This window comes from Enterococcus sp. C50, from assembly GCF_040887505.1.
GTDB lineage: Bacteria > Bacillota > Bacilli > Lactobacillales > Enterococcaceae > Enterococcus_B > Enterococcus_B thailandicus.
The window spans coordinates 57,672-115,342 of sequence record NZ_JBFOFW010000007.1 but is presented as its reverse complement, the minus strand read 5'-3'; the positions used below and the strand labels follow the sequence as shown (position 1 = coordinate 115,342).

Annotated in this window: 55 protein-coding genes (2 of these 55 cut by a window edge); 9 read left to right on the top strand and 46 right to left on the bottom strand. The window is 37.0% G+C overall.

Going from position 1 to position 57,671, the window contains the following annotated elements; genetic code table 11:
- From AB3I20_RS10035 to AB3I20_RS10020, 4 genes are all read right to left on the bottom strand, one after another.
- Positions 1-341: the 5' end (the start) of a heavy metal translocating P-type ATPase gene (locus AB3I20_RS10035; protein ID WP_368027262.1), read on the bottom strand. The gene continues 1,567 nt to the left of window position 1, outside the view; the window shows 341 of its 1,908 coding nt (coding positions 1-341); it begins with the start codon at positions 339-341; the stop codon falls past the left edge of the window.
- A 128-nt stretch (positions 342-469) separates the two neighbouring features.
- Positions 470-1,795, bottom strand: coding sequence for a DUF438 domain-containing protein (locus AB3I20_RS10030; RefSeq protein ID WP_368027261.1), 1,326 nt, complete (start codon positions 1,793-1,795; stop codon positions 470-472).
- The gene (locus tag AB3I20_RS10025) at positions 1,795-2,025 is read right to left on the bottom strand and encodes a DUF1858 domain-containing protein (RefSeq protein WP_067481478.1); all 231 of its coding nucleotides are present in this window, start codon (positions 2,023-2,025) and stop codon (positions 1,795-1,797) included. Before AB3I20_RS10025 ends, AB3I20_RS10030 begins: the two co-directional genes overlap by 1 nt.
- Positions 2,026-2,140: 115 nt before the next feature.
- Positions 2,141-2,797: a glucose-6-phosphate 1-dehydrogenase family protein gene (locus AB3I20_RS10020; RefSeq protein WP_368027260.1), complete on the bottom strand. Its 657-nt coding sequence runs from the start codon at positions 2,795-2,797 to the stop codon at positions 2,141-2,143.
- 145 nt (positions 2,798-2,942) lie between these two features.
- Between AB3I20_RS10020 and AB3I20_RS10015 the strand changes: the two genes are divergently transcribed.
- Both AB3I20_RS10015 and AB3I20_RS10010 read left to right on the top strand, forming a co-directional pair.
- Complete coding sequence (locus tag AB3I20_RS10015; RefSeq protein ID WP_218658062.1) at positions 2,943-3,263, top strand: putative heavy metal-binding protein; 321 nt, start codon at positions 2,943-2,945, stop codon at positions 3,261-3,263.
- A gap of 270 nt (positions 3,264-3,533) precedes the next feature.
- Positions 3,534-3,638 (top strand): putative holin-like toxin, encoded by a 105-nt coding sequence (locus AB3I20_RS10010; RefSeq protein WP_231885371.1) that lies wholly within the window; start codon positions 3,534-3,536, stop codon positions 3,636-3,638.
- Between the two features lie 173 nt (positions 3,639-3,811).
- On the opposite strand, the gene AB3I20_RS10005 is transcribed toward AB3I20_RS10010, so the two are convergent.
- The 4 genes from AB3I20_RS10005 to AB3I20_RS09990 all read right to left on the bottom strand — a co-directional run bounded on the left by AB3I20_RS10005 (position 3,812) and on the right by AB3I20_RS09990 (position 7,164).
- Positions 3,812-4,657 (bottom strand): LPXTG cell wall anchor domain-containing protein, encoded by an 846-nt coding sequence (locus AB3I20_RS10005; RefSeq protein WP_067481484.1) that lies wholly within the window; start codon positions 4,655-4,657, stop codon positions 3,812-3,814.
- A 252-nt stretch (positions 4,658-4,909) separates the two neighbouring features.
- On the bottom strand, positions 4,910-5,206 hold the full coding sequence (locus AB3I20_RS10000; RefSeq protein ID WP_067481486.1) for a rhodanese-like domain-containing protein: 297 nt from the start codon (positions 5,204-5,206) through the stop codon (positions 4,910-4,912).
- On the bottom strand, positions 5,199-6,848 hold the full coding sequence (locus tag AB3I20_RS09995) for an FAD-dependent oxidoreductase (protein WP_067481488.1): 1,650 nt from the start codon (positions 6,846-6,848) through the stop codon (positions 5,199-5,201). Before AB3I20_RS09995 ends, AB3I20_RS10000 begins: the two co-directional genes overlap by 8 nt.
- Before the next feature lies 1 nt (position 6,849).
- Positions 6,850-7,164 carry a rhodanese-like domain-containing protein gene (locus AB3I20_RS09990; RefSeq protein WP_067481490.1) on the bottom strand — a complete coding sequence of 105 codons (315 nt, stop codon included), beginning with the start codon at positions 7,162-7,164 and terminating at the stop codon, positions 6,850-6,852.
- 205 nt (positions 7,165-7,369) lie between these two features.
- Between AB3I20_RS09990 and AB3I20_RS09985 the strand changes: the two genes are divergently transcribed.
- Positions 7,370-7,606 (top strand): metal-sensitive transcriptional regulator, encoded by a 237-nt coding sequence (locus AB3I20_RS09985; RefSeq protein WP_067481516.1) that lies wholly within the window; start codon positions 7,370-7,372, stop codon positions 7,604-7,606.
- A 320-nt stretch (positions 7,607-7,926) separates the two neighbouring features.
- Here AB3I20_RS09985 and AB3I20_RS09980 read toward each other — a convergent pair whose 3' ends face one another.
- From AB3I20_RS09980 to AB3I20_RS09910, 15 genes are all read right to left on the bottom strand, one after another.
- A complete protein-coding gene (locus AB3I20_RS09980) occupies positions 7,927-8,490 on the bottom strand; it encodes a CDP-alcohol phosphatidyltransferase family protein (RefSeq protein WP_368027258.1) in 564 nt (187 codons plus the stop codon).
- Positions 8,491-8,575: 85 nt separating this feature from the next.
- Positions 8,576-10,507, bottom strand: coding sequence for a mannonate oxidoreductase (locus AB3I20_RS09975; protein ID WP_067481493.1), 1,932 nt, complete (start codon positions 10,505-10,507; stop codon positions 8,576-8,578).
- Between the two features lie 380 nt (positions 10,508-10,887).
- The gene (locus tag AB3I20_RS09970; protein ID WP_368027257.1) at positions 10,888-11,769 is read right to left on the bottom strand and encodes a VOC family protein; all 882 of its coding nucleotides are present in this window, start codon (positions 11,767-11,769) and stop codon (positions 10,888-10,890) included.
- Between the two features lie 149 nt (positions 11,770-11,918).
- Positions 11,919-12,635, bottom strand: coding sequence for an MIP/aquaporin family protein (locus AB3I20_RS09965; protein ID WP_067481497.1), 717 nt, complete (start codon positions 12,633-12,635; stop codon positions 11,919-11,921).
- Positions 12,632-14,464 (bottom strand): type 1 glycerol-3-phosphate oxidase, encoded by a 1,833-nt coding sequence (gene glpO, locus AB3I20_RS09960; RefSeq protein WP_270607977.1) that lies wholly within the window; start codon positions 14,462-14,464, stop codon positions 12,632-12,634. Before glpO ends, AB3I20_RS09965 begins: the two co-directional genes overlap by 4 nt.
- 13 nt (positions 14,465-14,477) lie before the next feature.
- Positions 14,478-15,974, bottom strand: coding sequence for a glycerol kinase GlpK (gene glpK, locus AB3I20_RS09955; protein ID WP_067481501.1), 1,497 nt, complete (start codon positions 15,972-15,974; stop codon positions 14,478-14,480).
- Between the two features lie 148 nt (positions 15,975-16,122).
- Positions 16,123-17,583: a helix-turn-helix domain-containing protein gene (locus AB3I20_RS09950; protein ID WP_368027256.1), complete on the bottom strand. Its 1,461-nt coding sequence runs from the start codon at positions 17,581-17,583 to the stop codon at positions 16,123-16,125.
- The gene (locus AB3I20_RS09945) at positions 17,573-18,874 is read right to left on the bottom strand and encodes an FAD-dependent oxidoreductase (RefSeq protein ID WP_368027254.1); all 1,302 of its coding nucleotides are present in this window, start codon (positions 18,872-18,874) and stop codon (positions 17,573-17,575) included. The genes AB3I20_RS09950 and AB3I20_RS09945 overlap by 11 nt, the downstream gene beginning before the upstream one ends.
- A 510-nt stretch (positions 18,875-19,384) precedes the next feature.
- Positions 19,385-20,998, bottom strand: a complete 1,614-nt coding sequence (locus tag AB3I20_RS09940; protein WP_368027253.1) for an alpha-glucosidase — start codon at positions 20,996-20,998, stop codon at positions 19,385-19,387.
- Between the two features lie 345 nt (positions 20,999-21,343).
- Entirely contained in the window at positions 21,344-21,907 is a 564-nt protein-coding gene (locus AB3I20_RS09935) for a polymer-forming cytoskeletal protein (protein WP_067483127.1), read from the bottom strand.
- 156 nt (positions 21,908-22,063) lie between these two features.
- Positions 22,064-23,377, bottom strand: a complete 1,314-nt coding sequence (locus tag AB3I20_RS09930; protein WP_067483128.1) for an NCS2 family permease — start codon at positions 23,375-23,377, stop codon at positions 22,064-22,066.
- Positions 23,378-23,566: 189 nt separating this feature from the next.
- Complete coding sequence (locus AB3I20_RS09925) at positions 23,567-24,280, bottom strand: B3/4 domain-containing protein (RefSeq protein ID WP_067483694.1); 714 nt, start codon at positions 24,278-24,280, stop codon at positions 23,567-23,569.
- A 1-nt stretch (position 24,281) separates the two neighbouring features.
- Positions 24,282-24,818: a GNAT family N-acetyltransferase gene (locus AB3I20_RS09920; protein WP_067483130.1), complete on the bottom strand. Its 537-nt coding sequence runs from the start codon at positions 24,816-24,818 to the stop codon at positions 24,282-24,284.
- 18 nt (positions 24,819-24,836) lie between these two features.
- Entirely contained in the window at positions 24,837-25,289 is a 453-nt protein-coding gene (locus AB3I20_RS09915) for a MarR family winged helix-turn-helix transcriptional regulator (RefSeq protein ID WP_067483132.1), read from the bottom strand.
- A 136-nt stretch (positions 25,290-25,425) separates the two neighbouring features.
- Complete coding sequence (locus AB3I20_RS09910) at positions 25,426-26,022, bottom strand: NUDIX hydrolase N-terminal domain-containing protein (RefSeq protein WP_067483134.1); 597 nt, start codon at positions 26,020-26,022, stop codon at positions 25,426-25,428.
- Positions 26,023-26,213: 191 nt separating this feature from the next.
- Between AB3I20_RS09910 and AB3I20_RS09905 the strand changes: the two genes are divergently transcribed.
- Positions 26,214-26,921 (top strand): AzlC family ABC transporter permease, encoded by a 708-nt coding sequence (locus tag AB3I20_RS09905; protein WP_368027252.1) that lies wholly within the window; start codon positions 26,214-26,216, stop codon positions 26,919-26,921.
- A complete protein-coding gene (locus tag AB3I20_RS09900) occupies positions 26,908-27,237 on the top strand; it encodes an AzlD domain-containing protein (protein WP_368027251.1) in 330 nt (109 codons plus the stop codon). Before AB3I20_RS09905 ends, AB3I20_RS09900 begins: the two co-directional genes overlap by 14 nt.
- Before the next feature lie 455 nt (positions 27,238-27,692).
- On the opposite strand, the gene AB3I20_RS09895 is transcribed toward AB3I20_RS09900, so the two are convergent.
- From AB3I20_RS09895 to AB3I20_RS09860, 8 genes are all read right to left on the bottom strand, one after another.
- Positions 27,693-28,160, bottom strand: a complete 468-nt coding sequence (locus AB3I20_RS09895) for a hypothetical protein (RefSeq protein WP_270492911.1) — start codon at positions 28,158-28,160, stop codon at positions 27,693-27,695.
- A 54-nt stretch (positions 28,161-28,214) separates the two neighbouring features.
- A complete protein-coding gene (locus AB3I20_RS09890; RefSeq protein WP_256869189.1) occupies positions 28,215-28,349 on the bottom strand; it encodes a hypothetical protein in 135 nt (44 codons plus the stop codon).
- Positions 28,350-28,772: 423 nt separating this feature from the next.
- On the bottom strand, positions 28,773-29,426 hold the full coding sequence (gene csn2, locus AB3I20_RS09885; protein WP_270492934.1) for a type II-A CRISPR-associated protein Csn2: 654 nt from the start codon (positions 29,424-29,426) through the stop codon (positions 28,773-28,775).
- Positions 29,410-29,757: a CRISPR-associated endonuclease Cas2 gene (gene cas2, locus AB3I20_RS09880; RefSeq protein ID WP_270492912.1), complete on the bottom strand. Its 348-nt coding sequence runs from the start codon at positions 29,755-29,757 to the stop codon at positions 29,410-29,412. The genes csn2 and cas2 overlap by 17 nt, the downstream gene beginning before the upstream one ends.
- Positions 29,754-30,620, bottom strand: a complete 867-nt coding sequence (gene cas1, locus AB3I20_RS09875; RefSeq protein ID WP_270492935.1) for a type II CRISPR-associated endonuclease Cas1 — start codon at positions 30,618-30,620, stop codon at positions 29,754-29,756. Before cas1 ends, cas2 begins: the two co-directional genes overlap by 4 nt.
- A gap of 4 nt (positions 30,621-30,624) precedes the next feature.
- The gene (cas9, locus tag AB3I20_RS09870) at positions 30,625-34,608 is read right to left on the bottom strand and encodes a type II CRISPR RNA-guided endonuclease Cas9 (protein ID WP_368027250.1); all 3,984 of its coding nucleotides are present in this window, start codon (positions 34,606-34,608) and stop codon (positions 30,625-30,627) included.
- A 563-nt stretch (positions 34,609-35,171) separates the two neighbouring features.
- Positions 35,172-35,543, bottom strand: a complete 372-nt coding sequence (locus AB3I20_RS09865) for a DUF1622 domain-containing protein (protein WP_067483149.1) — start codon at positions 35,541-35,543, stop codon at positions 35,172-35,174.
- Entirely contained in the window at positions 35,524-35,904 is a 381-nt protein-coding gene (locus tag AB3I20_RS09860) for a DUF1622 domain-containing protein (RefSeq protein ID WP_071868594.1), read from the bottom strand. Before AB3I20_RS09860 ends, AB3I20_RS09865 begins: the two co-directional genes overlap by 20 nt.
- A gap of 233 nt (positions 35,905-36,137) precedes the next feature.
- Between AB3I20_RS09860 and AB3I20_RS09855 the strand changes: the two genes are divergently transcribed.
- Positions 36,138-36,266, top strand: a complete 129-nt coding sequence (locus AB3I20_RS09855; RefSeq protein WP_067483153.1) for a methanol dehydrogenase — start codon at positions 36,138-36,140, stop codon at positions 36,264-36,266.
- 55 nt (positions 36,267-36,321) lie between these two features.
- Positions 36,322-38,016: an oleate hydratase gene (locus tag AB3I20_RS09850; RefSeq protein WP_368027249.1), complete on the top strand. Its 1,695-nt coding sequence runs from the start codon at positions 36,322-36,324 to the stop codon at positions 38,014-38,016.
- 100 nt (positions 38,017-38,116) lie between these two features.
- Here AB3I20_RS09850 and AB3I20_RS09845 read toward each other — a convergent pair whose 3' ends face one another.
- Positions 38,117-38,548 carry an N-acetyltransferase family protein gene (locus tag AB3I20_RS09845; protein WP_368027248.1) on the bottom strand — a complete coding sequence of 144 codons (432 nt, stop codon included), beginning with the start codon at positions 38,546-38,548 and terminating at the stop codon, positions 38,117-38,119.
- Between the two features lie 251 nt (positions 38,549-38,799).
- On the opposite strand from AB3I20_RS09845, the gene AB3I20_RS09840 reads away from it, so the two are divergent.
- Entirely contained in the window at positions 38,800-39,402 is a 603-nt protein-coding gene (locus AB3I20_RS09840; RefSeq protein ID WP_368027247.1) for a sugar O-acetyltransferase, read from the top strand.
- A 70-nt stretch (positions 39,403-39,472) separates the two neighbouring features.
- On the opposite strand, the gene AB3I20_RS09835 is transcribed toward AB3I20_RS09840, so the two are convergent.
- The 11 genes from AB3I20_RS09835 to AB3I20_RS09785 all read right to left on the bottom strand — a co-directional run bounded on the left by AB3I20_RS09835 (position 39,473) and on the right by AB3I20_RS09785 (position 54,328).
- Complete coding sequence (locus tag AB3I20_RS09835) at positions 39,473-40,711, bottom strand: class C sortase (RefSeq protein ID WP_067483159.1); 1,239 nt, start codon at positions 40,709-40,711, stop codon at positions 39,473-39,475.
- 92 nt (positions 40,712-40,803) lie between these two features.
- The gene (locus AB3I20_RS09830; protein WP_368027246.1) at positions 40,804-42,462 is read right to left on the bottom strand and encodes a SpaH/EbpB family LPXTG-anchored major pilin; all 1,659 of its coding nucleotides are present in this window, start codon (positions 42,460-42,462) and stop codon (positions 40,804-40,806) included.
- 9 nt (positions 42,463-42,471) lie between these two features.
- Positions 42,472-43,767: a pilin N-terminal domain-containing protein gene (locus AB3I20_RS09825; RefSeq protein ID WP_368027245.1), complete on the bottom strand. Its 1,296-nt coding sequence runs from the start codon at positions 43,765-43,767 to the stop codon at positions 42,472-42,474.
- The gene (locus tag AB3I20_RS09820) at positions 43,764-48,287 is read right to left on the bottom strand and encodes a SpaA isopeptide-forming pilin-related protein (RefSeq protein WP_368027274.1); all 4,524 of its coding nucleotides are present in this window, start codon (positions 48,285-48,287) and stop codon (positions 43,764-43,766) included. Before AB3I20_RS09820 ends, AB3I20_RS09825 begins: the two co-directional genes overlap by 4 nt.
- Before the next feature lie 417 nt (positions 48,288-48,704).
- Complete coding sequence (locus tag AB3I20_RS09815; RefSeq protein ID WP_067483167.1) at positions 48,705-49,952, bottom strand: PTS sugar transporter subunit IIC; 1,248 nt, start codon at positions 49,950-49,952, stop codon at positions 48,705-48,707.
- Positions 49,953-49,978: 26 nt separating this feature from the next.
- Complete coding sequence (locus tag AB3I20_RS09810; protein WP_067483169.1) at positions 49,979-50,296, bottom strand: PTS lactose/cellobiose transporter subunit IIA; 318 nt, start codon at positions 50,294-50,296, stop codon at positions 49,979-49,981.
- A 34-nt stretch (positions 50,297-50,330) separates the two neighbouring features.
- Complete coding sequence (locus AB3I20_RS09805; RefSeq protein ID WP_067483171.1) at positions 50,331-50,651, bottom strand: PTS sugar transporter subunit IIB; 321 nt, start codon at positions 50,649-50,651, stop codon at positions 50,331-50,333.
- 274 nt (positions 50,652-50,925) lie between these two features.
- Positions 50,926-51,561, bottom strand: coding sequence for a DUF421 domain-containing protein (locus tag AB3I20_RS09800; protein WP_368027244.1), 636 nt, complete (start codon positions 51,559-51,561; stop codon positions 50,926-50,928).
- Positions 51,562-51,572: 11 nt separating this feature from the next.
- Positions 51,573-52,019 (bottom strand): DUF3290 domain-containing protein, encoded by a 447-nt coding sequence (locus AB3I20_RS09795; protein ID WP_075491863.1) that lies wholly within the window; start codon positions 52,017-52,019, stop codon positions 51,573-51,575.
- Positions 52,020-52,192: 173 nt separating this feature from the next.
- The gene (locus AB3I20_RS09790; RefSeq protein ID WP_244897461.1) at positions 52,193-53,578 is read right to left on the bottom strand and encodes a gluconokinase; all 1,386 of its coding nucleotides are present in this window, start codon (positions 53,576-53,578) and stop codon (positions 52,193-52,195) included.
- Positions 53,579-53,581: 3 nt separating this feature from the next.
- Positions 53,582-54,328, bottom strand: a complete 747-nt coding sequence (locus AB3I20_RS09785) for a hypothetical protein (RefSeq protein ID WP_067483177.1) — start codon at positions 54,326-54,328, stop codon at positions 53,582-53,584.
- Between the two features lie 103 nt (positions 54,329-54,431).
- On the opposite strand from AB3I20_RS09785, the gene AB3I20_RS09780 reads away from it, so the two are divergent.
- Positions 54,432-54,788, top strand: a complete 357-nt coding sequence (locus AB3I20_RS09780) for a hypothetical protein (RefSeq protein ID WP_067483179.1) — start codon at positions 54,432-54,434, stop codon at positions 54,786-54,788.
- Between the two features lie 26 nt (positions 54,789-54,814).
- On the opposite strand, the gene AB3I20_RS09775 is transcribed toward AB3I20_RS09780, so the two are convergent.
- From AB3I20_RS09775 to AB3I20_RS09765, 3 genes are all read right to left on the bottom strand, one after another.
- Complete coding sequence (locus tag AB3I20_RS09775) at positions 54,815-55,594, bottom strand: ChbG/HpnK family deacetylase (protein ID WP_067483181.1); 780 nt, start codon at positions 55,592-55,594, stop codon at positions 54,815-54,817.
- A 20-nt stretch (positions 55,595-55,614) separates the two neighbouring features.
- Positions 55,615-57,459, bottom strand: a complete 1,845-nt coding sequence (locus tag AB3I20_RS09770; RefSeq protein ID WP_067483183.1) for a beta-glucoside-specific PTS transporter subunit IIABC — start codon at positions 57,457-57,459, stop codon at positions 55,615-55,617.
- 112 nt (positions 57,460-57,571) lie between these two features.
- Positions 57,572-57,671: the final stretch of a PRD domain-containing protein gene (locus AB3I20_RS09765; RefSeq protein ID WP_071868582.1), read on the bottom strand. The gene runs 719 nt beyond the window's last position; 100 of the gene's 819 nt are visible here — the last part of the coding sequence; the start codon falls outside the window, past its right edge — the gene reads right to left on this strand; its stop codon occupies positions 57,572-57,574.

Sequence of the window (57,671 nt, the reverse complement as noted above, 5' to 3'; positions counted from 1 at the left end):
CTTTGAATAGCAGAACGTGTTTTTTCCAATGTTTTTTGTTCAAGAAAATGACCAAATAAAAACAAGAATGCAACAATCGCAGCTTCATTATACTCACCAATCGCAAACGCACCAAAAATCGCAATTGTTACTAACAGATCAATACTGATAACTTTCACTTTAATTGCTTGGTATGCTTGAAGTCCAATTGGTAAAATCCCAAAAAGAGCCGAAATCGCCATACTTAAACGATACCCTTCTTGATACGAAAAAAATTTAGCAACAAGCGCTAAAAAGATGAAACTCCCACTAATTACCATCAATTGTTTTTTATGACTTAAAATTATTTTTTGACTATTCATTCTAACTCCTCCTTTACTTTTCAATAACAGAATAATCAAAAGAGAAGCGAAAAACATTGATAGCTATCAAGAAAACAAAAAAGGTTGCAATGAGCGGTCACACTCATTACAACCTTTTATCCTTAGCTTTAGTCCAATAATCTTTTTTGTCCTTCAAGTGACTGGATTGGTGTCACATCTTGGGTTACTTCTAAACAACCAAGATAGTCGTCTGCTTCGTTTCTTAACGCAAAATAGCGAATATAGATTTTTTTCCCACGCATATCAATCCAAAACTCGGCTTCAGAACGGGCACCTGAACGAAAATCATCTAAGATTTGCTGCACAATATGCATGCTCTTTGGTGGATGACAATTTACTACTTCTCGCCCAATCACTGACGTCGTTCGTGGAAAAACACGTTCTTTTCCTTCAGAGAAAAAGCGTACTCGATCGTCGTTATCCACAAAGGTTAAATCAACGGGTAGAACTTGAAACATTGCAATCATTTGTTCCAGTTTTAACGTTCCTGTTGGTAGGACAATTGGCTCAGAAACTTCTTTCATTTCGGCTTTGTCTTGTTTTTCTACAAATACTGGTACGCTATCCGTTTCGTTCAACAAGCTTTCGGCAATTCCGTCTGTGGTTGCTTTTGCTTGTTGGATTGCCAACTGACGAGCTGGTTCGCGTTCGCTTTCTTTTTCCAATGCCTCTTGGCTTGGTTTCCAAGGAAGCGGTTCTGGAATAAAGGCAAAACCAACATCAAAACTATCTGCTGCGATTTTTTCCCAATCAGATAAACTAAACACATCCAGCGTCATCGGCGCCATGATTTCTTCTTCTTTAAAAATCATTTCCTCGATTTCGTTTTTCGTTTCTTCCCATTTGGTAGCAATGGGGTTATAAGCTGCTCGTTCGTCTTCCGCTAGCTGAATCAAAGCTTTTACCATGTCGCGAATATCATCATCCACGCCCCACATCACTTTGGGTGGTGCTGAGATTCCATATTTTTCCATGTAAGAAAAAATCAATGTTTCTTTACGTGCATAATGCTTATCAATTTGTCTTAGATCCTTGAGCGCTTTAAGCAGTCGTTCTTTTTGTGTCCAATCGCCTGCTTTGATTTTTAACAATAAGTCATCAATTTCATCTGTTAACAAAGATTGTAACACTTGATTTTCTAACTTCAGCGTATGAATAGGATGCCCAGGTTGTTCATGCTCCAAATTCGATCGATGAATCTCATTAATTGATCCCTTAAATACTGCCGCATGAATGTTACATAATCGTTGGATTTCTTGTGGATTTAAGCCACTCTGAATCAATGCTTTTTCAGCTGCTGTGATTTCTGTCACATCCACTCCGTCAAACTCTTGATTGAACAATTCTTTCGCTGCTTCAAACGAACCACCTTCATGTAACAACGTTAAAATTTCTACAATGCGTTCTTGTCGTTGCTGTCTTGTTCGCTCCATCACTCTACTCCTTTCACAATAAATCCATTTTCTTCAAATAATCCGATCACTTTTTCTAAAGGAATTTTTTTCATTTTTGCACCTTTAGGAATTGTCATATAACGACCCGCTGTTTGTAACATTCCTGGTTTTGCAATTGCTTCAAAACCTAATCTATACATCAATTCCTTTACTTCGGGGTAAAGGGAAACTAGTTCAAACAAAGACTTTGATAAATCCAATTCTTTCATTGACATCCTCCTTTTTAATCATGAATGCTCGCTTATTATACGCCTCTTTACTATTATTTTCATTCAAAATTAACACACTTCTTCACAAGCCTTGCTAGAAAAGACAGGGACAGGTTTATTTTTTTAATGCAAAATACAAAGGTGCTAACTCTTTTAACGCTTTGATTGTTTCTGCTACAAGATTTTCTACTGGAACCTCTGTTTCAAAAAACAAGCGACCAATCTGAAACGAGCGATTCCCCATTGCTTCTCTCAATTTTTCTTGCCCTTTCGAATCTGCTAAATAGGTAGCCAAAGGTAAGTGATCCTCCAACTCGTGTTCCACTTGAGGCCAAATGTAATAGTGTTCTATCGCAACTTGTTTGCTCCATTCTGGTAATGCAGCTAGCAACTCATTGTATTCTTCCACTCCACCACTTCGCTCTTCACTTTTATACTGTTGAAACATCAAATAAACTTGAAATTGTTTTTTATTTAATAACACAGCCAAGCATGCATTTTCTCGCTGGCGATCTTCGCTACGGTAAGCACTCCAAAAATGACTTCGTAAATTCCAGCCATTCGTCCAACTTTCAATTTTGGGTTTTTGCATCCCATATCCTACAGGTAACGCTGTTGCAACTTCTAACTGTAACGTTTTCCACTTTTGCCACTGTTTTTTATAATCTGCTTTGATTTCTTCGATTTCTTGTGTTGAATACTGTTCTTTTAATTGCTTGAAAGTATATATTTCTCGATCAAATAATTGAAAATCAGCTTGATTCAATTCCATGTGCGCACCTCTTTCTGTCACCAGTTTTATTGTAAACAGCTCGAGTCAAAGTTGCAATTTTTACTTAGATTTTCAACACTTCCGCTGAAAAAGAGCGCTTTATTAAAAAATTTGCTATACTTTTGCTAAGAAAGGAGTGATCGAATTGATTACAACAACTACAAATAGTGTTGAAGGAACAACAATCGAGGCTTATAAAGGAATCGTGTTTGGTGAAGTAATTACTGGTATCAACGTGTTTAAAGATATCGGTGCAGGATTACGAAATGTATTTGGCGGACGCTCAAAAAGCTACGAAGATGAGCTATTACAAGCTCGAGAAGAAGCGCTAGCTGAAATGGCACGTCGCGCGGAATCCCTTGGTGCTAACGCCATCATTGGTGTAAAAATGGACTATGAGGTTCTTGGTAGTGACAACGGTATGTTAATGGTTACTTGTAGCGGAACTGCTGTAGCTACCCGATAAACAGCTTTTCTACAAGTTAGAACGAGACAAAAGCATCGCTTCTCAAAAGAACGACTATTTTTGAGAAAGCGATGCTTTTATTCTGTTTCTAAAAATGAATGGATGTGCTATAAAAAAACATCCAGGATTATTTTAAAGTCAAGTTTTTTTTCTGACGAACATGGTATACTAACAAACGACAGTAGAGTTTATGACGGTGGCTATCCAATTAAAAGTGAGGGGGGATGCGTATGTGCGTACTTCCAAAATCCAGAGAGAGGAGAAGCCTTTTTGCCTGTTGAATCAGCTTTGGAGCTAATGATCGGTTTCGGTTCGTTAATCGCAACGATCATTTTTGGCATCCTAGCAGTAGTCAACCAAGACAAAAAAAAATAACCGTCTACTGCTTCTAACCAGGACGATTATTTTCTAAGATTATTACTGGTCACCGTCTTAAACGGTGCTGTTAGGGAGTTGTTGACGCAACTCCTTTTTCTATGTTTATTTTAGCATATTTTCGTTTGAAACACTAGAAACAATTTTTTCCTACTTAGCCTAACTAAAGCTATTCAGGCTCTTTTTTTCATTAAAATAGCTGTGAAACTAACCAATCCTAATCCTAAAACAGCTAACCCAATTGATTGTTCGTCATTCGTTTTAGGTAACTCTTTTACCGTAGAGCTAGCTGCTAAAGGTTCCACACTTTGTTTCGTGTCTGCCGCATAAACTTCTTGGTTTTCTACGTTAGAACCAGCTGAGTGTAAAATAGACTTGATTCGACCGATACTTGACTCAAGATCTGTTTTCTTTGCCTTTGCGTCTTCAATCGCCGCTTGTGCATCTTGAATTTTCGCATCAATTTCAGCACTCGCTGTTTCAATATCTGATTGTGTATTGGTTAAAGTAGTAGATGCGTCTGTCCCCAATGAATGGATTTGTTCTTGAATCTCTTTGGCTTTTTGAATTTTTCCGTCAATATCTTTTTGTGTCGCATCAGCAATTTCTTGTGCATGCGCTAAATTTTGTTCCAATTGTTCATGATTTTTTTGTGCGTTCTCTTTTAGTTCAGTCAAATCTTGATGAATTGTTTCTTGATTTTCTTTCAATTGATTCTTAGCATCTTCTAAAGACTGTTCGATTTCTTTTCGTCGTTCTTCCAACTTTTGAAACCAATCAGGGTCGAATCGCTGTGTTGAAGATTCTGTATTTTCGATTTCATCAGAAGTGATCATTGATTCTGTTGACTCATTTGGTTGTGTTGCTGATTGTGACTCACTCGTTGTCACCGTGTCCTCGATACTTGTCGAGCTAGTTGCTTGTGTTATTCCCGTTGTTTCTGCTAAGACTGGTTGTGCTAAAAAAAACAATCCCGAAGCAGTAACGGTCACTGCTAGACTTGTAACAAATTTTTTCATGCCTGGATCCCGTCCTTATTCTTCAATATTCGTTTTAGTATAAAACAAATCAAGAAAAAGAAACATAAACATTCGAAGGAATCTGTCTAATAAAACCAAGTTACTAGCAATCCACTCTTACACTATTATCAAATTGAGTAGCTATCAGCTAACTGTTTATTTAAATCACTAATTAAAATCATTTACTGAGATCATTTACTGAGATCACATGCCAAAGAAAAGCAGTCACTAAATTCTATCACTCAGTTCCATCTAAACCAGACGATCTGGCCAAGCTGAAGTTCCCCCCATTACATTGATAACATCAAATCCTTGTGAAGCTAACCAATTACAAGCAGTTGCTGAACGTCCGCCTGATTGGCAGATGACATAATACGTCTTCTCTTTTTTCAACTGTGAGCTGGCAGCTTCTAGCTCACTTAACGGAAATGATTCCGCGTTTGGCACATGCCCCATTTGATACTCAACTGATTCACGGACATCAATAACAGGTATACTTTTCTTTTTTGTTTCTTGATAAAATTCTGCTGGACCAATACTTCTATACATAACTAATCTCCTCTGGTAACACCATTTTATACAGCGCAAACGCACCGTCTAAATTTTTCACTTTAAAGCCTGCTTGTTTCAAAATACGCTCCGCAAGATAACTACGCAATCCACTATGACAACTCACAATATATTCTTTGCCTTGATCCAACTCACCTAAACGCTCTCTCAAATCATTTAGTGGAATAGTGATTGCTTCTTTAAATTTCCCGTGAGCTAGCTCATTTTCATCGCGCACATCTAAAAGAATTTTCCCGTTTTCTAGCTCTGTTGCAAGTTCGTGCCACTGAATCGTTTCACTCACTCCTTCCGCGATATTCATCGCCGCATATCCTAATAAATTCACTGGATCTTTTGCCGAACCAAACGGTGGCGCGTACGTAAATTCTAATTCAGGTAGATCAAAAATCGTCAGTTGTCCTTTGATTGCTGTTGCCAAAATATCTAGACGCTTATCAACTCCTGCAACACCCACACCTTGCGCACCATAAATTTCACCAGTCATTGGATTAAAAATTAATTTTAACAACAACTCAGTTGCACCAGGATAATAAGAAGCATGACTTTTTCCAAGCACATGTGTCACTTGCACTGGCAATCCAGCTGCTTTCGCACTTTTTTCGCTCAAGCCAGTTGAACCTGCAGCTAAATCAAACGTTCGAACAATCGCTGTTCCAATACTTCCTTGATTCGTTCTCGGCAACCCAGCAATAACATCAGCAACTTGACGCCCTTGACGATTGGCTGGAGAAGCTAACGAAATCAGTGCATCTTCACCAGTAATTTGCTGTTTGACTACGATTGCATCACCCACAGCATAAATCGCAGGGTTGCTTGTTTGATAGTTTTCATTCACAACGATTCCGCCACGTAAGCCCAGTTTTAATCCAGCATTTTCAGCCAACGTACTTTCTGGTTGAACACCCACTGATAAAATCGTCAAATCAGAAGCTAACGTTTCACCATTTGCTAAACGAAGTTTCTTCCCTTTTTCTTCAAACCCTACAACTGATTGACTTGTTAAAACTGCTACACCTTGTTTAATTAATTCTTGTTGGACATAGACTGCCATCTCTTCGTCAAGCGTTGGTAAGACGTGTGGCGCCTGCTCTACAATCGTGACTTGCAGTCCACTCTTTTGTAAATTTTCTGCCATCTCTAAACCGATAAAACCAGCACCAACAACAACCGCTTTTTGAGGTTTCGCTTCCAATGCACGCATTACTCGGTCAATATCAGGTACATTTCTGATTGAAAAAACATTTTCAGCTGTTGAAATTCCCGAAATATTAGGAACAAATGGTTTTGCCCCTGGAGATAGAATCAGTGCATCATATTCAACCGTTTCTTTCTGTCCATTTGCTACCACTTCTACCTGCTTCTCTTCTGGAGAAATGTTCACTACTTCATGATTTGGTCGGACATCTAAGCGAAAACGAGCAGCCAATGCTTCTGGTGTTTGAACCAATAACTTTTCTCGCTCATCAATTTCTCCTGAAACAAAGTAAGGTAATCCACAGTTTGCAAACGAAACAAATGGACCCTTTTCAAATACGATAATCTCTGCATCTTCCATCAAACGTCTTAATCTCGTAGCAGCAGACATCCCACCAGCTACACCACCGATAATAACAATCTTCATTTTACTTTCCTCTCACTTTCGTTCCACGCCATTGATTCATACCACCACGAACATTCACAGCAGAATAGCCCGCTTTTCTTAACTTCTTAACAGCTTGTTTACTCCGCATACCAGATTGACAAATCACATAAACCGTTTCTTCTTGATTTCCGCGATAATTATTGATTTGCGCTAAAGGAAGATTTTTGGCTTGTCGAATATGCCCCCCTCGGTATTCAGAACTTGTCCGAACATCAACAATTTTAGGATTAGTTGGTAATTTTTCAGCCAATTCTTGCGTAGTGATTGTCGGAATAACCTTAAAAAATGAAAACATTCCTTTCCCTCTTTTCTTTTTTAGAAATATACCTCATGGGGTATATTTAACAGAAGTATTTCAAAACTGTCAAGAAAAACAATTTTGTTAACTTTGAAAAAAAGATTTTTATTTGCAAAAAATACCCACCTGAGGTATATTTCATTTATTATCATCAAAGGAGGACGTCACATTGGAAAACGAAACCAAAGAAACCAAAAAAATCATGAATCGTCTCAAACGAACCGAAGGACAAATCCGTGGCATTCAAAAAATGATTGAAAATGAACAAGAGTGCATTGACGTCATCACTCAGCTAACCGCCGTCCGTTCAAGTATTGATCGGGTGATGGGAATGATTGTTGCCGACAATCTTAAAAATTGTTTTGAAAACCCTGAAACCAATCCTGAAGAACAGTCAAAAAAACTAGAACAAGCAATCAATATGATTATTAAAAAATAAAGATTGTTGGTTCCTCTCCACAAAAAAAGGCTATGACAATATTTTGTCACAGCCTTTTCTTCCGAATAAATAGTGTTCCCAAAGCAGTTTCTTCGACAATAAGTCCTCTCTTCTTAAAAATATGGAAAGCTATTTTTAGAAAAGCATCCTTATTGCTTGAAGCTTGACGCTTTGCGCCACAACCTTTATTCACGGTGTTCCCAAAGCAACTTCTTCGGCAATAAGTCTTCTCTTCTTAAAAATATGGAAAGCTATTTTTAGAAAAGCATCCTTATTGCTTGAAGCTTGACGCTTTGCGCCACAACCTTCTCATAAAACATTCAGTTAAGTTTAGTCGAACGTAACATTTTTCGATACTCTAAGGCATATAGAACAAACGACAACATCAAGCATATAGCAATTACACCGAAGATTACACTTACCCACGTTTCCGCCAACTGAGGACATACTAATAAGATTATCATCCCTAAATAAATCACTGCTGTCGCCAATTTGCCATACCATTTGGCTCCACTTAATTTTACCCCATGTTTCAGTCCAATTATTCCTGCAATCATCATAAAGCCTTCTTTGATCACAAATAACCCCAGCAATAACCAGATCCATGGTCGATACCATGCCATTGATAAAATCAATACAAATTGAGTAAGTTTATCAGACAAAGGATCTAATAATTTCCCTAATTCAGTAATTTGGTTGAAACGGCGCGCGATATAACCATCCAAAAAATCAGTTAATCCTGAGACAGCAATCACTAACCCTGCCAAATAAAAGGAACGTTGCCAAACAAAATAAAGATATACCGGCAACAAAACGATTCGAAAAAGCGAAAGCCCATTGGGAATTGTTTTGATTTCTTCTCGCCAATTTTGCGTAATTTTCATCTGTTAACAACTCCTTTATCAAAACTTGTTCCATTTTATTTTAACTTAAGCTCTACTAAAACACTACCGTAGTGGATTACGCTTCTTAGTGATAGTAACTATCTGTTTCTTTTTTCTTTTGATGCTGTCGCGTACGCATTTCTTTCAGCAACTCTTTATGCGCCTTTTTTGATCCTCTTTCTAAATCACGTTGTTTTTTTCTCGTTTTAAAATCAATAAACAAACTATCTAAATCGTAACCTTCAGGATATAGTTCACTTGCACTTCGTCTGAACTGCACACGTTGACGAAGAACTGCTATCTTTTCGTTGTTGAAATAAATCATTACTTTTTCTGAACCGTCATCTTCAAATACTAGTCCCTCTTTTTGATGTTCTGTTAGCCATACACGATCCCCTTTTTCAAAATGCCGTTTAGCTAATTCGTTCTTTTTATTCTCAAAGATTTGACCCAAATCAGCAAAGTCTTTTTTCTTTGTTTGATACGTTTTTTGTTGGATATACGTTTGTGCTTGATCGATCAGTTTGGAAGACATCTTCATTTTTTTCGCAATCCACAACGCTTGGCTATCCCCTGTTTCACCTACTTGTAATAAGTATTTCGGTTGTAAAGCATCTCTATCAAATGCCATCGCTGCAGGAATAAAATCTTCATGCTCCTTAGCAAACTTTTTGATTTCACCATAATGGGTCGTCGCAACTAACAAGGCACCTTGCTCATACATTGTTTCCATAATCGCAACAGCTAGTGCCGCACCCTCATTTGGTTCTGTTCCACTGCCAATTTCATCAAGTAAAACTAACGTATTTCTGTTCACCCTTTTTAGAATTTCTGCAATGTTTTGCATATGACCTGAGAAAGTACTCAACGCATTTTCTAAATTTTGTTGATCGCCAATGTCTACGAATAATTCATCGAAAATAGCAAGTTCGGTTCCTTCTTGTGCTGGAACTTGCAAACCAAACATCGCCATCAATGTAAATAATCCTACTGTTTTTAATACAACTGTTTTCCCACCAGCATTCGCGCCTGTAATCACCAATCCACGATAATCAATTCCTAACTCAAAGTCTAATGGTACTGCATTTTCAGCTAAGAAAGGATGTTTTCCTTGCTTGATTGAAATTCGTTCTGACTTATTGACGCGTGGCGTGATTCCTTGTAATTCACGGCTATACTTCGCGCGGGCAAAAATGATATCTAACGCTGTAATTGTTTCAATAATCAAACTGATTGCTTGCTCTTCTTCTGCTAGTAACCCGGTTAGTTCAGCTAACACTTGGTATTCTTCCGCAATTTCTTCTGCTTTCAGCAACTGGTACTGCTCGTTTGACTTAGCGATAACCGTGGGTTCGATAAAAACAGTCGTTCCTTTATTTGATTGTTCAATAATCGTTCCTGAAAATTTATTTTTATAACTTGCCTTGATTGGAATCGTGTAATGCTCACCCTTTTGAACAATCATTGCCTCTTGAATCATTTCTTTATGATTCGGATGCCGTAAAATTTTTAGTAAGCGTTCTTGAATTTCTTTTTCTAAATTCTGTAATTGTTTTCGTACTTTTCTTAAATTTCGTGAAGCGTCATCGCTTACTTGTTGATTAGTTATTTTTTGATAAATCATTTCTTCAACTGGCAATAAATCTGGCAAATGATTACTATACACATGTAAAGTGGGTGTTTGATATTGATTTTTCTCAAAAAACTTCGTAATCATTCGACTACTTCTCAAAAAATCAGCATATTCAACCAAGTCTGCGGGTGCTAAAACCAAGCCTTTTTTTACTTGATCTGTTAAATAACCAATTCGACTAAGTCCCATAAATGGTACATGTTGGTTACTTTCCAAAATCATTCGTGCTTCTTTTGTCTCGATTTGCCAAACCTGAACAGTTTGCAAATTTGTTTGAACAGTTGTTTGTTCAATTCGCTCCTTGGTGTATTGCCCAATCGCACGTTTTTTTACTTCTTCTTTGATTTCATTAAATTGTAGTTTTTCAATCATTTGATTATTCATATTCTCTCCTTTTCTGCGAAGAGATACCCGTCTCAAAATAAATAAACACCTAGAAACATTTCATTGCACAAAATAAACACTTACTTCAAGCCCTTTTCAAAACTCATTGGAGCAACGCAACCCACATTCGCTTATGACGGTCTTTTTTCGTACAAAAAAAGGACGCAACACAGCTTAGAAGTTGTGTCCCATCCTTAAAAGGTCAAAAAGTATGTTCTTCTGACAGGTATCACTCATAAGCACACCAAATAAACCTCTAGTGGTTCATTGGTTATTCAACTTACTAATTAGATACCTGCTACACTCACAAAAATTCCCCATTCATCTAGGTTTATTTATTTTCTACTTAAATATAGCAAGCGAATTTTAGTTTGTCAATTTTATGCATCAATCTGTGGATTTCTGCCAGTGATTCTGACTTGAATTCCATTTGGATCAAAAAGAATCAATTGTCCTTCTTCATTTTTTTCATAGTCGATTGTTTTTGTTTTCCAATGTTTCTCTAGACGAGTCAATTCAGCTAGTGGTACTTCAAACGTATAGTAATTTAAGCCAAGATCATTGGGCTCCATCGCTGGGATATGTGTTCCTAACCAAATGTTGCTACCAATATGATGATGATAAGAACCTGCCGCAAAAAATTTTGCTTGGTTACCAAAATCATTTTTCAAACTCAAACCGAGCACTTCTGTAAAAAATGTTTGTGTTTGGTCTAAATCACTAACTTTTAAATGAACATGACCTACAATCGTACCCTTAGGAAAGCCTTGCCAGTGCCGGCTAGCTGCTTCCAGTACACCATCGCCATCCAACTCTTCCGTTACTCCGACGATTTCACCATCTTCTTTAATCGTCCATTCACTCATCGGTTTATCTCGATAAACTTCGATGCCATTTCCTTCGGGATCAGTTAGATACAATGCTTCGCTATACCCATGGTCACTAGCACCCGCAATCGGCGCTTCGATTTGTAAATAGTGAAGTAAAGCATCACCCAACGCTTCTCGTGTAGGTAATAAAAACGCGACATGATATAACCCAGTTTTTCGAGTAACGGGTAATGGATTTTCGATTTTGGTTAAAATCAATAGCGCTTGATCTTTCACGCCCAAAACACTTTGATTTTCTGTTGATTCAAGTAACGTTAATCCGATGACACGTTCATAGAAATCAGTCATTTTTACTAAGTTTGAAACATTTAATGCAACTACTCCGATGTGTGCCGTAGCTGTTAATTGAAAATCTGGTATTAAAATTGTCATCGCACTTTCCTCTTTTTCTATTTATTTGATTACATCCAGTATACAACTTACTTTTTGTAAGTTAAAATAAAATGCTTGTCCGCAAAAAAAGTGTGAGGCAAATTTTCACCTCACACTGATAAAGATTCACGATTTAATTTGTCTAATAATCAAACCATCAATGAAAAGACACCGACAGCTACGATGGCACCAACAACTGGTCCAAGAACTGGTACCCAAGAATACGCCCAGTCCGAAGTTCCTTTATTACCAATTGGTAACACGGCGTGAGCAATACGCGGACCCAAGTCACGAGCTGGATTGATTGCATATCCCGTAGGTCCACCAAGTGATAGACCAATTGCTAAAATCAAGCCTCCAACAGCAAATACGTTCGTTCCAGCAGCAAATGTATTTTCACCAAATGCTAGTAGACCTAAAACTAAAACAAAGGTCCCAATCAACTCTGTAATAAAGTTTGCAGGATAATTTCTAATTGCTGGTCCAGTGGCAAACGTTCCTAAAATAGCACCTTGATCTTTCGTTGCTTCCCAATGTGGTAAGTAAGATAGCCATACCAATACTGCACCAAGAAATGCACCTAACATTTGAGCAATAATGAATGGAAAAACAAGATTCCAACCGATTGCACCTGTCATCGCCATTGCAATACTAACTGCAGGGTTTAAGTGGGCTGGTCCCATAAACCCAGAAATATAAACAGCCATCGTTACTGCCATCCCCCAGCCTAAGGCAATGACGATCCAACCAGACGCTTGTGCTTTACTCTTGTTCAAGTTAACAGCTGCACAGACACCATCACCAAGTAATACTAAAATCAACGTACCAATAAACTCTCCCATGATTTGGGTCATTTCTGCGCTCATTTATTCTCCTCCTTTAATTCACGTAAATCTGACTCATCGACCAATTGATTGAAGCGACTTGTTTCTTGTTCTTTTTCTTCTTCAGACCAGTTGAAATAAGTAGCAATTGCGTCAATCACAGGTTGTTTTAATTCATCTAACTGATCGCGTTCAAACAACATATGGTTTGTTCGACGGATGAAGTAATCACCTGGTGTTAAAACCATTTCATTTTCTAACCCGTAACGTAACCGAGCAGATTCTGCCAAACTCAACCCAGCATATGGTGTCATTTCTTTAGCTAATTCAAAGATTCGTTTAGCATTCGTCCCATAAAAATCAGCGATATAACGTGCATCTTCTTCAGACAAGCCAGCTTCCACACCGCTTTTTGCTAATTCTTCGACTGTTTCTTCTAGTTTTGTTGGATCAAAATCGCCACCGGAAATAGCATAGGTTTTTGAATCAATTTCTTTGAAGGTCAAGTCATATTTTTCTTGTAATAGTTTGCGAATCAAGGTCAATGCCCCTTCAGACATCTTGCGGTAATCGGTAATTTTCCCACCTGACAAAGTTACTAATCCATCTGGTTCGATTTCAAGAGAACTTCCTCGAGAAATGGCAGATGGTGCTAAATCTTTTTCGCCACGACTATTTTCTAAATGATTCAAGACATCTTCGACTTCAATTCGAGAAAGTTGATTTTCTTTAAATTGAGTTACTGCATCAATCACTTGATTAAAACTTTTATCTGAGATGGAACCATTATCGCCACCATTGTAATCTGAACCAGAATTACCAATCAATAATGGACGCAATCCCGCCCAGCTTGCTTCAATATCATCTAAAGTAATCGCTGCTTCTGGATAACGATGATTGATAACATCTAAAAGATAGTCAACATCTTCTTGTGTTACTTTTGGATCAGTATATTCTCCTTGATAATCCGTATCTGTTGTTCCAAAATACGTTTTGTTTTCACGAGGAATAGCGAAGACCATTCGACCATCTTGCTTGCCAGTATCAAAGTAAGTTGGTTGTGGTACTGGTAATTTCTTGCTATCAACAACTAGATGAATCCCTTTTGTCGGACGCATTTTTGGTACAACTGCCCGAGAGAAATTCATATTACGAACTTTATCGACCCAAGGCCCACTTGTATTGATTACAACTTTTGCTTTGATTTCAACTACTTCGTCGGTCAATAAATCTCTTGCTTTAACGCCAACGATTTGATTTCCTTCATACAAAAAGCCAACCGCTTTCATTTTACTTACCAAGTAAGCACCATCTTCAGCTGCTTTTTTGATGTTGTCAATGACTAATCGTGCATCGTTGTTACGAAAATCAAGGTACACGCCCGCACCTAACAACCCCTCTTTTTTCAAAAATGGTTCACGTTTTAAAACTTCATCTGGCGTCAATGTATAATTTTCATACTTTGTCCCAATCACATTAGCCAAACGATCGTATAAATCCATAGCAATTTTGACAGAAAACATATTGAAAGTCGTTGCACCTTCATCTTCATAAATAGGTAGTAGCATTGGATCTGGCTTAGGAATGTGTGGTGCAATCTGCTGTACCACAGCACGTTCAGTAACTGTGTCTGCTACAACTTCGACATCAAAATTTTTCAAATAACGAATTCCACCATGAACTAGTTTAGTTGAACGTGAAGAAGTTCCTTCAGCAAAATCTTGCATTTCGATTAAACCAGTCTTCATGCCAGCCGCAGCAGCTTGCACTGCTACCCCAGCACCAGTAATCCCACCACCAATAATGAGTAAATCCAACTCTTCTTTTTGCATTGCTTGAATACTTGCTTGTCGTGTTTTCTTTGAGAACATGGTTTTTCCTCCCTTATTCAAATACGCGTGTTGCTTCTACAGCTTTTTTCCAGCCACTGTAAAGTTTCTCACGTCTTGGTTCTTCCATTTGAACCTCAAACATTTTTCCAGCTTCGTAAAATTCACGAATTTCATCCATATCTTTCCAATAACCTACTGCTAAACCTGCCAAGAAAGCTGCTCCTAAAGCAGTGGTTTCCAAGTTTTCAGCTCGTTGGATTGGTGTGTTCAAAATATCTGTTTGAAATTGCATCAAATACTCATTGTTGGCAGCTCCACCATCTACTTTTAATACTGGAATTTGAATGCCCGTATCTGCTTGCATTGTTTCAATGATGTCACGCACTTGGTAAGCAATTCCTTGTAATGTTGCTTTAATGATATCTTCTTTCGTCGTCCCACGAGTAATCCCAAACATTGCTCCACGTGCGGCTTGATCCCAATAAGGGGCACCTAGACCTACAAATGCTGGAACAACATAGACTTCATCATCACTTGTTGAACGTCTTGCCGCTTCCTCTGAGTCACTTGCTTTTTGCATCATCTGTAACCCATCGCGTAGCCATTGGATAGAAGAACCTGCCACAAAAATACTTCCTTCTAACGCATAGTACACTTTGCCATTGATCCCATAACCAATCGTGGTTAATAAATTATTTTTTGATAATTGCGGCGTTTCTCCAGTGTTCATGACAATAAATGAACCTGTACCATACGTATTTTTTACCATCCCAGGTTCAAACGCCATCTGACCAAATAATGCTGCTTGTTGATCGCCAGCCATTCCTGAAATTGGTGCTTCACTACCATAAAAATGATAGCCTTGTGTATGACCATAAACTTCTGAATTTGACGTTGCTTTTGGTAGCATTGCACGAGGAATGTTCAACAAATCAAGAATCTCTTGATCCCATTCTAAGTTATGAATATTAAACAACATCGTTCTGCTGGCGTTTGAATAGTCTGTTACGTGTGCTTGTCCATCCGTCAACTTCCAAACCAACCATGAGTCAATTGTTCCAAAAAGTAATTCGCCTTTTTCTGCACGCTCTTGCGCACCCTCCACATGGTCTAAAATCCAACGAATTTTAGTAGCCGAGAAGTAAGCATCAATCACTAATCCTGTTTTTTCATGGAAGAATTTTTGATAACCTTCTTCTTTCAATTGATTCGCAATATCTGCTGATTGACGAGATTGCCAAACAATTGCGTGATAAATTGGTCGTCCTGTATCTTTTTCCCAAATAACTGTCGTTTCACGTTGATTCGTAATACCAATCCCAGCGATTTGATTGGGTTTGATTCCTGATTCAATAAATGCTCCTGCAATCACTGATTGAACTGAGTTCCAAATTTCATTTGCATCGTGCTCTACCCAACCATCTTGAGGAAAATGTTGAGTGAACTCTTTTTGCGAACTGCCGATGTGTCTTCCCTTTTTGTCAAAGATGATCGCTCGTGAGCTCGTTGTTCCTTGATCAATGGCCATAATATAAGTTGATTCTGTCATTGTTATCCCTCCATTTTTTGCAAACGCTTTCTTTAACTGAACTAATCATACAATGTATTTAAAAAAAGAAACTGCCAAAAATTGATTTTTTTGAATTATTTTTGACAGTTTTCTTTCAACCCCTTGATACATCTGGTTTTCAAAGATATTAATTTTTTTCTTTTTTGTAGCGTTCAATTTGTTTTTTCAATCGCACAATGTCATAACTAGAAGCAAATTCAGAAAGATAATACCGATTCTCTTCCTTATTGATTTGATTAAACGTTATGATAAGATCGTATTTTTTCCCTTCTTGATACGATTCTACCTGAACACCGCTGATTCCCTTAAGCTCGCTCAATAAAAATTGTTGGAAAGCAATGCGGTAAATCGGTAACGTTGTCAAATCAATCCCGATAACTACCAATTTAGCAATATAAAAATCAATCATCATCAGAACGCTGGCATATAAAATCATTAAGTTATCCAACGTTTGAGCATCAAACTTTTTCGCAGGTAACTGCTTGATTGCTGTTTCTTTTAGTTGTTCCAATAACTTGCTCAAAGAATGACCAAGCATTTTTTTCTGCTGTTCGAGCAAATGTTTACGATCATAAATCGTTAATTTACCATAAAAGAAATATAATTCATTGTTGATTTGCGAGAGTTGATACCCCACAGCCTTTTCTTCACTGATTTTTAATCTCCTTGGACGGTAATGCCATAACATTGTTTCTCGAATGTATGTATCCAAAACCGCAGTTGGTAATTTTTTGCTTCGGGTTAACTCATATTGGTAAAAAGTCTCCTCTTCTAAAATAGAAAAAGAAACAAAAAAACTATAAAACATCAGTGTTTCATATGCACTTAAATCCGCTGCTAATCGACTCAAATATAAAATCAAGATCGAGTCAACTGTTTGATATAGCCGGTCCTCTTGATACAGCTTTTTCTTTTCCCGCAAAGTTGAAAAAGTAGTTTTTTCGCTCACCAATCGCTTCTTCGTAATTCCAACCCAACAAGCTAGTTGGGCAGTCGAAAATGCGGAAAAACTAGTTTCTAACACATTTTCCAACCCTAAAATAATGGTCTTTTTATCTGGTGTATTTTGAAGATAAAGTGGACGTTGTTCTTCAGGAATAAATTGGAATAATTCGTAATAAAAATACCGTACTTGGAGTTCTTCTCCGTAAAGTTGACCATTCTTTATCTGGATTCCAAACTCTTTCAATAATAGATTTAATTCTTTGATTTTACGAAAAACAGACGACTCACTGATAGAAAAAGCCGTTGCTAATTGAACGATTGAAGCTTGCTGATGTTCCAATAAATATGTCAGTAATTTATATTTCAAGCTATCTTGTAAAAGATGTAACACAATTTGTTCCAAACTTACTGTTTCATCCAAAGACAAGATTACTTGATAATCGGTTCGAACAACTTCTACTTTTTTTTGCATACTTAAACCAATCAGTTCAATTTCTTCCAAGTAGGAATCAAAGGATGACTTGGACAAATCCACCTCATGACGTAACTCATTCAGGGATGCCTGTCCACCTCGCAAGACCAACTGACGTAAAATTGTTACTTGTAGTTGCTCCTTCTTTTCTAGTAATTCTTCAATCCTCATAGGAAGACCCACTCATCTCTGTCAAAATCGTTTCTGGAGTCCGGTATTCTGGTTGGAAAAATAACTCATGCGCCCCCAGTTGTTGTAGCGTCCACTGCTGCTCAATCGCAATCGTCAATAAATCCAATAATCGGAAAACCGATGATTTACTTTGAAGTTGTGCACCAATCAGCTGATCCGTCTCTTGATCAACTAATAACTGAAGAGAAATCTTTTCATTATTCGTCAGCGAAACACGATGTTCTTGATTGATTTTCCGAACTTTTCTTGCATAAAAAAATCGTTCACTTTCCGTTAAGCCTACACTGCCAACAAAGTAACCAAACCATTTATTACCAACGGGTCGGTAGGTGCCCACATCTTTCGTCGGTTTGCCGCTGATTGTTTGACTAACTACTTGTGCTGTTCGAATGGCATTGTTCACTAGCGAAACATACATTTTTTCTTGTGTTGGTCGAAAGGTTACTTGGATGGCATCGCCAATAGCATACACATCTTTTCGTGAAGTTCGTAAATAGTCGTCTACCCAAATCGTTCCATCATCATTCAGCTTGATAGTCTCTGCCCACAAACGGTTATCTGGGCGCGTATGATTCGCTAATAAAACTACATCATAACGAGCTTTGCGTTTTTCAGATTCTAAAATAGCACCATTTTTATCGGCTAAAACTTGGACTTGTTCATTCAAGAAAAGCTGTATGCCGCTTTTTGTCATCTCATTCAGGATTGGCTCTGTCATTTGTTCATCAAGATAACGAAACAAAATCTGGTTGCGGCTTTCATAAAGATCAACTTTCTTCCCTAGAGTTGTTAAGTCTTCTGCTAATTCCACACCCACTTGGCCGCCCCCAACCACCGCTACTTTATCCGCTTGTGCGAGCACTGTTTCCAGCTCAGTAAAATTGGTTCCACTCTTAACTGAATAAATATGCTGTGCCTCAGCCTCGTCCAATCGTTTAAAGCTTTGTGCTGAACCCGTCGCAATAATCAATTGGTCAAAAGGCACCTTTTCGCCGTTGTCTAATAACACTTCGTTTTCAACTAATCCAATCGCTGACTTTTGTGTCAATACATTGATTCGACTAGTTTCTTCAAGTCTTTCTTTTGTTATCCAGTGACTTTGTTTTTTATCAACGATTTGTTTCGTCAAAAGCAGATGAAAGCTACTTGGGATAAAACCGATTTCATTTTGTTTTTCGATCAAATAGATTTCTGCTTGTGGACACGCTTCGTTAAGTAATTGAGCTGCGCGGATTCCTGCGAATGAACCACCAATGATTACAATCTTCATCTATGTTCTCCTTTTCTGATCTTCCTATTTGCAGAATAGCATTTCAACCAAAATGTTTCAAAAATATCACTCTTCTTAACGATTTTTTCTTAAAAACAACAAAAAAACTCAGAAAAAAAGAATCCTTCTCTCCCTCAGGTGAGTTCGTCTCTTTTACTAAGTTTTCTTGTGTGTGTTTGAATTGTAAATGAATTGGAGCGAATTTATGTAAAGTTTCTGATCAAGAATTATTACTTAAGCAAAAACTTCCAATGATTTGAACCACGCCGGTTGCATTTGTTAGCTACTCTTTCTTTTCACGAAAAAAATGATTCAAGCATCTTAATTTTCGTTATTTAAAGTTACAAAACAATTGTATACCTTTGTTGAAAAAATCATGTGTGCATATCATATGATGCTTTGGATTATTTGTCAAAAATCTATACCTATTTTTTCGTAATAAGTTGTCAATAAAGACAGACAGCTCACTAAAATTATTGGAACTGCCTGACTTTTATCGTTTATTTCTTGTCAAACCTTTAACACAAACGCTTCATAAGGACGCATCGTCACTTCCCCAACAGGTACCTCAGTCAATTCATAGTTGGTTAAAATAATTTCTTTACTTTTTGGAACTGAAAGTGTCTGACTTTGTTCAGATAAATTGCATGCAATCAGCCATTTTTCATCACCTAAACTACGTAAATAAGCAAAAATCTCTGTGGATGTTTGCACTAATTCATACTCCCCCCACACAATAACGTCATGTTCTTTTCGTAAAGCAATCAATTGCTGATAGGTATAAAAAATCGAACTCGAATCTGTTAATGCTTGTTCCACATTGATCACTTGATAGTTTGGATTCACATGTAACCATGGTGTTCCTGTAGTGAACCCACCGTTTGGACTGTCGTCCCATTGCATGGGGGTACGTGCGTTATCTCGTCCTTTTGTATTGATTGACCGAATAATTTCTTCTTTGGTATAGCCTTTTTCAATTCGTTCATGATACATATTGATGGTTTCAATGTCTTCTGCTTCTGAAATGTCAGAAATCGGATAATTCGTCATTCCAATTTCTTCTCCTTGATAAATATACGGCGTCCCTTTCATCATGTGCAAAAGAATCGCAAACATTTTGGCACTCTCTACTCGATACTGTTGGTCGTTTCCCCATCTTGAAACGATTCGCGGCAAATCATGGTTATTCCAAAATAAACTATTCCATCCTTCGTTTCCTAAAGAAGTTTGCCATTTTGACAATACTTCCTTCAATTTGGTTAAATCTAATGGTGCTAAATCCCATTTTTCTTTTCCTACTTGTTGGTCTAAGCCAACATGTTCAAATTGGAAAACCATAGATAGTTCATTTCGCTTTGGATCAGAATATCGCTTCGCAATTTCTGGCGTGGCACCCCATGTTTCGCCAACCGTTAAGAGATCTTTTCCACCAAACGTTTCAGTATTCATTTCCTGTAAATATTCATGAAGTCTTGGTCCATTTCCTGTAATTTCTTGATCTGGAAGTTTGCCTATCAAGTCAATCACGTCCATTCGGAATCCGCCGACGCCTTTCTCAATCCAAAAATTCATCATGTCATAGACTTCTTGACGGACTTTTTCATTTTCCCAGTTTAAATCCGGTTGTTTTTTACTAAATAAATGCAAGAAATATTGTCCTGATGCCTCATCAAATTCCCAAGCAGAACCACTAAAAGTAGAACGCAGCTCATTAGGCACCTGACCGGCAACAGGGTCACGCCAAATGTAGTAATCACGATAAGGATTTTCTGGACTCTTGCGTGCTTCAACAAACCAAGCATGTTCATCTGAGGTATGATTGACTACCAAATCCATAATGATTCGGATATTTCTCTTTCTTCCTTTTGCAATCAATTCTTCCATATCCGTCATCGTGCCAAATTCACTCATGATTTCTTCGTAATTACTGATGTCGTACCCATTATCGTCGTTCGGTGATTGATAAACAGGTGAAAGCCAGATAGCATCAATCCCTAAATTTTCTAAATAATCTAATCGCCGAATGATTCCTTGTAAATCGCCAACTCCATCTCCATTTGTATCTTGAAAACTACGTGGATAAATTTGATAAACGACTGCGCGTTGCCACCACTGTTCACTCATATTCATTCCTCCTGCACATTTACTAAAGCAAAAAAGAAATCGCTTACGTTTTTGTTCAACTAAATTAGCTTTTTCCCTTTAAATCTTGTTGATTGAATTGTAGCGTGACTAAATCAAATAGTAAATAGACCGTTTCTTGTCGTTTTTCATTAAAAAAACCAAAAAGCCTTTCACAACAATCACTAGAAAGAATATTCGTGATGAATGTTAACGATAACAATTTTTGAATCAATTAACATCTCTTCACAACACAAAAAAATCCAGAGGACTTCTCCTCTGGATTACTTCTCTCTACCAAGATCACTTGGTGAAAAAGCTAGATGTTATTTAGTTAAATACATCATTTTATTCAGCGACTGTTACGTCACCAGTTACTGATGCACCATCTTCATCTAAAACAGCAGAATCTTTATATTCTTGTTTTTCAAATGTGATGTTTCCGTCAACTTTCGCACCGTTTAAAACAAAGCCGTTTGCTTTTACTTCGATGTTTCCTTTAACTGTTCCGTGAACGATGTTGAAGTTTTCTGATTCAACGATCAATGTTGGAACTGTTACTGTATATTCATCTGTTACTGTATGTTTATCATCTTGTGCATACAAAGCAAATTTACGGTAGATATCGTTACTTGCTTCACCTTTGTCGTGGAATTCACCAGCAACGGTTACGTCGTTATCAAATGTAACGTCTGCAGTGGTTGCAACGATCCAGTTACCGTCAGCACCTAATGCTTTTTCTAAGTCGCTTGCTTTATCACTTACTGATGCACCTGAAACTACTTCTGTTGTTGAAGCAGTGCTTGAAGAAGATGCTGCTGTTCCTTTATCTGAATCTGAGCCACAAGCTGTTAAAAACATTCCTGCTGCTGCCAAAGTTACGACTGTTGTTGCTAATTTTGTGTGTTTCATGATGTTACCTCCAATTGTTGTGAGTTAGTTTTACTCATCACAATTTTACTAATAAAACGCCTACAAATCAATAAATTGTATCTTTTCTTCTGTTTTAATTAAGAAAAAAGCCTATCTGTAAGTTATTTCACTTACAAATAGACCATGATTTATCTGCTAATTCACATTTAAAATCCACATAAAGCCAATAAAAACAAAGAATAATAAATACATGATAGGCGAAACTTCTTTTCCACGTTTGGCAGCAATCATTGTGATTGGATAGAAAATAAATCCTAACGCAATCCCATCAGAGATACTGTAAGTTAATGGCATACCAATCAAAATCAAGAAAGAAGGAATCGCAATTTCCATTTTTCCCCATTCAATTTGGCGAAGTGACTGAGCCATCAGTACACCTACAATAATCAATGCTGGTGCCGTAACTTGTGGTGTTACGATTGCTAATAAAGGTGAGAAGAACAAACCTAGCAAGAAAAATCCACCCGTTGTAATAGCAGTCAAACCAGAGCGTCCGCCCACGGCAATCCCTGCGGAAGATTCTACATAGGCGCCAACTGGCGAAGTTCCTAACAATGAGCCAGCTAACATTGCTGTTGAATCAGCTGCCAACGCTTTACCAACTCGAGGCATTTTGTTCTCTCGCATGAAGCCCGCTTGATTGGCTAAACCAACTAAAGTTCCGGCTGTATCAAAGAAAGTAACTAATAAGAAAGTTAAGACAACGACCCACATTTGTAGAGAATTAATGTCACCAATGTGTTTCAGAGCAACCAAAAATGTTGGTTTCAAGCTTGGTGCAGCTGAAATGATTTGTGTTGGCATTTGGATCAAACCAGTAACTAAACCAAGTAATGTGGTTCCAATCATCCCAATAAAAATTCCACCTGGAACACGACGAACCAATAGAATAGCTGTCACTACCAAACCAAATATAGTTAACCAAGTAGATCCCACGTTCAACGGGCCTAAGCCTACCAATGTTGATTCATTTGCTACAATAATTCCACCTTCACTTAAACCTAAGAAAGCAATGAATAAACCAATTCCTCCAGAAATCGCATACTTTAAATCTGCTGGAATCGCATCAATAATCATCTCACGTAATTTAAAAATCGTAATGATTATAAAAATCAACGAAGCTACAAATACCCCTGCTAGTGCTGTTTCCCAAGGAATACCCATTCCCAAACAAACAGAATAAGCAAAGAACGCATTAATTCCTAGTGCTGGTGCAGTTGCTATCGGATAACGTGCTAAAACGCCCATTAAAATACAGCCCAGCGCACTTGCTAAGGCCGTTGCTGTAAAGACCGCTCCTTCATCCATACCAGAAGCACCCAATACAGTTGGATTAACAAATAAAATATACGCCATCGAAATAAACGTAGTAAAACCAGCTAACACCTCACGTTTGACCGTAGTATTTAGCTTTTCTAGCTCGAAGTAGGAAAGTATTTTTTCCTTCATCTGACATCCTCCTAAAAATCCGAACATTAAAAAATAAGTTCGCAAAAAAATGATTAAACACTAAAACAACGTGTTTAATCATATAATAATTAGCAACATAAGTAAACCAAAATTTAGAATAATCAGCAAAACACGAACATTTTTCAGCCTAAGCTTTCATTTAAGACGATCATACTAACATTAGTTTTTTTATTGAATAACCGTTTCAGGGTTTTCAGCTGTTAACGTACTTCTTTTTCCAGTTATGTTGAACGTTTTCTCCGTTAATTCTTTCAAAGCTTCCATTGCTTGTGCGCCACGAAATGCTTGCTCTTCATTGATTGACTCAATCACCAAGACTGCCTTTGTGGTTTCTTCCGTCAGCATCGTTCGCTGTGCTTCACGCCAATTCAAACACCGACAAATTGCGCCCTCTTCATCAAAATAAATTAGTTCTTCTGGTAAAGCCGGCGCATCATCTAGTGCACCCAAAGGCAAAAATTTTTCGCCACCAACTGCTTTTCCCAGTTGTAAATGACCTTTGATTTTTTCTAGATCTTCGCCCCCACATGGCACACCATATTCTAAAGAAATACTGTTATAGCAGTCCACTAATGGATTGATTGGCAAAAATTTGCGGCCTTGGCTAACTCGCTTTAATAAAGCTTCAATTGATGAACGTGCGCCTTTTTTAGTTTTGAATTTCGTAAAAGCTTTACGCCACTGTGCAATCACTTCATTTTGACTAAATGGCTCCTCCGTTAGATAAACTTGTGCTTTTTTCGCCGCTTGATCCAGTAACTGAGTAAATCCCGGTTCATTGGACAGATCAACCTGATTATTCATTCCTTCAATAACTAGTAGTTCAATCGTCGCCTCCGGAAAAACTTCCCAAAATGTTGTATCAACTATCACCTTTTTCATTTCACTTTTCATCCTCTCCAAGAAGTTCTTTGACAAAGATATAATCTGTTTGTGCATCATCACCCATATAAAAAATATGTTCACTAAAATGAGTAAATCCCCATTTATCATAAAAAGCTAATGCTGTTTTATTGTGTTCCCAAACACCTAACCAAATTTTTTCTTTCTTTTTTTCCTTCGCTTTAGCAATCGCTAGTTCCATCAAACGATTTCCTAGGCCCATACGTTTAAACTGTTTTCGCACATAAATGCGTTCAATTTCTAAAAAGATTGCTGGCATCTCTTCTGATTGTTGTTCATCAATATTAATTTTTAGATAAGCTGCTGGGATATCGGACACCATTAATAAATAAAATTCCGAACCAATCGTAGTTAATTCTCGACGTAACTTATCGATTTCATAAGCTTCTTCCAAATAAGTCGCCATATTTTCTGCTGTATTGAATTCTCCAAATGTGTCTACATACGTTTCAATGCTGATTGTTTGTAGTTGTTGTGCATCGTCTTCTGTTAGTTTTTTTAGCGTTATTTCTTCCATATAAAATAAGATTTCCTTTCAATAAATTCGTTTATTTCCTTTTTTTACAAAATTCCAATCATCACTTACGTTTGCACTCACTTTTTCTAATAAAGTTTTCAGTTGTTGTGCTTCCTCTTCTGTAATCCCTTGTAACGCAACTTGATTTGAATGCTCATTTTCTCGAATGATCAAAGGATAAACAGTTTTTCCTTTACTTGTTGGGTAAAGATGTCTTATTTTTCTATTTTCTTGATCTTGCTCTTTCTTGATCATCCCGTTTTTTTCCAATTTTTTAATGGCACGAGCAGTTGTTGTCCGATCTACTTTGATCATTTCTGCTAATTTTTCCTGAATAATTCCGGGATTTTCACAAATTCGAACCAGGTAAAGATACTGCCCACGTGTCAAATCAACTTCTTTGAATTCAATATTACTGATTGAGTCCAATGCTCGAGCAATCACACCAATATCTCGAAGAATCTCTACCAATTAAACCCCTCTTTTCACTTATTTATTTTCTAGTTTACTCTTATTTGTTGTAAATGCAACAATTTATTTTGATTAACTAAGAGCCAAATCAATCCGCTCATCTGCTAATTGATTTGACTCAATGGTTTGAATTACTTCACTCAAAATAAGTGTTCTCTTGTTGCTGCAAATACGCTAGTTGTTCTCTCGTTGTTCGTTTTACCGACAGTTTAGGTAAGCTATCTAATGCAAAAAAAGCCATATTTGAAGTTTCGTTATTTTCAACAAAAGAACCTTTGATAATCGAGCAACTAAAAATCAGTTTATAATATTGATAGACTTGCGGAATATCTTTTCTCAAATTCGTATCAAAAACACCTAATAAATCATTCACTTGAACAATTAATCCGGTTTCTTCTAATACTTCTTTTTGAATATTTTCTTTTGGAGACAAACCTACTTCGGCATAACCACCTGGTAACGCCCATTCTTTTGTTTTTTTGTCTTCAACCAGCAACACTTTAGCTTCTTCCTTAATATACGCGCGAACATCAACTTTAGGTGTCGGGTATCCTTCATTTCTTTCTGTTAATTGAGCTAGCTCGTCAACGGACTCCTTCCCCACCTTGCTCAGTAGCTCCAAAGAAAGCTTCTTTAACTCTTGATACCGCTCTTTGTCAAATTCATCTTTTCCATAGTACAATCCTGCTTCAGCAATCGCTAATAGCCTGCGATACATCTCTAAATCATTCATACTTCTTTTCTCCTTCCAAAAAATACAATCACTTACTCTCAGTCTAACGCAATCGTTTACGCTTAACTAAATGTTTCAATTTTCTTGACAAAACTTTAGAGAAAATTTCCAAGTATTTATTTTGACACACAAGTAGAAACTCAATAAGTTTTCTGCTATGCTTAGTGGCACATCAAGAAAGGAGAAAAAGGATGAACGGACAATTAGATTATAAAACAGCCATTAAAGATACTTTGCCTACTGTTTTTGGGTATATCGGCATTGGCATTGCATTCGGTGTCGTTGGACACGCTGCTGGTCTTCATTTATTCGTTATTTTCATGCTCTCAGCTTTTGTTTACGCAGGTTCTGCACAATTCATCACTGTCAGCATGCTAACTGTTTCAAGCCCTGCATTATCAATTATTTTATCCACTTTTCTAGTCAACTCACGTATGATCTTAATGAGTACAACCTTAGCAAATTATTTGAAAGAAAATACATTAGCACAAAATATGATGCTAGGAACACTACTAACAGATGAAAGTTTTGCGTTGGGAATGAACAAATTGAATTTTAGTAAAGGAAAGCTATCATTTGAGTGGCTCAATACAGCAAATATTATTTCTTATTTAACATGGGTTGGAGCAACAATGATTGGTGCTCTGATGGGTAACTTTATTAACGATCCCAAACAACTCGGACTTGATTTTGCAATTGTTGCGATGTTTATTGGCCTGCTTTATCTTCAGGTAATCTCAGATCGGACATTACCTCTTTCTCTGCAATTTTCCGTTATTCTATTTACACTCGTATTAATCGTTCTTGGATTAATCTTTATACCAAGTAATTTATTAATTATTGTGGTAACACTTTTAGGCTGTGGATTTGGGGTGATGATGAAACATGTATTCTACTAGTTATTTTTTTTTTACTATTTTAGGTTGCGGCTTAGCGACTTGGTTATCACGAGTCTTACCTTTTCTTTTTATTAAGCGAATGAACTTTTCCCAACCCGTAGCAGAATTTTTGAGCTTCGTACCAATCGTTATCATGTCTGCCTTATGGTTCAATAGTTTATTCATTCAAAACCTGGGACATCTTCCAGGCATTGACTGGGAAAACTTACTTGCTTCCTTGCCAACAGTAATCAGTGCAATCATTTCTAAAAACTTACTAGTAATTGTCATCGTAGGGATGATCTCTTTAGCAGCTCTTCGATTTTTCATTTTATAATAAGCAAAAAAATCCTACAATCACAGTAAAAAACACTGTATTTGTAGGATTTTTTGTATTAATTTTTATGAATTTTATGAAACTGTCCCTAATATGATTATCGTAAAAATCAGAAATACAATCACAAGAGCAAACTTTACGCTAGAAACGATCAACCTGCAACTCAAACAACAAATGAAGTTTATTTAAAAGTCTCAAGTCTCCCTACTTTGAATCTGTACTCGTTACTTCTCTGATTATATCAAGTATTTTCCAGTGACATCGTATCTTTATCTATTCTCGGTGAACATTATGTATATAGTAGAGAGGATCATCCTATCAAGCTCATGAATCATGAGTTTTTGTAGCAAAAAAACTTAAAGTAATTAACAAAATTTCACAATCTCTAGCATTCCCCTCAGATTTGTGTCAAAAATAATCTTTGTACCTATTCAAGACAATATAGCTCTAAAGCATTATTGTATGGAATATTCAAAAGATATTTCTTCAAAATATTGCCTTTTTTTACTATCTTCTTTAGTTCCAACTATTTTTATATCAATCTTGTGTTTCCCTTTTTTCAAAAACTGACTATTTTTGTCCTCATCCAAATAAAAACCAAATTCCAGTTTAGTGGCACCAGTTGGTTGCTGGACCTCTTCGCCATCCAAATAAAGACCAGTATAATAATCGAAAGGCAAATAATCAAAGATAAAACAGATTTCATTTGAGTCTAACTTATTCAGGTTAATCATTTTTCCCAAATCTCTTTTATTTGAATCAATAATTTTGAACTGGATTGAACTGTCATTTGCCTCTTCATCACTTGTAGTGGTACTTTCAACCTTATTTTGTAGTAGATTTTCTGTACGTTTAGCGCCTACGAAAAGAAATCCTACGACAAGGGTAGTTATTATTATGAGTGTAACAACAACCTTTTTCATAAATACTTCCTTTACACTTTTTTTGCCTATCTATTTGCTAAGTAGCGGTGTAAATCATTCAGTATTAGCACCTAGGAACTGGAAATCGCTTCGTCCTAGCGTGTCACTCTTTCCGACATCTTCTTTACTTGTTTGTGCTATAACCCTCACCACTGGATTTCCTTCAAAATTTTTTGCATCTTCAATCATTGTTATTTTTCCATTTGTTACATCTTTTTTTATTTGATCGTATGAATGTGTACTGCTTGCTTTCAGAAACAGATGAGTTTGTCCGTCAAACAGCATAGCTCTAAAACTAATCTGCTAATATCCTCGTTTAAATTTGAGTTTTGGAAGCATTCAAAACAACATAGCTCTAAAACAGTGCATTCATAATTGAACGTGTGGCAGTAGTTTTGGAAGCATTCAAAACAACATAGCTCTAAAACAAATACGCTGTCAATGACTATATCATTTCAGTTTTGGAAGCATTCAAAACAACATAGCTCTAAAAACCTCGGCTCAAATTTTTGAGGTTCCGTAATCGCACTATTCGCCCATAGCAAGGCTTCAGCCTGAATGCTTCATTGGTTTGATTTACTTGTCAAAGAACGAAAAAATTAGTCCTATCTGTTATCTTCTTGTCAAAAAATAATCTTGGTCTAGAATTTGTTGTGCAACACCCTCAATTGGTCGAGGTTCTAAAAATAATACATCTACATTGTATAAAGAAATATGGTCAATTAATGTTTGTAATTCTGTCGTGGTTAAATAAGAACAAGCATTCACGAATACCAATAGCTTCTTTTTCACTAGATAACGATATACTTGGATTACTTCAATCATTTTTTCTAAAATGGTATCACTTTTCGTTTCAATCCGTATTCCTAAGCACTTAAATATCTCCATGAGGGTCAACTCATCTTCTTCAAGATCTAGCGCATGTTCTAACAATTCGTGTTGCATCACTTTGGCAATTTCCATCGACAAACGATCAATTTTGGTTTTGATTTCTGGCTTTTCATTCAACTGATTTTCTAAATCTGCATAAATAAATTTCAATGTTGCAGGTGAATTTACTTCATACCCCAAGATATCTGTTATCAAAATCAGTTCAGATTCTTTGAGATTTTTTTGATTTTTATCAAACAATTTTAGTTCGCTCATCTCATCATAGTGATAAAACTGTTCAACGGTACGTGCGTAAGTTTTTACATCTTCAACTACTAAAATCGTTGATAAATTTAATTTTAACGATTCATCAAGTAGCTTAAAGTTTAGATTCATCATGTGCTTCTCCTAAAAAAACGACCCTTGCATCCGAATTTCCAATGCAAGTATCCTGTTCTCCTGTCAAATAGATCATTCGTGCAAATTGTTTTTCCGTAACCGTCAAAATTGTTACCAATCCCTTTCTAGGATTATGTTGCTTCAAGCGATTGATCATAGCAGTATTGGCAGTGTTATTCAGCAAAATCTTACTATAAACAGAAAATTGGTGCATAATAAAGCCTTCACTAAGCAAGAATTTCCGAAATCTCCGATAAATTTTTCTTTCTTCTGCAGTTTCTGTCGGCATGTCGAACATCAAAATCATTCTCATATAACGATAGCTCATATCCTAAAATTAGGCGCCCCTTCTATCTCTTTATTTAGTGATTTCACTACTTTTTTCGTATAATCATTGATGATATTGGTCAAAAACATTTTTTTGTTATGATAAGGATAGTTGTTCGTAAACAAATCAAATAGTGATCGCTTGATTACTTGAAATTCCTGATGTCGATTTTCATAAACGATGTGATCAACTAACGGTCGAAATGGTTCCATAAAATCACTTGCTAAGTTGAAATCATTGAACTGATTCGCATGCTTTAATCCAAATTGCGTCATGCAACCTGTTTGAACAACCTCTCTTGCAAACATACTCAATAATAACGTGTAGCCATAATTCAACCCGGCATTGATTGCATTGTCCGCCTCACGTGTAAACTCTTTACCAAACAAGGCATTGAAATAGATTCTTGCGGCATGGCCTTCGCGATTACTTGGATCAAAAATTTCTAACTCGCTTTGCAAGTTGAGGAGTGAAGCTGCTTTCTCTTGAAGATCAAAGCCAGTTAGCAACTGACTTTGATTCAAGATTTTTTGTGAAATGATTTCGGTCCAAATTTCCGCTTTTCTGTTTTCTTCCCATTCCAACTGCCGAGCTAATTGTAAACTGCTATCATGACGTGCATAGAAAGATAACAATTTACCAATAGGCAAACGCTTATCATCGCAAAAAAGAATCAGAATATTTTCATCAATCAAACGTTTAATTAACATGGTAGTTAACGTAATGTCTGTTGTTTCCAGTAAGAGAACATCAATTTCAGACAGATGGATCAATTCTTGTCGATCATATGTCCGAAAAACTAGATGATTGTTTTTGTAAGTCAATTTAGAATGCGTATTTACTACTACTGTCCGCCAACCCATTAACTCAGACCAACCTTCTTTGAGTCTCGTATAATCCTGTAATTGATTGGTTAATAAATGTTGCATCAACTATTTCTGCCGTATTTTTATATCTTCTACGTGGAATAGTCTCACCAAAGAATTTGAAATCGGCTGGTGCGCCTTGTTTATTTAATTGAAGTAACTGAATAAATGAAGAAGCTAGTTCTCTCATATCAGCATCCTGATTCTTTTCATATAAATCACGGACTTTCTTCTGATTTTTTCCCGCATCAATATATTGTTCAGTGAATTGTAAAATTGCTTCTAGTAATTCAGCAAATTCGTGGCGATGCTCATTCAAATACTCCAAGCTTTTACTACTAGAATCGCTCACGTGTTTCGCATGATATAGCAATTCAATCAGATGCATTGGCAAGACCATTTGATTGCCTTTTTGTGATTCCTCTGCACTTGCCAATAGGCGGCGACGACCATCAGCAAATTGATAGAAAGAATATTTTGGTAGCTTCAATTGAACTTTGGGATGGATAAAGCCTTTTTCTTCTAAGAAGGCGACTTCGTCTTGTTCAAACGCTTGACGTTCTAAAATTTTGATTCCGACTAATTGTTGGACAACTTTTGCAGCTTTTCCTTTTTCATGAGTAATAATAACAGAATACGCCACCGTTGGACTGTCAACCCCGCCATAATTGACAGGTGCCCAATTGTTTTTTCTAGCAATCAATTTTTTCGAAGGTCCTTTAGGTAAGATTGATTCTTTCGTAAACGCACCTGTTTGTATTTCAACTTTCTTTACAATATTCATTTGATGATAGTTCATCACTTTTTTGATTGTCTTGATGTCTCTTTGACGATTCCAAAGGACTTCGCCCGTTTCGGTATTCGTTAACACCTCATCGTTTGTAAAAAATTTCATGATATTTGAATAGGTTTCTTTTTTAGCTGTGGCTTTGTTAAGGGTACGAATCGAAACTTTTTGGTATTCACCATAAACAAATTCAGGCTCAAGTTTCGGATAAACTTTCAATAAAGCTTGAGCAATAACCCCATTCAAGTAAGCATCTTGTGCATGGTGATAATCATTGAGTTCACGAATTTTATATAACGAAAAGTCTTTTCGAAACTGGCTTGCTAAAGCAGATTTTAACGTAATCACACGAACTGGTTTTTCGGATGATTGTTCATTGTTATATTTTTGATGTAAAATCTGGGCAACATTTTTCGTGATTTGGCGTGTCTCAACTAACTGACGTTGAATGAAATGTGCTTTGTCCTCTTCAGTCAAACCGCCGTTGGTTGCTTTCGTCAAATAACTAAATTTCTTTTTACTGATTAGACCAGAAGCCAAAAGTCTTTCCCATACAGCGCGTCTATCTTTTACTACGCTTTCATCAGGTACCGTGTTTGATTTTCCACGATTCATGCTAGAGGTAGTCAACACGCGGTTGTCGATTGAATCATCTTTGACGAAACTTTGGGGAATAATGTGATCGATATCATAGGAAGATAAGTTGTTAATGTCTAACTCATTGCCGGTATACATATCACGCCCATTTTGCAGATAATACAAGAACAAACGATCATTTCTTAGTAAATTAGCGTCTTTGTTAATCGGTTCATCTTCCAAAATACTACTACCTAATTTTTTGATGGATTCTTCTAAATATTTCATGCGCGCTTTCGAAGCACGATTTCCCTGAGCAGTTGTTTGGTTTTCTCTCGCCATTTCTACAACAATATTTGTTGGTAATTCTCCCATGATATCAATGATTTCTTCCACGATTTTTAAGCTTTGTAAAATACCTTTTTTGATCGCGGGGCTACCTGCTAGTTCCTGTACGATTTCTTCTGTGCTCTTGTCATTATCAAAAGCTATTTTTTCGATTTCTTCTTTAAAAGATAGATTTTCATCGTTAATTAATTGCATAAAGTTACGGTTACGATTTTTCGGTAGATCATCATCATCAATTAAATAATCGAGAATCGTTTTCTGTGTTTTTTGGTCAACAATACCATGAATCAGTTTGGCAGATAAACGTCCCCAGCCTTTGTAATGTTTACGTTCCAATTGCTTTTGTTCTTCTTCAGTCAATATGTTGGAGAACTTTTCTAATTGTTTACGGCGCATTTTACGATCTTCAAAGACAGTCAATATTTTCACGATTTGTTCAAATTGTTGTTCATGTTCTGGTTGCTCAAATAACTCTGGGCGGATCCCCAGTTTGATTAAATCATGATATGTCCCCAGACCTGCATTAAAAGATTTTTCGATTCCTTCAACCTTTGGATTTTCAATGCCATACTCATTTTTCAGAAAAGCCTCTAGCATTTCTTTTTTGACTTTTCGTTGTTGTTTAAATAACTCATTGACGATTTGCCGTTTCTCTTTACTCGAAAAATTTTGTGCACGCCCGTTATCATCAATGTATCTCACCTTAGTCAATTCATTGTAAACAGTAAATGTTTCATATAACAGACTATGCTTAGGCAAGACTTTTTCCATTGGCAAATAAGAGTCGCTGTTTGTCATCCGTTCCACAAAGTCCGTTGCTGATTTTTCAATATCTACTTTTTCATTCAGATTCCAAGGTGTGATTTTCCCCGTTTCTTTTCGCGTTAGCCAAGCAAACTGTCCCTTTTCTTTAGCCAACGGACCTACATAGTAAGGAATTCTAAATGTCATGAGCTGACTAATTTTTTCTTCATCCAAAAATGAATAATAGTATTTTTGATTTTTGATAATTGCTTTTAATTCTTCTAAATGAAGTTGATAAGGAATCACACCGTTATCAAAAGTTCTTTGTTTGCGTAAAAAATCCTCCTGCTCCATTTTTGCTAAGAAACCTTCCGCGCCTGTCGCTTTCGCCAACGTTTTTTTCAAATATTTGTAAAATGCTTCTTGTGTCTCGTTGCCATCGATATACCCTGCGTACCCAGCTACTTTTTTATTTTTAAATAGATCATCATATTCGTCTGGTAAGTTTTCACGAACAAATCGCTTCAATGTTTTTAAATCTTCTTTATGATCTGTAAAACGCACAACCATACTACTTGATAATTTGGCACGTGTCGTAGCATCCGTTACTTTCAAAATATTGGCTAGCGAAATCGCATCATAGACACTTTTTGCTGCATCAAATACACTACGGAAATCCTCACCTATCTCAGCAAGTAACGTTTCCAAATTTTCTTCATACTCTTCTTTTGAAAATTGGATTTTAGCGTCTTCATTCAACGAAAATGTTTTTTTGACATTCCCTTGATTTCCAACAATCATTTTGATAAATTGAGCAAAGTCTCCTGTACTTTTTTCTTCAGGAAATAAACTTAAAATCAGTTCTGCTCGCTTCATGCGAGAGATTTTTTGCTCGGCAATCCCGTCTAAATCGACCGTTAAGTCCAATGCTTTTTCAACGTTGAATGTTTCATTATAGACTTTAATAAACTGTTCAAACGTCCCAGAAACAGAAGAATTTTCTGTATTCAGCTCCCCTTCAATCAAAAAGTGTCCTCTGAATTTAATGATGTGCGCTAGTGCAAGATAAACCAAACGTAGATCTGCTTGCTCAGAGGAATTGGCTAAATGCTCACGTAAATGATAAATCGTCGGAAACTGTTCATGATAAGCTACTTCTTCTGCTACATTTCCAAAAATCGGGTGACGTTCATTTTCTTTTTCATCTATGATAGAAAAGCTCTCATCCAAACGAGCAAAGAAATTCGCATCAACTTGATTCATTCCTTCATCAAATATTGTACGCAAATATTGAATTCGTTGACGGCGTCGAGCGATTCTTCGGCGAGTCGTTCGTTTCAATCGGCGTCCTTCAGCTGTTTCACCCTGCTCAAATAAGCGAACACCCCAAAAATTTTTTTTGACTGCTTTTTTTTGTGTATTACCCGAAATTTTCATTTTTCGTTTTATCAACTCATAATCTTCTGTCAGTACTGCCCACCCGACACTTGCTGTTCCAATATCAAGGCCAATCGTGTAATTTTTCTTCATCTTTACCCCTCCCGGATTTTCTTCTGTAACGATCCTTGTAAAAAATAAAAAGAATATTTCTGTTGTGTATTCTCGAATATGTGATAAAATATATTTGTTGGTAGCATTCAAAACAACATAGCAAGTTAAAATAAGGCTTAGTCCGTAAACAAACTTTGGCACTGTATTCGGTGCTTTTTTTGTACTCTTTTTTAAAATATTTTGTTGTTTTTTAGAACAAATAATTGCTACTTAACCATTTTAAATTATACCACTACCCACTACACAAGCAAGCCTTTTCAATGAATATACAATTGGCTATCCATCTTGTTAAAATAAGAACAAAAAAATAAAAAACAAAACCTTTATTGAATTTAAAATAACTTTAAACAAATAATTATATAGTTATTTTTATTCAGCCAAAAAAGTGAACCAAAACAGAAAAATGTTTTGGCTCACTTTTTTTGATTTCATAGGTTCAAGTAATTCGTCTTGGACTTACACTAAAAGAAACTTCCACTCGTGAAAATAATTCAACCATCTTCATTTATTTCATCTATTAGCTGGTTTCCTTTACGTGCTATTCATTCTTCGTTTTCAGAAGGATGAATAGCACCCAACTCTTCATTCAAGAAATAAGAAATAATCGTGCGAATCCCTACTAATGCCGCTAGTTGAAAAATATCTTTCAACGTTGGTTTGATGATCGACTCGATGATTCCAGCAGAAATAATAATTTCTAAGCTTAGAAGAATGTAGCCACCTAACATTTTTTTAACTTCGGTATTCTTTTTGATTTTTGCTTGCTTATTTAATTGCTTATCAAATGAAAAATAGAAGAAATCTTTTGCAGATAATACCGCTCCCCACAACAACAATAAGATAGCAAAAAAGTTAAATCCTAAAACGAGGTATTGTGCATAAGATAAGAATTGTTCACTCAACATATCCTTCATCCTTCACTCCCCCTTGCTCGTTTTTTTTATCTGAAATTTCCCTGTTCAAGAAATAAGAAATCACTGTTCGAATGATAACCATCACAGCCAACTTCAAAATGTCTGCCCAAGTTGGTCGAATAATCGATTCAACGATATCCGCTACAACTAAAACTTCTAAACTCAATAAAATATAACTAGCCAACAATTTTCTAACTTCTGCATTGCGTTGATTTCTTTGTGCATAACTTTTTCTTATTGAGTGAAACTGAAACAGCGTTTTAAGCACCAAAAATATTCCCACGATCAAAATTAAAATGGAAAAAATATTTAAAATAAAAATAGCCCATTCTAAATAGAAAACAAACGTTTCATCAAACATCGCTTATCACACCTCTTCCATTCTCCATAACTTTATTGTAAAGAATGCAAGAGGTCTCGTCCAATCAAAACAAAAAAGAATTCTTTTTCATATTGCTTTGATAAATTAGACAGACAACAAAACTTGTCAAAAAATCTTTTTTTCAGCACGCGTATCATTTGGTTGTTTCAAAAATTGGGTCTATCATTTAAAGCATAAGAAGGATGTCACGAGAAATAAAGGAGGATTTTCTTATGAACAAAAAACTAATAAAATTAAGCATTGGTTTAGGTGTACTAGCAATTGGCGCACTGATCGTTGGAAAGAAAACTGGTTTCTTTGAAGACGATAGTCATTTATATGACGAATATGAATCAATCTAGTCGTCCAATCATCATTTAATAGTTGCCAAAGCCAAGTACTGGAGGAAGAATCACAATGAAAAAAAGTAAAGCAATCATGATCGGGGCAGGCATTGCCAATATGGCTGCTGCTGTGTATTTAATTCAAGAAGGAAAATGGCAAGGAAATCAAATCACCTTTTACTCATTAGATGACCATGGTGCAAATGATGGGGCACCGACAGACACTGTCACAGATGAATACTGGAATAAAAATCATCCGATGGAAAACACAAAAGGGTATATCGCTCGTGGTGGTCGAATGCTCAACTATCGAACTTATGTTGACTTGATGGATTTGCTCAGCCGAATTCCATCTGCAACAGAGCCAGGGATGACTGCAGCCGAAGACACGCGCGATTTCGATGCCAAGCATCGGACATATGATAAAGCACGTCTGTTAGAAGGCGGAAAAGGAATTATTGATGGTGGAAAATTAGGATTCAACAATAAAGATCGCTTGCTCTTAACAAAACTAATTTCGATGCCTGATTCAGAAGAAGAAAAATTAGACAACGTGACAATTGCTGAATACTTCAAGGACTCTCCTCATTTCTTTGAAACGAATTTCTGGTTCATGTGGGAAACAACTTTTGCTTTCCGTACTCAAAGTTCTGCTCAAGAGCTTCGTCGTTACATGCACCAAATGATTTATGAATTTACTCAAATCGAACATTTAGTAGGGGTCAATCGTACTCGCTACAATCAATACGAAAGTATTATGTTACCACTAATCAATTATTTAAAAGATCAAGGTTGTCAAATTATCTTAAATCGTTTAGTCACTGATTGGGAATTCAAAGAAACACCTATGCAAGATGAAATCACTGTGACTGGTTTAGAAATGATCAATACAGAAACAAACGAAAAAGAACATGTCATTGTTGACGACGATACAGCTGTTATCTTTACTAATGGATCAATCACTGACTCAGCAACTTTGGGCGATTACGAAACACCTGCTGCCGAAAATATGGACTATGGTGCCGCTTCAAGTTTATGGAAAAAAGCAAGTGAACGTTTCTATAATCTAGGAAATCCTGATAAATTTTTCGCTGATCGAGACACTAGTGAATGGGTCAGCTTTACTTTAACAACCAAAAATCATTTGTTGTTGAATGAAATTGCAAGAATCACAACTCAAGAACCTGGCAATGCATTAAATTCATTTATTTCAACAACGCCAATCACATCTTTAGGACATAAAGATGTCAATATGTCGATCGTGGTTCATCATCAACCACACTTTACTTCACAAAAACCAAACGAAACGGTTATTTGGGGCTACTTCCTTTACCCACGTCGTCACGGTGAATTTGTGAATAAGCCTTACATTGAAATGACTGGTCGAGAAATGCTGCAAGAACTGATTGGACAACTCTCAAAAGTTGACCCTGGTCCAGTAAATATCAGAGAAAAAGAAGAAGAAATTTTTGCTAGTGTTATTAATAACATTCCAGTGTATATGCCATATGCTTCTGCATTGTTCAATAATCGTGCAAAAACAGATCGACCAAAAGTTATTCCACAACATTCAACAAATCTTGCCTTTACAGGTGAATTTGTCGAACAACCTTATCAAATGATTTTTACAGAACAAAGTGCTGTTCGTTCTGGTGAGATTGCCGCGTTCCATTTTGCTGGAATCCCAATGTCACGTCTTGTCAAAACACCACGTTATGATAAAGACATACCAACACTTGCAAGAGCAGCGAAAAAAATGTTTGAATAAATGTTGTTTTCCTGTAGCAACCAATAAATCAATGAGAGACTAGGAAACTGTAAGATCCTAGCCTCTCATTTTTTATGCTTTTAAAACCCATCTTCAAACTTCAAAGATACTTTATAAAACGTTTCTGGCTTTTTGTTGCTTGATAGCCTAACTTTTCATAAAATTGATGAGCACCCCTCCTCTCTTCACCAGAATTCAGTCGAACCCCTGCATACTTCCGCCGTCTTCCTTCTTGTTCCAATGCAGTCATCAATAAAGTTGCAATTCCTTGATGTCGTGCTCTTTTTGCTACAGCTAAGCCCAAGACATTGAACATCGTTTCCGAATACAATGTCGCATACACTTCTGCGTGAACATAGCCGACTACTTCTTCATTCGAGTCTTCGAAAACGACAAAAAAATGATGCAATGAATCTTGCTGAAATTCTCTGATTTTTTCTTGAACACGTTGTTTGTCTAATTCATAGCCCAGATCATCAGCATTGATTGTAGCTAATGCCGCAGCATCTTTTACTAATACCTCACGTAGCATCTCACTCACCAACTTTCATCATAAAAAACTAGCGTACCTTAATTCACTTTTCGATTCACTCTGCCATTAATTGTACCACCAATAAACATTTGACTTAAGCATATACCTTTTACAACACGTAGATGCGTTCCCATGATACGCGGGTCAGTATGAATGTTCATCCACGAGTTTCTACTAACAAAGTTGTTTGTCTTTGTAATCAGATTATGCTTAACTGAAAGAAAGACCAAACTAAACAAAGTAGGTGCATTATGAAAGAGAACTATCTTGATTTTATTCAATCCGGAAAGATGTACAACGATTTAACTGACACACTGATTCAGACTCGCCAAACAACAATGCGGGCACTTCTGACTTACAACAACCTCTACGGGACAGATGAACCTGCCAGAAAAAAGATTCTATCTGACTTACTTGGTTCTGTTGGAGAATCTGCTTTTTTCGAACTAGGATTTCGTTGCGAATTTGGCAAACACATTCATATTGGCGAACGTTTTTATAGCAATTTTGACTGTATCTTACTAGATGGTGCAGAAATTCGAATTGGTGATGACGTCTTATTTGGACCACGTGTTGGGATTTTTACTACCAATCACGCAATTGACCCAGAAGAAAGAGCAGCTGGTGCCTGCTATGCGAAACCAGTTTCAATTGGCAACAAAGTTCGGCTAGGCGCAAACGTTACGGTGAATCAAGGCGTAACCATTGGCGAAAATACAATTATCGGCTCTGGCAGTGTCGTTACAAAAGATATTCCCGCAAACGTCATTGCTGTTGGAAATCCCTGTCGCATACTGCGAACAATTACTGAAGCAGATAAAACAGATTATTTCTCCACACTCATGACTCCCTAATTTTACTTTTGTTTCTGATTCATAAATAGATACGAAAAAAAGACTGAATTTTTCCAGTCTTTTTTTGTTTTTATTTATGATATTCTTTCGTTTTCTTCCACAAAATAAATTGCTTATTTTGTTTTTTCAGACGATAGTTGCCAAAATGCTTCACTTTCAACACAAAAACTAACTTCTTATAATTGTTGATGCTCGCTTTTACAATCTGTTCGTTTGATTTCTCTTTGATGATTACTTTATAGCGTCCCCCTGGCAATTGTTCAAATAAAACGCGTCCCTGCGCATCACTGTTTTGTTGAACAGGTTGTCCCTGTGCATCCATGATTATTTGTTGATTCCAATCAGTAAGATACACAGGTTGATTTTCTTTTGGTTGACCGTCTACAAAAAGTGAAAACGCTAAGGAATAATAAAAATCTTTACTTTTTATCTGATTCCATTTTAGCCAACACCAACGACTAACACTAGTCAAAAGAACCAAGCAGATCAGCCCAAGTAAAATAAACCTGCTGATATGATACGTTGCTACTCGCTTTTCCGCTGATTGCGCCTGCTGTTCCTCATAAGGAATCCGTTTACTTGTAACTAATAAACGATGCGTATTTATCCCATAAGGCGTGCATGTCAATAAAGTCACTAAATCTTCATTTTCTTTGATAGCTAAGGCATCCACGTCAGTTGGTAAAACAACCGTAAGTTGACTAACTTCATATGCTAGTTTTTTGCCCAGCGTTTCAATATAAAATTGATCGCCGATTTTTAATTGCTCTAAGTCGGTAAACAATCTTTTCTCGGGCAAACCACTGTGTCCTGTAATCACTGCGTGTGTACTTTTCCCACCAATTGGATAGGACGTTCCCTGCAGTAAAGTCGCTCCTTTTTCCAGAAACAATTCGTTCGTCTGATCAAAAATTGGCAGACTAACGTTGATTTTAGGAATATAGATGCTTCCAATTAAATGATTATTCAATTGTTGGTTTTGTTTTCCCTCTTTCTTTTGGAAACTCTTTGAGAAATAATCCTCTAATTTTTCAGAACCAATCAGCAAGCCTTGTTCGCGTTGCTGTTGATTTACTTTTGCCATACTGCTTAGCCGTTTTTTTTGTTCTTCTTCTCCTTTTTGGCGAACTTCTCGTTGGTAAGTTTGTAGCCTAGCTTGGTCAATTACATTATTCAACGAATCAACAACAAATGGATACAAAAAAATAAAGAAACCAATCAAAAACAACGTCAAAGCACTGCCCTTTAAAAACAGACCTAGCGGCTCTTCTTGCGCTTGATTTTTTTCTTTTTTTGTCAGTTTCTTCATTATCTCTCACCTCTTTCGCCAACGTTTGATTAATTAAAAAAATGGGCAACGACAACTTTAACATCAGTTATCATCGCCCACTCTTCATGTCCTTAAATTTCTGTTGGTTTTTTTAATTTACGATACCCACCATAAGCAGCTAGCATTAAGAATGAACCAATTAGCAAGAACAGATAAATTCCGTTTCCACCAGTTGAAGGTAAAGCACCTTTTTTCGTATTAGGAACTTCTACATCAGTTGGTTGCCCAATTTCGTCAAAACCGTTATAGCTTCCAAGTTCTACCGTAAACTCTGTAAACGCAGCAGCCCCAGCTGGTAATGCGTAGCCGTCAGCAGCTTTCACTTCTTTCATGTAATAAGTCCCATACTCTAATCCTTGGACTTCAAATTTCCCAGTGTCTACCAAAGAAACAAACTTAGTGGCACCTGTTTGATCGTCAACCCATTCAACGCTATCTGCATCGTTCTGATAACTACTTAGGGCAGCCCCATCTTTATAGAAAACAGCATATTTTTCTTTTGCTGCATCCCATAACTCAAACTCTGCTCCCCCAAGTTTCGCTTTACTTGATGCATCATACTTTTCAAATTGACGGCCTCCTGTTGCTACTTTTTCTGGTGGCGTCACATCTTCTGAGTAGTCGTACGCATCACCGCGTCCAATCGCAATTTTCGCCGTATTATCTTGTAGGTCATCCGGCGTGATTGTTGCTGTAAGTTTCATCGCATAGTTGACAGTTAATTGTCCCCCACGTGAAGCGGCAAGTTTAGTTAATGTAGTTTTGTTAGCCTTACCATCTTTTTCTGTTAAGATTGTTAATTTGAATCCATTGTCTACTTCTTCCAATGTATAATCTTCATTTAAAGTTAGTTCTGTCGCCCCTGCTGTCACAACCATTTCTTGATCAAAGTAAGTTAAGCCAGCAGTTGGTTTATCTTCAATGATAAAGTTGTTGATTACTGGTGTTTCATCCGCCTTTATTGAATCAATAAAGTAAGGAATCGGAGCAGTAATCGTATAATTGATCAAATGACCTTTTTCTAAATCCGCGTAAGAAATTGTCGACCCATCGCTTAATTCGATTTCTTGTAATTCAGAAGGATCAATATTCATGACTTTACTAGACTCTTGTGTTTCATTTTTTGGATATAAATGAATATCATCATTATATGTGTCTAACCATTGCCCTGGATTATTTGTATTCGGCATCATCACTGGCATTAAAACGACCATTGGTGTTGCCACTTTGGCAATAGCAGCTGGCGAATATGTTTCTAAAAACAGATACGCTTTATCCCGTTTTTCACCTGTTGTTTCTGTAACTTCTAATTCACTAAATTCAGCTACACCCACGCTAGTTGTCGTGACAGTTTTTTCAGCTGTCAACTGGTAATCTTGGAACCATTCACTCGTAAGGTCAGTTTGAATCAATTGGATTGCTTCTGCTGAGGTCATTCCATCATCTGCTTCAACTGTTGTTGGATTGTCTTTTAGCAAATCATAATAGACGTCTGTGACATCAAACAAACTAAAGTCGACACCTGGTAACGGATCACCACCAAAATCATTATCCTCGAGTCCATTGTTAGGTACTTCAGCAGGCAGTGATGAGAAACTACGTTTATGTAGCGTAATCGTTACTTCCTCTGGTTTCGTTTCTACTTCTGCTGCATCAACACTAGTCCCAAATCCTTGAAACAGTGGGGCAAGCATCCCCATAATCGTTAGTACTTTCCAAAATTTTTTCATTTTTTCCTCCTATGAACCTTTTTTAGTTGTTTTTTGTCTTCGCAAGTAATACCCAACGCCTACCAGAATCATGACGCCAAGCAAAAACGCCCCTGTCTTAACTGCACCTGTTTGTGGAAACTTACTGAATGGCGGGTTATCCCCAATATTCGTCGTTTCTTCTGAATCTTTTGTAGGTGTTTTTTGTCGTTCATTATAAACGCGCGGTGTTGCACTTTCTTTTGCCTCCTCAGGTACTTTTCCTGAATGCAGTTCCAACATTTTTTGCCCAGCAACAGTTACAAAGGTTTCGTTTCCTTCATCATCAACCCATGAAGCAGGAATTTTCACCTCGATTTTTTTACTTTCTTCGTTAATCTCATACCCTTCAACACTCTGAACTTCTTCAAAATAATAAGTATTCGGCGCTAGAAGCAAACCATCTGTGTCGACTAACCCATTGTCTTTTGACTGATATTTACGAATATTTTCGTCTGTTAATGGCTCATTATTCTTTGCTTTCTCCCACTTGCTGTTAAAGCTTTTAGTAGAATCAGCTGTCAGATAAAGTTTTTCCCCATCTTCGAGTTTATACAGGACAAATTTTGCTCCTGCTAATGGAGTACCTTCTCCATTTGTCCCCTTCGTTCGGCCATATTTAAAGAAATAAGGATCTCGTAAATAGCCAATGTTTTTGGGATATAAATGAATTTCTTGTAGTTCCTTCGCTGTGTCCATTGGATCCATAATTGGTAAAACAACGGCTAGAGGAGTAGTCAATGTATCTTTAGCCAGATTCGTTCCACTCCCCGTATCTGTCTCTTGTTCAACAAACAAATACACCGCATCTTGGGCGTTACTCTTTCGCGGAAGACGAATTCTGCCGATTCCTCCGCCATACTTTCCATTTGTTTCACCTTCATCTTGTGTTTGAATGGTGCCAACCAATGGAATTGCTTCTTTTTCAATCAATGTATCAATCTGTTGGAAACTGTAGCCCGCCATGGTTTGCACAAATTGTTTTGCTGTCCCATTATCTGCTTTACCATAGTATTCGGTCAGATCATACACCTGAAATTTTGCTCCATTCAATGGCGTTGTTTGTGTGATGACATCTACATCCGTCGTCTTCTTATCAATTTCTTTGCCATCATTTTCATACATCTCAAAATTTTCCTGACTGTAATCCACATCACGAATGATGCGCTTATGCAAAATAATCTCAACTTCATCATTGGTTTGTGCCTGAACGATTGTCATCGGAATGAAAAGAAAAGAAAGAGTCGTTAGTATCACACCAGCTAGATTTAACAGTTTGCGACTCATTTTAATCCCTTCTTTCTTTTGTTTTGATAATAGAAGTAACTTCCACCAACTATTCCAGCCAAGCCAACTAAAATTGCTGAGATCAGCATAAAGATTTGCCTACCTTGACCGCCTGTAGCTGGAAGTGGATTTTCCGTATCATTACCTACCTCAACTGACAACGCAATTCTCTCGTTATCAATCAATTCATAAGTAAGTTCCTTTGTTTCAGCCGGAGAGCTTGCATCCATTGTCGGATAATAAGCTATTTCTGCTTTCAAACTTCCCTTTTCCTTTCCAGGAATGACTTTTGAATCCCCATCTAGCGCTGCTTGTTCTCGGTAACTAATGGTTAACAAGAAATAGCCCGGCAATTTTCGATAACCTTCTGGTGCCTCTGTTTCAATAATTCGATAATTACCAGCTGTTAACTCTTTGGCAACAAAAGTGGCTAAGTCATCTTCATTCACCACCAAACCATCTTCAATTAACTCGAAGCCATCATCTAGTTGTTTCTCAATACTAAAACTTGCACCTTCCAATTTCCGCTTGGTTACACTGTCTAATTTTTCCAGTGTCAAATCTATTGGAGCTAAGTCATTCGTTAAAGTTAATTCTAAAATATCGTCAATCATTTGGTAGCCAGTTGGGGATTGAGCTGACTCTTCATCAAGATTTATTCCATCAACAATAAAATTACCTTCTTCATTCACTTCAAATTGAAAGACTTTATTGGATAATTGATAGCCACTTGGTGCAACGCTTTCTGTAACTGTGTATTCACCTGGCATCAATCTCAGCGGTATGTCATAGTCTAAATCAGCATATTTTTCAGTATGGTAACGATAGGCGTAGAAATAACCGATACCATCCGCTTGTCGTTCCGTGTTTGGCTCTAACGGATTCCCTGTATAGGCACGGTAAGCGGGGAAAGATGCATCATTTTCTTTTGTAATCGTAAATCCTGCACCATTTAACAGCTGATCATTCGCATCTAATTTTTTCACGCGAACTTCTCGATATAAGAAGGTATTTTCAACCTCAAATTCGATCCACAACGTATTATCAGTTTCATCAACGGTATAAGACAAGAATGTCCAATCTGCTGCATTTATTTGTTTTAATCGGATCCGATCATTATTTTGGATCTGTAATAACCAATCCTCTTCTTCCACTGGGTCTTGATACCCCGCGGGATTTTTTGTTTCAACAACTCGATATTCTACATATTGATAACCATCGCCAGAATGAACAAAGCTGCCTGATTTGGCTAAAGAATAGACTTTTTTTTGTCCATTTCCGTCTAACACATACGTTCCGGTGTCATCAATCTCGTAAAAAGTCAACGTTCCTTTAGTAGCATCTTTACTTTCGCCAGAAACGCCTTTTGCCACAGGCTTCCCTTGAAGTTCCCCCGAACCATTCGTTTCATAAAGAGAAAATTCAGCACCATCGATTGCTAATCGACTTTCTTTGGCTACCTTTTTCAAGTTTAGTTGAACAGGTTTGTACTCATTTTTCATTTCTAACTGTACAAATAGTTCGTCAAAGTCCGTTTCTGATTCGTTTTTCTTCTGAACGACTGATAATTTATGATGACTTCCTTCAAAATAAGAATCAGGATCATCACCTTCGGTATCATTGATTTCGCTTACTCGGTTACCTGAAGTCCCTGCCACAGTTAATTCGTAATGACCTAATGATTCACCAGGTTTTGCGATATGTTTTTTGATTTGGAACTTCAAGGCGTCTTCTACTAGTTCATACCTTTCAGGTCCGTCAATTTCCTTCACCCAATAAACATCACTAGTAGCGTCTTCTCCATCACTTAGTACATCAATCTTCGTATTAAAGATAGCTTGTCCATTATCTGTCGTTCGACTTTGCTCAATTAAATTAGCTTCAGACAAGCTCGGATCTGCATCATATAAGCCAAACAACACACCTGCTAATGGCTGTCCATCTTCTCCAGTTTTCTTAATCTGTAGATTACGGTCAGGATGTTCAAAACGAATCGACGGTGCTGGGAAAAACATTTTCCCTGACTCAACATCATTCTCGTAATCCTCTTGGTTTTGGATATAAGCTAAGTTATTGACGGTGTAGAAATTCCCATCTTGGGCACCACCATCTAGTTTCACTTGATACTTGATTCGTACCATTTCGCCTTCACCCAACGAAATTGGTGAAAATTTATAGGCATGATTATCTCGTCCTTGATAACTAGTCGGCATTGCTACAACATCAGCTGGCCTTTGTCCATGCTTTTCCTCATCCCATAGTTCCGGTGCTTGATAGCGAACGCTACCTTCCGAGTTATTATCAAGATGATAATAGTTGATTTCAGCCGATGTTCCGCCATTAAATAAGGAAACATTAAAACCAGTTTCATCATACAAAGTTGCTTGACGAATTGTTTTTGTAAATGTTGAAGAAATCGATTCTAGCGCTGTAACAATATCTTGTTTATTGCTTGCATTGTAATAGTACGAGGTCCCGTCGTCTTTGGAATCAGCAATATTTTGTAACACATTCCGACCAATCGCATCTAATCGTTGACGGCCACTAACAGAACCATCAATTCCTAGACCAATCGTGAAAATATTCGGTGGATCAGCCATCTTATTTTTTAACCAGTGATGATAAGCAACTGTATTAATTGCTGCACTTTTTTCTTTTGTACTCGCAGCTCCAGTTGTCGAATTATTTGCTGAACCATCACCAACCCAAAGCGATGTACTTTCATTATCTTTAACCTCACCACCAGTGTATTGATCGCCAGACGGTCGATTAAAATCACTTGGATAAGTCAAAGGTCCAACAAAACCTGCACCTGATGTATTTCCAGAATAGGTTTCAAAATTTTTGAAAGGTTCAATATTATTCACTGTTGTCGTGACGACCTTACTTGACATAACATTACCATTACTTTTAACTGGTCCGTAACTATACGTTGGAATACCATCTCCAATAACGATTAAGATTTTTTCTGGATTTCTCTCGTTACCACCGTTATTTGCGTATAAAACTTCATAGCCTTTTCTTAGTCCCAATGAAAGAGGTGTTCCGCCACTGGGTAGTTTGTATAGCGCATTGTTACTCGCTTGGTTAGTTAGCCTACTAATATCATTTGTCATTGCTGTTACATTCGAATTGATTCCCGCTTTGCCATTGGAATAAAAATTGACCATTCCGATTCGTGCATCCATTGTTGGGTTGGACAGTAGATTCTGACTGAGTTCTTCAACGGCTTCTACTAAAGCATTATTTTTTGATTGGTTATTATTTGTACCCGTGGTTTCATTCATACTTGCTGATTTGTCTAATACGAAAACCACATCAACTGGGTGAACATCACGGTTTTCTCCACCAATCACATCAAGATAAACGTTGTATAGCGTGGTATTGTCTTCTGAGTTTATCTCACTACTAGTGCTTTCTTGCAAAACAGGTTCTACCCATTTTTTAATATAAGCACCACTATAGTCTAAATAACTATTTGCAAATGTTCGATCATTTCCCCACAGTTGAACTGTCGGTGCGCGTGTATCTGTTTCGCCAGTTCCTGCTGTTGAACCATTGTCAGTTGCATAGTTATAATTACGCCAATTGGCTCCGCCACTTTGATATTCTTCATCTGAAATTGGTTCGTCATTGCCATTCTCATATAGTTCACCCTTATCACCAGTATATGTAGCAGATTCTTGTCCACCAGCTAATACTTTCGTATAATCATTTGTTGCAAAATATGGGTAACGGTGTTGTGTATCTCCATCTGTTGGATAAATATATTTGTAAGGATCATTTGTTGCTGTGGGGCCAAGTCTTTCAAGGATACCCGCAAACAGCGGACTTTGATTTCTAACCAATGGTGTTCCTTGACTTTCTACTTCACTTGTTTCGTTGGGTTGTTCTGTGGTGTTTGTTTTTTCAGCATCTTCATTTTGGACGCTTTCATCTGTGGTGTTTTGTGTTGCGTTGTCTTCTGTTTTACTTGTTTCTATTTCTTTATCTGTTTCTTTTACTTCTTCATCGGCGCTTTCTTCTTGCACTTTTTCATCTACGACAACTTGCAAGGGAAGTTCCCCATCTGTGATTTCTGTCCCTTTTTCTGTCTCGAAAGTCAGCGTCCCGCTCTTTGCTTCTGTCGAATAAACCTTTCCAACATACCAAGTTTCACCTGAAATTTCTTCTGTCTTCAAATCTGTACCTTCTGAATCATAAGAAGAAAGTCCCTGTCCGCGAACATTTTTTACCGTGCCAATTCCAGCAGCTGCTGTATCAATTGCTAGTCGAATCCGTCCTTCATTCGTGCTGGCCTTTTTTTCAAATTGAATCGTCCATTCTAAGGCATTTTCTTTTTCAATATAACCTCCTTCCACCTTTGCGTAATCTTCATCTAATAACACTTCCAAGTCTATTTCTGCTTCTTCTTGCACGGTTTGTTTCTCTGCTGTCTGCGCTTCAGCAAATACCTGTTGTGCACTCACAGCTGTTTCGATATAAGGTGCAAGAATCATCCCAACTGCAATTAAAGGCATCATCCACTTAGAAACAACTTTCACTATCAATCACCCTTCCTTCCACTTATCAAAAGTTCATTATCTAACAATCAATCTAACCGTAATCTAATATTTACAATTAGATTATACTTTATTCTCTAATCTAAAACAAATGAAAATTCATTGTTTTTTAATTTTTTGTTTGTTAATAGCTATGTATCAAGGCTTTATACTAACGATAAATAATTATCCTTTTATGAAATTAAAATGATAGAAAATTTCGAAAACTTTTTTATAACACGTATTATTTTCACAATACGTGGCTAATTACACACTAATTTGTTTTTTATGAACTATTTCAAGCTATTAGCGGACACAAAAAAGAGGTTGCGACTAACGTCACAACCTCACTGCTTTCAAGCTTGTCCATTCTTAACCGAACAGCTAATTTTCTTTTTATTGCGCTACTTTACGTTGTTCTTGTACTGTTGCAACTTTTACGAATGGCAAGTAAATCAAGACTGAAAGAAGCAAGTTAACCGCAGCTAACACTCCGCCTGCCATACTCTTAGTTGCCAAAATCCCACCGATAACTGGTGGCGTTACCCATGGAGGCATAACTGTTGCTGCCGGAACGATTCCTGTTAGTGTGGCGAAGTAAGCAACACTAACTAAAATCATTGGAGTCAAGATAAACGGAATAAACATAATCGGATTCAATACGATTGGTAAACCAAACATTGTTGGTTCATTGATATTAAAGATACCTGGTGCAATTGATAAGTTTGTTACGACCATATAAGGTTTGTTTTTACGACCAACCAAGTAAATAGCTAATAACAAACCTAATGTAGCACCTGTACCACCTAAGTTAACGAAACTATCAAAGAATGGTTTATTAACAATAAAAGGTGCATCATGTCCTGCAGCAATTGCTTTCACATTTGCTTCGATTGCAGGTGCATTGATTGTTTGCATCAATGGGTCAACCATGTTTGCCCCATGTAACCCGAAGAACCATAAGAATGGTGTAATGAATGCTAATAATAATGCTGATGGATATGAGTTTGCAAGTCCCATAAATGGTTCTTGAACTAATGTGTAAAATGCACCTACAATATCAGCTACGCCAAATGCAGCAAAGATTGCAGCAATTAGTGCAAAGAATGAAATAGTAATCATTGCAGGTAATAATGAAGCAAATGCTTTTGCAACTGCTGGCGGAACACCGTCAGGCATTTTAATAATTAATTTTTCATTTCCACTTAATCGAACAAAAATTTCTGTTGAGACGATCCCAACAATAATTGCAATAAATAAACCAGTTGAGCTCATGCCCAATGCTCCGCCTAAAGCGAAGAATGATCCTAATGAAATAACACCGGCAGACACACCGTCTTTTTTATACCCATTCGCTAAATGATAAGCTAACAAGAAAGCAATCAGTACTGAAAGGATTGCGAATGTTCCGTTCCAAGCTGCGCCACCGAAACCTTTCCATGCTTCTCCACCAAAAATTGAATTCATCAACTCTTGGAATCCAGGGATTGGCAAGTTATTGATCATAACTGCTAACGCTCCTAGAATCATTAACGGCATACTTACCATAAATGAATCACGAATGGCAACCAAATGTCGTTGAGCACCAATTTTTGATGCTACAGGTATAAAATGTTTCTCCATAAATGCAACAAATCTATCCATCTTTCCTACCTCTTTCTTTTACCCCTTTACGCGTCGATTCGACGGTATAAATCAATAATTTCTTTTGCTAAATCAGTAAATGCAATTGATGTCATCAAGTGATCTTGACTATGAACAGTCAATAATGTAACGTCCACATGATTGCCTTGTGCTTCTTGTGTAAGCATTTCTGTTTGTGAATGATGTGCTTGCACTAAAGATTCTTCTGCATCTTTGATTTTTGCATCTGCTAATTCAAAGTCGCCACTTTTTGCAGCAGCAATCGCTTCCATTGCATCGCTTTTTGCGTTTCCGCCAAACATGATCAAGCCCATGATTGCCTCAAGATTTTTTTGATCTTCCATTGTTCTTCATCCCCTCTATTTTCTATTCAAGTTTTTATTGATTAATTAAGTTTTCCGCTTGTTCTAAAACTTTTGCACCGTTCATCATGCCGTAGTCTTGCATATTGATTACGTCTAAAGGAATTCCTTTTGGTGCAAGTTTTTCTTCAAATTGATTTTTCATAAAACGAACTTGTGGGCCTAAAAGTAAAACGTCTACATTTTTATCTTCTAGATGACGATCAGCATCAGATGCTGATACAGCAAAGATATCTGCTTCTACACCTTTTTCTTCAGCCACTTTTTGCATTTTCGTTACTAATAGACTAGTACTCATTCCTGCTGAGCAGACAAGCATAATTGTTTTCTTTTCCATTTAGAACACATCCTTTTCTCTTACTTACACTTTTATATAATGCAAGTACCGTGCCAAAAATAAAAGCGCTTTACAGCACTACTCTATCAAGGGTTACAGCCACAAACCGTTCGTGCGCACACTAATAAATAAAAATACACAAGTTATTATTAGTGTGCAGTGTTTTCGGTTTCATACGTGATTTCTGTGCAAAAAAAGAGCGTGAAACAGTTTTCTTTCGATCAACTGCTTCACACTTTAATTATTTTTGATTACTAAATTGATTGTACACTACTCATTTCTTATAGCCATAGAGATTTAACTTTCCAGACAAGTACTCTCCAAGATAGATTTCATTGATTTTCTGGTACCCATTTTGTTGAATTTGCTCTTCTAACCAAGCCTCATCTTTGTTGATCAATTCCAACACATCTTCATTAGATTGACCATCAACGATAATTGGATAGCGGATGTTTTCATCCCCAAATTCAATCAGTGTCAATTGGCCGTTTTGTTCCAAGACAGCACGTTTTACATTTTCTACTTCGTAAATGCCATTTGCTCGAAGCTTAAACATCAATTCATTGGCTGAGATTCCATTTTTCAAACATTCATTCACATCAACGACACCATTTTGAATCAAGGTAATCGGTCGACCATCCACCACTCGTTTCACATAGCGGTTGTGTTCTTTAGCAAATTTGAGAACTAATACTAGTAACGTCCAGATAATCAGCACCAGTACAAATTGCAATACAGTAATTGAGTCATTATAGATAACACCGCCAATAATTCCACCCAATACATAATTTTGAACCTGATCCAATGCTGAAGAAGGAGCCAAGTTTCCTTTTCCCATCAAATTAATTTGAATAATCAAACAAATGATACCTAACGCAAATTTAATAATAATTGGTGTATAAAACTGCATATTTTTTCTCCTTACTCATTGATGATTTTAATCTCTGGATTAGTAACATATGCTCGTTCTAGCGTATAAGATGTCTGGTCACCGCTTAAGTTGACTTTATAAAAATCATCTGCGATTTTCACAATGATTCCGTCTGCCAGTTGTGTGGAATTGACCAAGATCTCTTCTTTCGCTAAGTTTTTTTCTTTTGAAATTTGTTCCACTAGGTTAACCATTTGAGAAGATTGGGAGTGTCTACTTTGGTTCACTTGATAATCCGAATACTGAACGCCAGAAACAAACAATAAGAATAAGAAAAAGATAATGCTAAGATCTCGATACTTCGTTTGAATTCGATGTCGTAAATACAAACTAAAAACTACGACCAATAGAATCAATGAACCAAAAATAAAAAAATATTTTACATAATCATTTAAGTTCGTTTGTGCTTCCAAATAGGTGATGCTATAAAAAGTCATACAATTCCCCTCGCTCATATCTGTTCAAACTGAAAAAATTTCAGTTCTACTTTTCTCAAAAATGGCAGTCGTCATTCATAAAATAAGTCAATCCGACTGAAATAGACAATCAAAACACGACTCATCTTTGAAACAGCATATAGCTCACGCAATTTTCGTCGTTGAGCTACACGTTAGTCAAAGTAAGTCTGAAATACTGGTTGAAACTCCGCATGGCTTTCTTGATTAGCCGACCATTTCTGCAGACGAATTGGCGACTGTTTTGAAGCTACCTGAGTAATTAACCCATACAAACCATAAATCGGTTCATTTTCACCAGCCAACCAACAATCTGCTCCTAAGATATCTGCTGTTAATTGGCACAAAACAGCTGACTCAAAAAAACCACCACTGACTGCTAAGTTACTTGGTTCATTCACCATTTCATGGAGTCGCTTAACGTTGAACAGTACCCCTTCAATCACTGCTCGAACCATCTCAGCTCGGCGGTGATGAATCGTTAAACCTTTAAATTCCGCTGTTTGATTGGCTTTCCAAAGTGGAGCTCGCTCACCGTTGATATAGGGGAAGAAACGTAATCCCTTGGCACCGATTGGCGATTGTGCTAAATAGTCCGGAATCTTTTCATAGAATTGTACGGGGTCATCTGCAAAGACTTGGCTTGCCCACTCAAGTACTTTCCCACCGTTATTTGATGGCGCACCAATCACATAAATATTTTCAGCTAGATAGTAGCAAAAGTTTTGACGCTGCCAATCCAAAACTGGTGTACTAGTTATTTCTCGAACAGCAGCACTCGTACCAATGGTCAAACTTGCTGACAATCCGTTTGCCAGATAACCACCATAAGCCGCTAAACAACCATCACTTGCCCCTGCAAAAACTTGTACGCCAGGTAAAAAGTGTAGCTCGTCAGCCAGTTCTCTTTTGATTAAATATGAAGTAGTTGGTTCTACTAACTGGCCTAATTGATCCGTGCCGATACCAAGGTAATCTAAGATTTCTTTATCCCATTGACGTTTGGCTAAATTCAATAAACCTGTAGCAGACGCCGTAGACAAATCAATTGTTGAAACACCAGTGAAAAAGCCCATGAGCAATTCCTTCAGACCCAACCATTTCGTATTTTCAGGATACATTTTTCTTTTCTTAAAATAGAGAATTTTGGCAAAAGGTGTCATTTCATGAATCGGTGTACCTGTTTTTTGATAAAAACGTTCGGCTTCATTCGCCTGCTTGAAGACCGCTATCGCTTCTTTGCTTTGAGTGTCAGACCAAATAAAGACTTGTTCAAATTCACCAGCAACCACAGGCATACAACTGTGCATCGCCACGCTAAAACTGATTTTTGTGATTCGCTGTTTTAATGAGCGAGGTATTTCTCGCAATTCATTTTGGATAATCGCTAAAATTTCAGAAGCTTTTTGATAACGGACACCCCCAGATTCGCTGTAAGTTTCCAATGGTACACGATGATAAAAAATGGTTTCTCCTTGAGCGATTGCACCAAATTTGATTGCAGTGGTTCCGATGTCAATACCTAAAAATATATCAGTCATTTTTTATTCTTCCTTCTTGTGTCTTTCTGAATTGTTTTCCTCAACTTTTTGATGTACTCGAGAAAGATTACTTAATCGCTTTTCTTGATGTTTTAAATGAATATATCCCCAGCTAACTATGACCAGAGCACCAAGCATATTTACGATGCAATCTTTCATCGTATCAATCAGTGCCTCATGCCCACTTAAAATCTCGCCTTCGCCTGTCATAAATTTTTGCATGTTAGTCCCTAATAAATGATCCGCTAAAAATTCGTAGACTTCCCAAAGCAACCCGACTGTTGTTGCAAAGCAAAAGGCAAACAAGCTAATAAAAAATGGACTTAATTGAAGCGCTACTCGTTTACTTCGATTTAAATAAGCGACAATAATAAATCCTAGCGAACCCAGCATTGCCGCGCTAAATCCATGTAAGATCATATCCCAAAATGGTATTTTATAGTAGAAATTGCGTACCTCACCCAAATAAATTGCACAAAACAAAAAAAGAAAGAAAAGAATTTCCATCGTATCAGGAATCTCAATATCAAATTTCTGTTCTACTTGCCTTGGTAAAAAAATAATAATCATTCCTGCCACACATTGCAAAATCATCAACACATAATCACTTTTGACATGTTCGTACTCAGTTGTCGATGTTCCAGATGGCGTTTGAATCATCATGATAATGGCATATATAGTAGAAATTGCTAGTAAAATAAAGACTAAATAAAAAATAATCTTTTTCTTGTCCAACCAGTTTTTTTTCATAACAAGCTCCTTTGCTCATCTGGTTCTTCCGATGAGTCTTTTCCCTTATAAACATGATACAATAAGTGGATAGAAAATAGGAAATAACTAAGAGGTGAATCTAGTGAATAGTGAAAAATCATATACTCAGATCAAACAACTCATTGAACAAGAAACCAATCAAGCAGGCAAAAGCTTCACTGTTGGAAAGTTCACAGGCATTGGCTGGCTATTTATCCAACATTCGCCAGAAGAACCCGCTTCACCACTAATTGCAGTCAAGCAATACGCAAAAACAGTGAATATTTATGTACCCATTGATGAAAATGAACCGCCATTGGTTGAACAATATGCTCAGATCTTTGGCAAAAGCAATTTGGGTAAGACATGTATTCGGATCTCTTCTTTAACACCAACTCGTTTAGATGCTCTAAAAGCATTAGTCCAAAAGATCAAAAGAGAAGCTGAACAAAGCGCGTAACTACGCTTTGTCCAGCTTCTCTTTTTCTATTTTAAACTGGCAAAATCAACAACTTGATACTCTGTTGTTTCAAACCATTTTTTTAACTCAGAGGAAGTCAATGTTTCTAAATCTTGACAACGTGGCAAGGTTAATGTGCTGTGGTCTAAAACGTATTGATCTAAGAAACCAGGGTGAAGATGTAATTCAATCACTGTTTCTTCTGGTAATGCTTGGTAACCAAACGCATCGTCTGCAAAGTCACTAAGCTTCGTTCCACGATTGAGGACCGTCATCAATTTATCAAAATCAGGAATTTCTGCCAGTTGATAGGGCAATTTTTTTGGTGGTTGGTATCCATAAAATAAATTGGCATGGATGCCATATTTTTCAGCCAATTCAAATAAAGCTTGTCCAACTGCTTGATCGCCAACAGAATGTGTTTCCATATGCACTGGGAATTCACCAAGTAATTCCTTAAAATGTAAGATTTGTGCTTCCATTTCTTGTTTGATTTCATGATAGTTAAACGTCAACGTTCCACCATTTTTGTAATGACTTGAAGAGAGGAATAGCCCCTTTTCATCCACTAAACTAGGAATTTTTTTCGCATCTGTCACTGGTTTTCCTAAAGTAAAGTTGATATGCAGATTGATTTCAACCGTTGGATCAATTGCTTGGATCAACGTAACTCCAGCTTTAGCTTCAGGCATATTCACCATTAACGAAGTACTCCTAACGATTCCTTCTTCCACACTTTTGGCAATTCCTAAATTAATAGCCTCTGACATTCCTAAGTCATCTGCATTTAAAATAAATTTTCTCATCATTCAGCCTTCCTTTTCACTTACTTCGTTTGAATCAGATGATTTTTATCTGTTAATGAAATCTTGACTTCTGGATAATCAAGTGTGTTTGTTAAAACGACTGCTGTTGTCGTATCGTAATCAGCTAATTGACTGAAATCCACTTGTCCAATGACTTGTCCTGCAGTTACTCGATCACCTTGTTTAACCTGCCAAGAAAAACCTTTTCCATTTAATTCTACTGTATTGAGACCAATATGGATTAATAATTGCTTACCATCATCAGCAGTGAACCCAATCGCATGTTTTGTTTGAGCCACTAGCTCTACAACACCGCTAACAGGTGCATATACCGTACCCTCACTTGGTTTGATTGCAAAACCTTCGCCCATGCTTTTTGAAGAAAATACTGGATCATTGATTTCTGAAATCGGCAAGTACTCTCCATTTAAAGGTGCTACTACTAAGTTAGCTTCACTTAAGTTAGTAGATGCAACTGGTTCTGCAGAAATTATTTTCTGTTCTTCTTCACTAATTGAGACTGTTTTCATTTGCTTACGCATCCACAAAGCAGTAGCTACTAGCGCCACGAAGAATGACACACCATTCGCTAATAATTGTGCACTAAAATTATTTCCAGGTCCTACAAACATTGAGAATGTAAAAATATTGGCTACTGGGGTAAAAGAATAAGCTTTGGTTTCAAAAAAGCCACTGATTGCGCCGCCAAGTGCTGCAGAAATCGAACCAATAATAAATGGCATTTTATACTTCAAGTTAATCCCATAAATGGCAGGCTCTGTGATCCCAAAAAAGCCTGATAATGAAGCAGAGGCAGCAATTTCTTTATCTTTTCCTTTTCTTAAAAATAGCCACGCGCCAACTACAGCACCAAATTGACCAAATACACCGTTAGAACCAATTGGTAAAATCGTATCTGCACCAGTGTTTTGAATATTGATTAACGCAATTGGTAAAATTCCCCAATGTAAACCAACCATCACTAATAATTGGAACAAGCCACCTAATAATGCACCCGCTAAAATCGGACTAAACGCATACACGCTAAAGTATGCTGTACCAATCAAATTGGCGATTCCATTTCCTAAAGGACCGATCAAAGCAAAGACTGCAATTCCGGTAATGATGATTGTAAAGAAAGGAACAAATACTGTGTGAGTGACTTTAGGCAAAACTTTTTTGACACCACGTTCGATATAGCTTTGTGCCCAAATTGCTAAAATCGTTGGAACAACAGCACCACCATAAGTTTTGAAACTAATCGTTAATCCCAGCAATGACGCACTATCTAAAATACTAGCATCTGTTAATGGATAGATCATTGCCGCTGCGATTGCCAACGCTATAAATTGATTTGTCTTAAATCGATTGGCTGCTGTTACTGCGATAAACAAGGGTAATAATGTGAAGACACCAGATGCTAAGATACTTAACAATTGATATAGTCCACTATCTGCCGGCAAAATATTGTACATGGAAAGTGGAATCAAAAATCCTTTTAAAATCCCCGCTGCTGCCAACACACCAATATATGGGGTGAAGATAGCTGAAATTGTCGCAAATAATTCATCGTACCATGTTTGTTTCTCTTTTGGCTCATTTACTTGTTTCTCCGCATCTTCTGGTAATAGTTTCACTAATTCATCAAAGACATCCACCACGTCACTTCCAATTACTACTTGATGTTGTCCACCAGACTCGACATATTGAATCACACCAGGTACTTCTTTGATTTCTTCTTTTTCAACTTTTTGTCCATTGTTTAAATAAAAACGTAGGCGTGTCGCGCAGTGTGTTAGTGATGAAACATTTTCTTTTCCTCCCACTGCTTCTAAAATTGCTTGTGCTCTTTGTCGATCGTCCATTTCTTTTTCCTCCTTAAAAATTGTTCGTAAAAAACAAAAAACCAAAAAAACTAGCCCTCTTCAATCAAAAGAGAGTCGTTTTTTTGGTTATGCCTGGTCGAACCAGTTACACTCAAATTTCACTTATTTTTTTGATGTGGATTAGCAGATAAAGCAAATCTTCTTCGTCCAACGTCCAACCGTAAGACTCCTGCAAATAATGCTCGATTTTC

Bases quoted from the DNA above. Each gene is read 5' to 3' on its own strand.
- AB3I20_RS09910 (WP_067483134.1), bottom strand. From the start codon at position 26,022: ATGAATGATTTAGAGATGTATCGCAGGCTATTAGCGATTGCTGAAGCA.
- AB3I20_RS10025 (WP_067481478.1), bottom strand. From the start codon at position 2,025: ATGAAAGAATTGGATTTATCAAAGTCTTTGTTTGAACTAGTTTCCCTT.
- AB3I20_RS09990 (WP_067481490.1), bottom strand. From the start codon at position 7,164: ATGTTTTCATTTTTTAAGGTTATTCCGACAATCACTACGCAAGAATTG.
- AB3I20_RS09935 (WP_067483127.1), bottom strand. From the start codon at position 21,907: ATGAAACACACAAAATTAGCAACAACAGTCGTAACTTTGGCAGCAGCA.
- AB3I20_RS09855 (WP_067483153.1), top strand. From the start codon at position 36,138: ATGAACAAAAAACTAATAAAATTAAGCATTGGTTTAGGTGTACTAGCA.
- AB3I20_RS09770 (WP_067483183.1), bottom strand. From the start codon at position 57,459: ATGGACGATCGACAAAGAGCACAAGCAATTTTAGAAGCAGTGGGAGGA.
- AB3I20_RS09920 (WP_067483130.1), bottom strand. From the start codon at position 24,818: ATGGAAGAAATAACGCTAAAAAAACTAACAGAAGACGATGCACAACAA.
- AB3I20_RS09940 (WP_368027253.1), bottom strand. From the start codon at position 20,998: ATGAGTGAACAGTGGTGGCAACGCGCAGTCGTTTATCAAATTTATCCA.
- AB3I20_RS09970 (WP_368027257.1), bottom strand. From the start codon at position 11,769: ATGACAATTTTAATACCAGATTTTCAATTAACAGCTACGGCACACATC.
- AB3I20_RS09895 (WP_270492911.1), bottom strand. From the start codon at position 28,160: ATGAAAAAGGTTGTTGTTACACTCATAATAATAACTACCCTTGTCGTA.
- AB3I20_RS09865 (WP_067483149.1), bottom strand. From the start codon at position 35,543: ATGAAGGATATGTTGAGTGAACAATTCTTATCTTATGCACAATACCTC.
- AB3I20_RS09830 (WP_368027246.1), bottom strand. From the start codon at position 42,462: ATGAAAAAATTTTGGAAAGTACTAACGATTATGGGGATGCTTGCCCCA.
- AB3I20_RS10005 (WP_067481484.1), bottom strand. From the start codon at position 4,657: ATGAAAAAATTTGTTACAAGTCTAGCAGTGACCGTTACTGCTTCGGGA.
- cas2 (WP_270492912.1), bottom strand. From the start codon at position 29,757: ATGAGCTATCGTTATATGAGAATGATTTTGATGTTCGACATGCCGACA.
- AB3I20_RS09840 (WP_368027247.1), top strand. From the start codon at position 38,800: ATGAAAGAGAACTATCTTGATTTTATTCAATCCGGAAAGATGTACAAC.
- glpK (WP_067481501.1), bottom strand. From the start codon at position 15,974: ATGACAGAATCAACTTATATTATGGCCATTGATCAAGGAACAACGAGC.
- AB3I20_RS09890 (WP_256869189.1), bottom strand. From the start codon at position 28,349: ATGATTGAAGATGCAAAAAATTTTGAAGGAAATCCAGTGGTGAGGGTT.
- AB3I20_RS09775 (WP_067483181.1), bottom strand. From the start codon at position 55,594: ATGAGAAAATTTATTTTAAATGCAGATGACTTAGGAATGTCAGAGGCT.
- AB3I20_RS09965 (WP_067481497.1), bottom strand. From the start codon at position 12,635: ATGAGCGCAGAAATGACCCAAATCATGGGAGAGTTTATTGGTACGTTG.
- AB3I20_RS09800 (WP_368027244.1), bottom strand. From the start codon at position 51,561: ATGCAGTTTTATACACCAATTATTATTAAATTTGCGTTAGGTATCATT.
- AB3I20_RS10030 (WP_368027261.1), bottom strand. From the start codon at position 1,795: ATGGAGCGAACAAGACAGCAACGACAAGAACGCATTGTAGAAATTTTA.
- AB3I20_RS09995 (WP_067481488.1), bottom strand. From the start codon at position 6,848: ATGAAGATTGTTATTATCGGTGGTGTAGCTGGTGGGATGTCTGCTGCT.
- AB3I20_RS09985 (WP_067481516.1), top strand. From the start codon at position 7,370: ATGAATCGTCTCAAACGAACCGAAGGACAAATCCGTGGCATTCAAAAA.
- cas9 (WP_368027250.1), bottom strand. From the start codon at position 34,608: ATGAAGAAAAATTACACGATTGGCCTTGATATTGGAACAGCAAGTGTC.
- AB3I20_RS09815 (WP_067483167.1), bottom strand. From the start codon at position 49,952: ATGGATAGATTTGTTGCATTTATGGAGAAACATTTTATACCTGTAGCA.
- AB3I20_RS09850 (WP_368027249.1), top strand. From the start codon at position 36,322: ATGAAAAAAAGTAAAGCAATCATGATCGGGGCAGGCATTGCCAATATG.
- AB3I20_RS09925 (WP_067483694.1), bottom strand. From the start codon at position 24,280: ATGAAAAAGGTGATAGTTGATACAACATTTTGGGAAGTTTTTCCGGAG.
- AB3I20_RS09790 (WP_244897461.1), bottom strand. From the start codon at position 53,578: ATGACTGATATATTTTTAGGTATTGACATCGGAACCACTGCAATCAAA.
- AB3I20_RS09795 (WP_075491863.1), bottom strand. From the start codon at position 52,019: ATGACTTTTTATAGCATCACCTATTTGGAAGCACAAACGAACTTAAAT.
- AB3I20_RS10020 (WP_368027260.1), bottom strand. From the start codon at position 2,797: ATGGAATTGAATCAAGCTGATTTTCAATTATTTGATCGAGAAATATAT.
- AB3I20_RS09835 (WP_067483159.1), bottom strand. From the start codon at position 40,711: ATGAAGAAACTGACAAAAAAAGAAAAAAATCAAGCGCAAGAAGAGCCG.
- AB3I20_RS09860 (WP_071868594.1), bottom strand. From the start codon at position 35,904: ATGTTTGATGAAACGTTTGTTTTCTATTTAGAATGGGCTATTTTTATT.
- AB3I20_RS09820 (WP_368027274.1), bottom strand. From the start codon at position 48,287: ATGCCTTTAATTGCAGTTGGGATGATTCTTGCACCTTATATCGAAACA.
- cas1 (WP_270492935.1), bottom strand. From the start codon at position 30,620: ATGGGTTGGCGGACAGTAGTAGTAAATACGCATTCTAAATTGACTTAC.
- AB3I20_RS09900 (WP_368027251.1), top strand. From the start codon at position 26,908: ATGTATTCTACTAGTTATTTTTTTTTTACTATTTTAGGTTGCGGCTTA.
- csn2 (WP_270492934.1), bottom strand. From the start codon at position 29,426: ATGAATCTAAACTTTAAGCTACTTGATGAATCGTTAAAATTAAATTTA.
- AB3I20_RS09905 (WP_368027252.1), top strand. From the start codon at position 26,214: ATGAACGGACAATTAGATTATAAAACAGCCATTAAAGATACTTTGCCT.
- AB3I20_RS09975 (WP_067481493.1), bottom strand. From the start codon at position 10,507: ATGAATAATCAAATGATTGAAAAACTACAATTTAATGAAATCAAAGAA.
- AB3I20_RS09930 (WP_067483128.1), bottom strand. From the start codon at position 23,377: ATGAAGGAAAAAATACTTTCCTACTTCGAGCTAGAAAAGCTAAATACT.
- AB3I20_RS09950 (WP_368027256.1), bottom strand. From the start codon at position 17,583: ATGAGGATTGAAGAATTACTAGAAAAGAAGGAGCAACTACAAGTAACA.
- AB3I20_RS09980 (WP_368027258.1), bottom strand. From the start codon at position 8,490: ATGAAAATTACGCAAAATTGGCGAGAAGAAATCAAAACAATTCCCAAT.
- AB3I20_RS10000 (WP_067481486.1), bottom strand. From the start codon at position 5,206: ATGTATAGAAGTATTGGTCCAGCAGAATTTTATCAAGAAACAAAAAAG.
- AB3I20_RS09945 (WP_368027254.1), bottom strand. From the start codon at position 18,874: ATGAAGATTGTAATCATTGGTGGTTCATTCGCAGGAATCCGCGCAGCT.
- AB3I20_RS09825 (WP_368027245.1), bottom strand. From the start codon at position 43,767: ATGAGTCGCAAACTGTTAAATCTAGCTGGTGTGATACTAACGACTCTT.
- AB3I20_RS09785 (WP_067483177.1), bottom strand. From the start codon at position 54,328: ATGAAAAAAAACTGGTTGGACAAGAAAAAGATTATTTTTTATTTAGTC.
- glpO (WP_270607977.1), bottom strand. From the start codon at position 14,464: ATGTTCTCAAAGAAAACACGACAAGCAAGTATTCAAGCAATGCAAAAA.
- AB3I20_RS09805 (WP_067483171.1), bottom strand. From the start codon at position 50,651: ATGGAAAAGAAAACAATTATGCTTGTCTGCTCAGCAGGAATGAGTACT.
- AB3I20_RS09845 (WP_368027248.1), bottom strand. From the start codon at position 38,548: ATGCTACGTGAGGTATTAGTAAAAGATGCTGCGGCATTAGCTACAATC.
- AB3I20_RS09810 (WP_067483169.1), bottom strand. From the start codon at position 50,296: ATGGAAGATCAAAAAAATCTTGAGGCAATCATGGGCTTGATCATGTTT.